Source organism: Janthinobacterium sp. LPB2021202312-11-4 (genome assembly GCF_037049705.1).
Taxonomy (GTDB): Bacteria; Pseudomonadota; Gammaproteobacteria; order Pseudomonadales; family Pseudomonadaceae; genus Aquipseudomonas.
Genome location: NZ_JBAGKV010000008.1, coordinates 112,742 through 169,961, shown reverse-complemented (window position 1 = coordinate 169,961; position 57,220 = coordinate 112,742). Strand labels below are relative to the sequence as shown.

Here is a 57,220-nt window from a genome sequence, read left to right as displayed (position 1 = left end):
CGCACCCGGCCCTCGATACCTCGGCGATTGCCGTGGTCGGCACCAGTTATGGCGGTTACCTGGCGTCGATTCTCACCTCGTTGCGCCCGGTACGCTGGCTGGCGCTGCGGGTGCCGGCGCTGTACCGCGACGATCACTGGCACATGCCCAAGCGCGACTTGGACAAGGCCGATTTGCGCGACTATCGCGCCACGCTGGTGCGCGCCGACAGCAACCGCGCGTTGCACGCCTGTTCGCAATTCACCGGCGACGTGTTGCTGGTGGAATCGGAAACCGATGCCTACGTGCCGCACGCGACGATCATGAGTTACCGCGCCGCGTGCCAGCAGACGCACTCCCTGACTCACCGCATTATCGATGGCGCCGATCACGCCTTGAGCGACCCGGTTTCGCAGCAGGCCTACACCTCGATCCTCGTGGACTGGATCACGGAAATGGTGGTGGGGGAGCGGTTGAGCATTATTCAGTCTTCTTAAAAGATCAAAAGATCGCAGCCTTCGGCAGCTCCTACATTGAAATGCGTTCACCTGTAGGAGCTGCCGAAGGCTGCGATCTTTTGATCTTGCCTTTAACCCCGGGGTCTCTTCTCAATCCGCAACGCCTTCGCCTTAGCCTCCACCACCAAATACATCACCAACGTAATCAACAACGGCAAGATGAAATAAATCGCCCGATACGCCAGCAACCCCGCCACCAGACTCCCCCGCGAAGCCTCATGTTGCAGCAACGCCACGAACACCGCCTCCAGCACCCCAAGCCCCGCCGGAATGTGCGTAATCACCCCGGCAATCGCGCTGATCAACAACACCCCCAGCACCAGCGGATAGTCGAGCTTGCCCGGCAGCAAGGTGAAAATCACCGCCGCCATCAGCGACCAGTTCAACGCCCCGAGCGCCAGTTGCAACACGGCCATGCGCAGCGACGGCAGGTTGATTTCCACCCCGCGAATCGCCCATTCCCGGCGCTTGGAAAACCGGCACGCCGCCAGATAACCCGCGCTCACCAGCAGCAACACAACGCCGACCCCTTGCAACGCATCGCTGCTCAGCTTCCAGCCCGGTGGCATGCGCACCAGACCGCTGCTGAACACCGCGCCGGCAATCACCATGTAGCCAAACCAGTTGGTGGCCAGGCTCAGCCCGAGGATTTTCGCGATATTGCCCTTGCTCACCCCCAGTCGCGAATACAACCGATAACGCATGGCGATGCCGCCGACCCAGGCACTCAGGTTGAGGTTGAAGGCGTAGCTGATGACCCCCACCGGCAGGATCTGTTTCCAGGTCAGGTCCTGGCGAATGTAGGTGCGACCGATCAGGTCGAAGCAGGCGTACACCAGAAAACTCAGCAGCGTCAGCCCCGAGGCGATGATCAACGTGCGCACCTTGAAATCGGCCAGGGTGTCGAACACTTCGTTCCATTCGATGCGCTGGGCCAGCAGCGTGAACAGCACAATCAACGCGAGGAAAAACAGGACCGTCAGCGGTTTTTTCCAGCGACTCCAACGGGTTTTGCTTGGAGTTTCAGCGTGGGTTACTGCTTCAGAGTGGCTCATGAGGGTCACTCCCGACCGGATGGATGAACGCTTTGAGGCGCGGCTTGTGCGCCGGCAACCACCCGGCCCAGGCCGGAAAGTGCCGCAGGAAGTGGAACACCAGAAAGCCGACCGTCATGTGCCAGACCCGCCCGCGCGGGGCCTTGTCCGGCGACATGGCTTTGCAATGGTTGTTGCTCAAATCTTCAAGGCGCTCAAACAGCTCACGGTTGAAGGTGCGGTCGCGGATCAACACATTGGCTTCCAGGTTCATCGACAGACTCAGCGGGTCGAGATTGCTTGAACCGACGGTGCACCAATCCTCATCCACCAATGCGACTTTGCCGTGCAGCGGCCGGTCGCAATATTCGTGAATTTTCACGCCGGACTTGAGCAGGTAGTCATAGGTCATGCGCGCCGCCAGTTTGGCCACCAGCATGTCCGGCTGACCTTGCAGAATCAGCCGCACATCGACGCCACGGCGCGCGGCATTGCGGATCTCGCGCAGCAGGCGAAAACCGGGAAAGAAGTAGGCGTTGGCGATCACCACCCGGCGCTGGGCGCTGCGCAACGCCAGCCGGTAAACCTCTTCGATGTCGGTGCGATGGTCGCCGTTGTCGCGAAAGACCAGTCGAACCTGACCGTCATGGTCGCTGAACGCCAGTTCCGAGCGACGCTGACGCCGGCGTTGCCACCAATACTTGGCCCGGGCCGGGCGACCGCTTTGCAGCAGGGCGAAGTGATGAATGTCCGCCACCGCCGGGCCCTGGATTTCGACGGAATAATCCTGCTTGGCCTCGGGGCCGAAGTCGGCCAAATGGTCGGCGGAAAAGTTGATCCCGCCAAGGAACGCAATCGTGCCGTCGACCACCACGATTTTGCGGTGCAAGCGCCGAAACCAGTTGGTGCGAATCCCCAGGCGCTTGGGCGCCGGGTCGAACATCTGGATGTGCACGCCGGCCTTGTTCAAGTCGGCGAGAAAACCGGTGCTTAGTTCGCCGCAGCCAAACCCGTCGAGGCTGATGGTGGTGCGCACGCCGCGCTCGGCGGCTTCGATCAGGATCTGTTGCAGTTCATGGCCGACTTTGTCTTCGAACAGGATGAACGTCTCCAACAGGATTTCCGTCTGGGCCTGGCGCAGCACCTCGAACACTCGGGGAAAGAACGCCTCGCCATTTTCCAGCAGCTCGACCCGGTTGTTGCCGTGCCAGCCGTACTCGACCTCCACCGCTGCGGGCTCGCCCATCGGCGGCGCGGCAATCGGTTCCATGCTGGTTTTTTCCATCGACGGCAGGCTCATAGTTCTATCTCCACCGACAACGGTGCGTGGTCAGAAAGGTGCGACCAGGGCCGCGCCGCCAATACTTGCGGACGGCTGGCCTTGAGGTTGCGCACGTAGATGCGGTCCAGGCGCAGCACCGGCCAACGTGCAGGAAAACTGCGGGCCGGTTTGCCGTGGTGTTCGGCGAAGACTTCGCGCAAACCACAGGGTTTGAGTACGGCGTCGGCGCGCTGGCGCCAGTCGTTGAAGTCACCGGCGACCACCACCGGGGCGTCGTCCGGCAACTCATCGATGCGCTGGGCCAGCAATGTCAGCTGTGCGGTGCGGTGCGCGTCGTGCAGCCCGAGGTGGACGCAAATCGCATGCACTTCCTGGCCGTCACCGGGCAGGCGCAGTACGCAATGCAGCAGGCCACGGTTTTCGTGGCCGCTGATGGACACGTCGAGGTTGTCGTGGCGGATGATCTGGAATTTCGACAGCAACGCATTGCCGTGATCCCCTGCCGGGTACACCGCGTTGCGGCCGTAGGCGAACTGCGGCCACAAGGTGTCGGCGAGGAATTCGTATTGCGGCATCGTCGGCCAGTTGCTGTAGCGCTGCGGGTGCTGCTCGTGGGCGCCGTGGACCTCCTGCAAAAACACCACGTCGGCGGACACACTGCGCACCGCTTCGCGCAGCTCCGGCAGGATGAAGCGCCGGTTCAGCGCGGTAAAACCCTTGTGGGTGTTGACCGTCAGCACGGTGAAACGGCGCACCGTGGTGATGATCGGTTGCTGCTCGTCGGTGCTGCCGACCGGCTCGGGAATGTTCATGACAACACGCCTTCGGCAACCGGTTCGCCGGGGCGGGTGGCCAGGTCTTTATCGAGGTGGAAACGTTCGAGCAAGCGGCGGGCGTCGAAGGGCGCGCGGACTTTGACGTCATTGTCGAAGTAGCAGAAGACTTCCCGGGATTTGCGCACTTTGGGTTTTTGTCGCGGCGCGATCAAATGCGCATCGCTCGGTTGCTGGCCGTGATACCACGCCTCGATCCGGTCGCCCCAACGCTTTAGCGCCTCGGGCGTGTAGCCGCTGGCGTAGAGTTCTTCGGCACCGTGCAGGCGCAGGTAGACGAAATCGCTGGTGAGGTCTTCGCGGTGCGGCCATTTACCGGCAGTGTCGGCGATCACCAGGGCGGCGTTATACCGACGCAGCAAACGGGTGAAGGCCGGATCAACGAAGCTCTCGTTGCGAATTTCCACGGCATGGCGCAACGGTTTTTTTCCGTAGGCCTTGAGGCTGGCGTGGCCGTGCAGGTGTGCGTCGTGCTGGTGGGCGAGGGCGGCGGCTTGTTGGGTGGTGCGGGGCAATTGTTCGAGAAAGTGCTCGAATAATTCGGCGTCGAATTTGAAACTGGGCGGGAATTGCCAAAGGATCGGGCCGAGTTTTTCCTTGAGTTCCAGCACCCCTGAGGCGAAGAAGTTCGCCAGGGGCGTGTGGATGTCGCGCAGGCGTCTGATGTGGGTGATGAAACGCGGGGCTTTGACGCTGAACACGAAGCCCGGTGGGGTCTCGGCGTACCACTGGGCGTAACGTTCGGGCCGTTGCAGGGCGTAGAACGATCCATTGATTTCGATGCTGTTGACCGCCCGCGAGGCGAATTGCAATTCGCGCTTTTGGGTCAGCCCCTTCGGGTAAAAGTCCCCGCGCCACGGTGCGTAGCGCCAGCCAGAAATACCGATATGAATCGCTGTCATGAGTGTTCCCCGTCAAATGCCCTCCGTCTGTGGATGACTGTCGGGCAAACGAGAAAGTTTCCATGGGGCTACGGACGGTCAACCCACAACGCGTTGCACTGTAGGAGCTGCCGCAGGCTGCGATCTTTTGACTTTGCCTTTCAAGATCAAAAGATCGCAGCCTGCGGCAGCTCCTACAAAAGCAATCAGTGACCGGCGACGACCCGGGTCGAGCTTTCGGCGTAGACCGGTCCGAGGCGATCAAGGCGACCGCTCCACATCGTCAACGCGAGGGCCACCAACACCACCAGCCCACCAATCCACGCGGTGTGAATCAGCCCCATGTTGGCGACGATCAACCCGCCGCCCCACGCGCCCCCGGCGATCCCGAGGTTGAACGCCGCGATGTTCAGGCCCGATGCCACGTCCACCGCATTCGGGGTGTGATGCTCGGCCTGACGCACTACATACACCTGCAAACCCGGCACGTTGCCGAACGCAACCGCACCCCAGACCAGCACGGTAGCCAACGCCAGCCATGGATTGCTGGCGGTGAAGGTCAGCACAAACAGCACCGCAGCGAGCAGGGCGAAGATGATTTTCAACGCGCTGATCGGCCCGCGTTTGTCCGCCAGTTTGCCACCCCAGATGTTACCGACCGCCACCGAGATGCCGTACACCAGCAACACCAGGCTGACGGTGCTGGCGCTGAAACCGGAGATGTCCTGAAGAATCGGCGCCAGAAAAGTGAAGGCAATGAACGAACCGCCGTAACCGACCGCCGTCATGGCGTACACCAGCAACAGTCGCGGTTGTTTCAGCACTTGCAACTGTTCCAGCAAGGAAGCGGGTTTGCTGTGGGTAATGTTTTTCGGCACGTAGATCAGGCTGCCGATAAACGCGATCACCCCCAGCGCCGACACGGCGAGGAAGGTTTCACGCCAGCCGAAATGCTGACCGATGAACGTCCCCAACGGCACGCCAGTGACCAGTGCCACGGTCAGGCCGGTGAACATGATCGCAATCGCGCTGGCGGCTTTTTCCTTCGGCACCAGGCTGGTGGCGATGGTCGAACCAATCGAGAAAAACACCCCGTGGGCCAGGCCGGTGACGATCCGCGCAATGATCAGCGATTCGTAGCTCGGGGCTTTCCAGGCCAGCAGGTTGCCGAGGGTGAACAGCACCATCAACGACAACAGCAGCAATTTGCGCGGGACTTTGCCGGTGAGGGCGGTCAACACCGGCGCGCCGATGGCCACGCCCAGGGCGTAGAGGCTGACCAACAGGCCGGCGGACGGCAGGCTGACCCCGAGGTCGGCGCCGATGGTGGGTAACAGGCCAACGATGACGAACTCGGTCGTCCCGATGGCGAAGGCGCTGAGGGTCAGCGCGAGCAAGGCAATGGGCATGACGGCAACTCCGGTGGGTTATTTGATGGAGCGCAGTGTCGGGGTTTGGACCGTGCGGAAAAATACAGGGATGGGCATTTGATATTTGCCCACAAGTCAAATATCGACAGCACACCACGGCCCCTGTGGGAGTGTGGTGTTGGTTATCTCGCGGGCAAAACCGAACTTGCCCGGCATTTGCCGATCAGTTCCTTACAGACCCTGCTGAAGGAGCTCCGCGTTTTGTTTAAGATCAAGACCGCGATACTGCTGGGGGCGTTGCTGATTCTGGGCAGCGGCGAACTCGAAGCCGCCGCGCTGCCGGGCCCTCCCGCTGCCACTGCCGAGGCGCCGGCCGAACCTGAACCGCTGGTCCAGGGTGGTCTGCTCGGGGCCATCAGTTCCAGCATCGACGACGTGCAGGACAAACTCGACCTCAACGAAAACCTGGTGGACGCCTGGCGCCTGCGGGCGGACCGGGCGGCGGACGAAGTCGACAAACTGGTCAACCAGCCCTCGGCTCGGTCCGGCTGGAGCGTGGCCGGGGATTTCCTGATGCTGTCCGGCATCTGGCTCGGCACCTTCGCCTTGCTCACGGTGCTCGGCGGTCTGGCGGCCAAGCGCCTGATCCTCGGCCGTTGGCTGCGAACCCGCCAACGCAGCCAGGACCTGCTCGGTTACTTGATGCCCTACACGCTGCCAGCCCTCGCCAGCCTGCCACTGACCCTTTACGCCAGCCATTTCATGCAAGCTTCGGTGGGTCGGGCGCTGGCGCTGTGTTTTGCCTATGCCACCAGCAGCGGCATTTTTTCCACCTCGATGTTGTTGTGCGTGATTGTCATGTTCAACACCGGCCACAAGCGCCCGGCGGTGCAGATCATTCGCGACTACTGCCCGAAATGGCTGTTCCTGATCGGCTTCCTCGCGGCCCTCAGCGATGCACTGACCAGCCCGCAGATCGCTCGGCAACTGGGCGGCAACATCACCAGCAGCGTCGCGGTGTTCACCGGGTTGTTCGCCTCGATCATCTTCGGATACCTGGTGATTCGTTTAAGGCGCCCGGTGGCGCATCTGATCCGTAATCGCCCCTTGGCCCAACGCCTCAAACAACCATCGCTGCAAGAATCCCTGCGGATTTTTTCCGGGCTCTGGTACTGGCCGATCCTGTTGATGGTGATGGTCTCGGCAATCAACCTGATCGGCGTCGGCGAAGACAATCAAAAAGCCCTGCGCTGCGCGTTGTTCACCACGGTATTGCTGATTGCCACGGTGTTCCTGAGCACGATCCTCCAGCACCTGTTCAAGTCTCGAAAAGCCGAGCGAATCCAGCGCAGCAGTGCTTACAAGGAACGCTTTCTGAGCCTGTTGCACGCGTTGCTGCGGATCGTCATGGCGGTGGCGTTCATCGAAATCCTCGGGCGGATCTGGGGCATTTCGCTGTTTGAATTCGCCGAGCAGAACTCCATTGGCCGAGCGATCAGCGATTCGCTCAGCAGTATTGGCTTGATCTTCCTGGTGACCTGGCTGCTCTGGGTGGTGATGGACACGGCGATCCAGGAAGCGCTGAAACCCCCGGTCAGCAAACGCTCGGCGCGGCAACCGAGCACCCGGGTCAAAACCATCCTGCCGCTGCTGCGCAACGCGATCAAAATCATCCTGGTGGTGATCTGCGCGATTACGACGATGGCGAATCTGGGGATCAACGTCGCGCCACTGTTGGCGGGTGCCGGGGTGGTCGGCCTAGCCATCGGTTTCGGTTCGCAGCAACTGGTGCAGGACGTGATCACCGGGCTGTTCATCATCATCGAAGACACGCTGTCGATTGGCGACTGGGTGGTGCTCGATTCCGGCCACGCCGGCACCGTCGAAGGCCTGACCATCCGCACCCTGCGCCTGCGCGACGGCAAGGGGTTTGTGCATTCGGTGCCGTTCGGCCAGATCAAGGCTGTGACCAACCAATCGCGGCAGTTTGCCTATGCGTTTTTCTCGGTGCAGTTCACCTATGACACTGATGTGGACAAGGCGATTGAGCTGATCCGCGAGGCCGGGGATTCGATCCGCGACGATGCGTTTCTCAAGTACAACCTGCAAGGGCCGCTCGATGTCTTTGGCGTCGACAAAATGGACCTTAACGGCGTGGTGCTGACGGCGCAGTTCCGCACGGTGTCGGGCGGGCAATACGCGGTGAGCCGGGCGTTTAACCAGCGTTTGAAAAAGCTTGTGGATAACAGCCCGTGGGTGCACTTCGCGCAGACTTATCCACAGCAGGTTTTGATGCCTCGGCAGCCGATGGCTCATCAAGAAGATGAGCCGGACAATTCACCGGTGTTGCTGCCGGATCAGCCGCGTACCCAATAAAAACACCACCCTCCGTAGGAGCGAGGCTTGCCCGCGAAGAGGCCGTTACAGGCAATAGAGATGTCGACTGACAGATCGCTTTCGCGGGCAAGCCTCGCTCCTACAATGGGTAGTGGCGAGTCAGCTTGGTGTGCAATTCGATGGATGCCGGCGGCTCCAGCTCCACCCAAAAAATCTGCTTGCCCGCAATCTCGGCAGCGGCCGGCAACCCATCCCGATACACCAGCCGATTACTCGCCAGCGCCGGCACCTTCACCCCCGGCAGTAACGTCCCGGCCAGGTTCAGCGGATCGACCCCGCACACCGCCACCAGACTCCCGTCATGGGGCCGGCGCCGTACTTCCCGCAGCAGGGGAATTGCTTCGGGCAGGGCAAATTGTTCCCCGGCCAAACCACTGACAAACCGCCCGCCGCGAATCTCCCCGCGAGCCTCCAGCCGATGAAACGTGCGCAGCAATTCACGCCAGCTCGGCAACCAATCCGCCTCCCGTTCCAGCAAACGCCAGAACACCACGCCGTAGCGGCGCAGCAAGGTCATGGCGATGTGTTCCAGGGTGTCGGCGGGCGTCGGTGCCGGGCGTTTGTCATCCACAACCGGTGCGGGCGGCCCGCGGCGCAGTAGGGCCCAGCGCCCGGCATCGTCCATGCCGCCGACAAACGCCCCACGCCCGCGACGACTGCTGCGTTGCTGGCGTTTGCTCGCTGGGGTGATCAATGCGCGCAGGCCGGCGAAGCTGTCGGCATTCACCAGCCCGGCGCCCACCAGTTCCTGCAAGGCGATTTCCAGTTCGGTGCGCAGCAGGTGCGCTTCATGAATCAGTTCATCGAAAAACAACGCGCCGTGCTGGCTCAGCGCCTCGAAGACTTTTTGCGTTTTGGGCGACAGTTCGCTGACCGGCGTCTGCTCGGTCAAGCCGCTCCACAACCCGACCTGACTGCGCGGCAGCAACAGAATCGGCGTACTGCGCAACGCCGTGCTGGTGCTTTTGTTGCGCGCGGTCAGGCGCGTCCACACCAGTTTGCCGCTGCGGCACAGGTCATCCAGCCAACTCGGCGAATAGTCCTTGAGCCGCGCCGGCAGAATGTCGCTGTCCCACGCCGAAGCGGCGGCGGGGTAGCCTTCGAACTGACTGACAATCGAAGGCAACACCGCGCTGCCCTGACCTTGGGTGGCGCTGGTCAAATGCTGCCAGTCGAACAGAAACCGCATGAAATCCTGCAACGCCACCGGCTCGATTTCCCGGCGCAGGCGCTTGACCGTGTAGCGATGAATCCGCGCCAGCAGGTGCCGTTCGCACCATTCTTCAACAGCGGCGGCGGGGCTGAATTGCCCGCGCAGCACATACCCTTCGCGCTCCAGATGCGCCAAGGCCTGAGTGACCTGATGCGTTGGTAAGCCCAGCGGCTCGGCAATCGCGCTGAGCGGCAACGGCCCAAACCCACTGAGCCGCGCGCGAATCACTTCCAGCACCGCGTCATCGGTGTCCCAGACTTCATCGAAACCGTGCAGCGCCTCCAGCGCAGGCAGCAAAATGGCCTGTGGATAAATCGCCCGCAGGCAGGTCAGCCGTTCCAGCGCCAGCCACAACGATTGTTCGGCGTTGATCTGCAAACGACTGGCGCGACCGCTGTCGGCCAGGGCATTCAACCAATCGAGCCAATACGGGTTCGCCCGTGCTTCGGCATCGCTGATGCACGCCAGGCTCATCAACGCCTCGTGCATTTCATCGACGCCGGTGGGCGCTGGCCAGGCTTCTTCGCGCACCGCTTGAATCGCCTCTGCGTCCAGCGCCCCTAGGTCATCGGTGGACTGCGGATCGCTCCAGCGCCGGTTGAGCACCGCTTGGGTGCGGCGTTCCTCCAGCGGTGCGTCGTCGAGAAAGGTGTAGGGCCGGGCGCTGAGAATTTCTGCGGCCAGCGGCGAAGGCGCGGGCAGGTCGCGGCTGATCAAGCGGACATCGCCACGTTCCATGCGTCGCAACAGCGCGAGCCAGCCTTCGGTGTCCATGGCTTCGTGCAGGCAATCGTCGAGGGTTTGTTCCACCAGCGGGTGCTCGGGCACTTCGCGTTCGCCGGCGAGGTTTTCCACGCAGGCAATTTGATCGGGGAACACGCTGGCGATCAGGTCTTCGCTTTTCATGCGCTGGATTTGCGGCGCGACTTTGCGCCCGCCGGTATAGCGCGGCAGCGCCAGGGCCACCCCGGCATTCCAGCGCCAGCGCACGCCGAACAGCGGCGCTTCGAGCACCGCTTGAATCAGCACGTGCTCGGCGCTGTTGCTGTGCAGGTAATGCCAGACATCATCGAGTTCAAAGCTGTGGCTGGTGGACAGCGACAGGACGATGGCGTCCTCGCTGGCGGCGGCCTGCAATTCGAAATTGAAGGTGCGGCAGAAGCGCTTGCGCAGGGCCAGGCCCCAGGCGCGGTTGATGCGGCTGCCGAACGGCGTATGGATGATCAGTTGGGTGCCGCCGGACTCATCGAAAAACCGCTCCATCAGCAATGTGTCCTGGGACGGCAGGGCGCCCAAGACCAGGCGCGCGCGGGCCAGGTATTCGACCAATTGCTCGGCGCTGGCGAGGTTCAGGCCCAGGGTCTCGGTCAGCCAGTCGATGGCCGGTTGCACGTTGCCGGGCGTGGCGCCGAGCCGTTCATCAAGCTGCGCTTGCAGGCGCGCCACGGCAAACGACAATTCTGCGCTGCGTCCCGGCGCTTCACCGAGCCAGAACGGAATGCTCGGCGGTTGGCCCTGGGCGTCTTCGACCCGAACCTTGCCGGTTTCAACGCGCAGGATTCGATAGGACGTGTTGCCGAGCTGGAAGACATCCCCGGCAATGCTTTCCACGGCGAAGTCTTCGTTGACGCTGCCGATGTTCAGCCCTTGGGGCTCCAGCACGACGCTGTAATCGGCGTTGTCCGGGATCGTCCCGCCGCTGGTGACGGCGGTCAGTTTGGCGCCGCGACGTCCGCGCAGGGTGCGGGTCACGGCGTCGCGGTGCAGGTAAGCGCTGCGCATGCCCTGGCGACCGTTGTAACCCTCGGCGAGCATGTGCAGCAGCGCCTGATAGTGTTTTTCGTCGAGGTCGGCGTAGGGCGAGGCCTGGCGAAACAGTGCCAGCAGCGCGTCTTCCTGCCATTCCTGGCAACTGACCTCGGCGATGATCTGTTGGGCCAGCACGTCCAGCGGCGCCACCGGGATCAACAAAGTGTCGAGTTCGCCCCGGCGCACGCAGTCGAGCAGCGCGGCGCATTCGATCAAATCGTCACGGGTGGTGGCGAACAACCGGCCCTTGGGCGTGCCGCCGACCTGGTGCCCGGACCGGCCGACCCGTTGCAGGAACCCGGCAATCGAGCGTGGCGAGGCGATCTGGCAAACCAGATCGACATCGCCGATATCAATCCCCAATTCCAGGGACGCCGTGGCGATCAGCACTTGCAGTTCGCCGCGCTTGAGCCGCTGTTCGGCGTCGAGGCGAAACTCTTTGGCCAGGCTGCCGTGATGCGCGGCGACGGCGTCTTTGCCCAGGCGTTCGCTCAAGTGCCGGCTCAGGCGTTCGGCCAGTCGTCGGGTGTTGACGAAAATCAGCGTGGTGCGGTGCTCGCGGGCGAGGGCGGCCAGGCGGTCGTAGACCAGTTCCCAGACGTCGTTGGCCATCACTGCCGAAAGTGGAACCGGCGGCACTTCGATGTCCAGATCCCGGGGGCGGGCGTGGCCGATGTCGATGATTTCGCAGGGCCGGTCGCGGCCGACGAGGAAGCGCGAGACCGCTTCGATGGGTTTTTGCGTGGCGGACAGGCCGATGCGCATCAGCGGTTCGGGACATAAGGCCTGCAAGCGCTCCAGGCTCAGGGCCAAGTGGCTGCCGCGTTTGCTGGCGGCGACGGCGTGGATTTCGTCGACGATCACCGTGCGCGTGGTGCCGAGCATTTTTCGCCCGGAGTCGGAACCGAGCAACACGTAAAGGGATTCCGGGGTGGTCACCAGAATGTGCGGCGCGGTCCTGCGCATGGCCGAGCGGTCTTTTTGCGGCGTGTCGCCGGTGCGCACGGCGGTGTTGATCTGCAATTCGGGCAGGCCCATGACGCGCAATTGCTCGGTGATCCCGGCCAACGGGTTTTGCAGGTTGATCTGGATGTCGTTGGACAGCGCTTTGAGCGGTGAAACGTAGACCACCAGGGTTTCGTCCGGCAGCACACCGTGATTGGCGAGGCCCTGGTGCACCAGGTCGTCGAGCACGGCGAGGAACGCGGTGAGGGTTTTGCCGGAACCGGTGGGTGCGGCGATCAAGGTCGAGCGGCGCTGGCGAATCAACGGCCACGCCCGGGCCTGGGCGGCGGTGACCGTCGGGAAGGTCTTGCTGAACCAGGCGCTGACGGCGGGGTGAAAGCCTGTCAGGGCGCTGTCGGCGGGGATGGGCAGGTTCATGAGCTAATTAATGCGGGCGGGCTGGGGAAGATGCAAGTACCGCTTGGAGTGTGTGGCGATCGGGCGACCGCCATCGCGGGCAAGCCTTGCTCCTACAGGGGTCGCGTGCCCTTGTAGGAGCGAGGCTTGCCCGCGATGAGGCCATCAGCCGCACTGCAAAATCCGGCGATCTACACTTTACGGATGACGGTTGCGCACTAAACCCGCAAAATGCAACGATTCCGGCAACTATCGACGACATCGCCTGCGGGCGCTGTCGATTAAGCCATCGTTCCAATCAGACTGGGCCTGCTGACTCTATGCGAATGCGCCTTATGTTACTGGGCGGCGGAAATGCCCTTGGGCAGGCGCTGATTCGCCTCGGTGCGGAGGAAGACATCGGTTTCCTCGCCCCCCGCCCACCACAAGACGGCTGGGATGCCGCGAGCCTGACGCAACTGCTCGACGACACCCGCCCGGACGCGTTGATCAACCTCGCCTACTACTTCGACTGGTTTCAGGCGGAGACGGTCAGCGAACAGCGTCTGGCTGGGCAGGAGCGTGCGGTCGAGCGCCTGGCCGAACTGTGCCAGCACCACAACATCGTTCTGCTGCAACCCTCAAGCTACCGGGTGTTCGACGGCTCCCGGGCCACGGCCTACAGCGAAAAAGACGAACCCGTGCCCTTGGGCCTGCGCGGTCAGGCCTTGTGGCGAATCGAGCAAAGCGTGCGCGCCACCTGCCCGCAACACGTGTTGTTGCGCTTCGGCTGGCTGCTCGACGACAGCCCCGACGGCACTCTCGGGCGTTTCCTCGCCCGGGCCGAAACCCCTGAAGAACTGCTGATGGCCGACGACCGGCGGGGCAACCCGACGCCGGTGGACGACGCGGCACGGGTGATCATTTCGGTGCTCAAGCAACTCGATTGCGCGGCGCCGCTGTGGGGCACCTACCATTACGCCGGACATGAGGCGACCACGCCGCTGGCATTAGGGCAGGCAATCATCACCGAAGCACGCAACCTGCATGAACTGGCCATCGAAGCGCCGACCGCCCAGGCCCACGCCGCCCGGCCCGACGCTGCCGAAGAACCGCAACACGCGGTGCTGGCCTGCAAGAAAATTCTGCACACCTTCGGGATCAAGCCCCGCGCCTGGCGCGCGGCGCTCCCGGGCTTACTGGATAGGTTTTATCGCCATGGCTGACGGCCCTGTTTTAATCACCGGCGGCGCCGGTTTCATTGGTTCGCACCTCACCGACGGCTTGCTCGCCCAAGGCCATTCGGTGCGGATTCTCGATGACCTGTCCACCGGCAAACGCAGCAACCTGCCGCTGGACAATCCCAAGGTCGAACTGATTGTGGGCGACGTTGCCGATGCGGCACTGGTCGCCCGCTCGATGCTCGGTTGCAGCGCGGTCGCGCACCTGGCGGCCGTGGCTTCGGTGCAGGCGTCGGTGGACGACCCGGTGAAGACGCACCAGAGCAATTTCATCGGCACCCTGAATGTCTGCGAGGCCATGCGCCAGGCTGGCGTCAAGCGGGTGCTGTTCGCCTCCAGCGCGGCGGTCTACGGCAACAACGGCGAAGGCGAGTCGATTGACGAAGAGACCGCCAAGGCCCCGCTGACGCCTTACGCCTCGGACAAACTGGCGGGTGAGTACTACCTCGACTTCTACCGCCGCCAGCATGGCTTGGAACCGGTGGTGTTCCGCTTCTTCAACATCTTCGGCCCGCGCCAGGACCCGTCCTCGCCGTATTCCGGGGTGATCAGCATTTTCAGCGAGCGCGCGCAGAAAGGTCTGCCGATCACCGTGTTTGGTGATGGCGAGCAGACCCGGGATTTTGTCTACGTCGAGGATCTGGTCGATCTGCTGGTGCAGGCGATCGAGAAACCCGAGGTGGAAGTCGGCGCGGTCAATGTGGGCTGGAATCAGGCCACTACGCTCAAGCAGATGCTTGAAGCGCTGGCCCAAGTGGTCGGCCAGTTACCGCCCATCACCTACGGCCCGGCGCGTTCCGGTGACATCCGCCACTCGCGGGCGAACAACCGGCGGTTGCTGGAGCGGTTTACTTACCCGCAGCAGACGCCGATGAGCATTGGTTTGGCGCGGTTGCTCGGCCGCTGAGTTTTTGCTGCCATGAAAAAGGCGCCTGTTCAGGCGCCTTTTTTTGTTCTGGATTTTTGTTGCCTGGGCTGACGTCTTCGCGAGCAAGCCCGCTCCCACAGGAGAATGCGATCAACTGTGGGAGCGGGCTTGCTCGCGAAGGGGCCTTAGAATTTGTAGCCAAGGCCGACCATGTAAACGAACGGGTCCACATCCACGTTGACCCGAGCCCGGGTGCCCGGCGCCACCGCGTCGTTTTCCACGGTCGCGCGGGTGTCGATGTCGATGTAGCGCATCTGGGCGTTGAGCATGATGTTGTCGGTGATCATGTAGTCAGCACCGACCTGGAATGCCATGCCCCAGGAGTTTTTCGCCTTGAAGTTGCTGAAGCCGTTGGCCTGGGCTTCGCTGCCGACGTGTTCGTCGTAGATCCAGGTGTAGTTGATACCGGCACCGACATACGGCTGGAAAGCGGACTTGGCGTCGAGCGGGTAGTACACAACGCTCAAGGTCGGTGGCAGGTGTTTCAGGGTACCGAGTTTGCCGTTGGCCGCGCCCAGGGCGGTGCCTTTGATTTTCACGTCATGCTCGAACGGCGAAGCCGCGAGCAGTTCGATGCCCCAGTTGTTGGTCAGCATGTAAGCGAAGTTCAAGCCCAACTGCGTGTCGCTGCTCATGGTGGCCTTGCCACCCAGATCGGCACCCGCCAACGGCCCTTGATCGACCTTGACGCTGGAGCTGTCGGCTTTCGGGTTGACGGTGATCGCACCGGCGCGAACGATGATATCGCCAGCCTCGTGGGCGTGGGCAATCGGGGCTGCGAGCGCGAGGGCAAACAGCGAAGCGCTGAGCAAGGACTTGTTCATGAGGGCTCCAAAGGACGTTAAAAATGTTCGATGTCCAATGGTAAAGAGCCATCTGATACGGTCTTTTGATTCAGCTCAATGAAACGGTGATGGGCCGGGTTTTTGTGGAACCTTTGCGGACCCCATCGCGGGCAAGCCTCGCTCCTACAAGGGAATGCGATAACCCTGTAGGAGCGAGGCTTGCCCGCGAAGGCGTCATTACAATCAACACAGAACCCCCGGATTCACTCCGGCAACTCATAAACGTAAATCTTGTCCGCCTCCATCTGATACCCGGCATCCGCCAACTCACTGGTCGACGCCTTAACCTGCAACGAACCCTCGATCCAGTAAGGCTGATACAACTCATCGAGCTTCACGCCGACTTCGCTTTTCACATGCACGATCTGGTTCGACGGCGGTGGCGGCACGTGGATGCAGGCGCCGAAATACGGCACCAGCAGAAACTCCGTGGTGCGACCTTCTTCACTGACTTCCAGCGGCACGATGTAGCCCGGCAGGCGAATGTTTTTGCCGTCGAGGCTTTTCACCACCGGCGCATTCGGCAAGTCCTGCTTGGCGGCCGGCGCCGACTCAAGTGCGCTGCTCATTTGCGACAAGTCATGCAGCGGCGTCATGTTCGGCACTTCCGCCGGGGCGTCCGGCGGGATCATTTCCTGCCAGGTCAAATCCTTCGGCTCGGCCGCCCACAGGGGCAGGGCGACCAGCATCAACAGCGCGAGCAGAGCGCGGGGCATCTTCAGCGTCCTCATAAACGGATCGACAGGCCATCGGCCAATGATTGGCGATACGCGCGCCAGGCCGGCACGCTGCCCATCAGCAGCGCGGCGATCAGGATGCCACCGAGCAGCGTCCATTCATATTCGCTCGGCCACGACAGCGGCAGGTACAAACCGTAATTGGCCTGCACATAACCCTGGGCGGCGGCGATGCACACGTACAGCAACGCCACGCCGGCAATCACCCCGGACAGCGCCAGGGCGAAGGCTTCCAGGATCAGCAAGGTCGCGATATGCCATGGCCGCGCACCCACCGAACGCAGGATCGCCATCTCCCGGCGCCGCTCGTTGAGGCTGGTGAGAATCGCCGTGAGCATGCCGATCAACCCGGTCAGCACCACAAACAGCGAGACCACGAACAAGGCTTTTTCGGCGGTGCTCATCAAACTCCACAACTCTTGCAACGCCACCCCCGGCAGGATCGCCAGCATCGGTTCGCCACGGAACTCGTTGATTTCACGCTGCACGGCGAAGGTCGAAATCTTGCTGTTGAGCCCGAGCATGAACGCGGTGATGGCTTGCGGCGTCAGGTCCATGTTGCGCGCCTGATCGGCGCTGATCCGGCCCTTACCCTGCGCCGGCACGCCGTTGTGCCAGTCGATGTGAATGGCTTCCATGCCGCCGAGGCTGATGTGCAACGTGCGGTCCACCGGGGTGCCGGTGCGTTTGAGAATACCGACCACGGTGAACGGTTTGTCGTCGTGCTTGACCAGGCTGATCACCGCCACGCCGTGTGCCAACACCAGTTTGTCGCCGAGTTTGTAGTGCAGCGCATCCGCCACTTCGGCGCCGAGCACCACTTCGAACGGGTCGGTGGCGAAGGCGCGGCCGTCGGCGATTTCCAGGTGTTGTTGATGACCGTACTGGTAATGCTCGAAGTACGCCTCGGTGGTGCCCATCACCCGATAACCACGATGGGAATCACCGAGGGACATCGGGATCGCCCACTTCACTTTCGGGTCGCTGGCGAAGTGCTCGAAGCTGTCCCAGCGAATGTTGTTGGTGGCGTTGCCGATGCGGAATACCGAATACAGCAACAGGTTCACCGAGCCGGAGCGGGCGCCGACGATCAGGTCAGTGCCGCTGATGGTGCTGGCGAAACTGGCCTTGGCTTCGGTGCGCACCCGCTCCACGGCCAACAGCAGGCACACCGACAGGGCAATGGCGAACGCGGTGAGGATCGCGGTGAAGCGGCGGTTAGCCAGGCTGGCCAGGGCTAGACGAAACAAATACATCTCAGACCTCGAACGGGGTGGCGGCGCGATTGAGCTCGGCCAGCGACAGGTTGCGGTCAAACAGCGGCGCGAGGCTCTGGTCATGGCTGACAAACAGCAAACTGGACCCGGCTTCGCGGCATTCGGCGAACAGCAGGCGAATGAAGTTCTCGCGAGCGTCGTAGTCCAGGGCCGAGGTCGGTTCGTCGGCGATCACCAGTTCCGGCTGACCGATCAATGCGCGGGCAGCGGCGACCCGTTGTTGCTGGCCGATGGACAGCGAATCGGCGCGGCGGCTGAGGATGCTTTCATCCTTCAGGCCCAAGTGCGCGAGCAACGTGGCAGCCGCTTGATCAACGCTGCCGTGGCGCTGTTTCGCCCGTTCGGCGCGCAGTTTGGAAAAGTGGCAGGGCAACTCGACGTTTTCGCGTACCGAGAGAAACGGCAGCAAGTTGAACTGCTGAAAGATGTAGCCGGTGTGATCGACGCGAAAACGGTCGCGGGCGCCGGCGCCGAGTTCGGTGAGTTCCTGGCCGAGCAAACGGATACTGCCGCGATCGGGCTTCTGCACACCGCCGAGCAGGCCGAGCAGGGTGGTCTTGCCACTGCCGCTGGGGCCCTTGAGGAACAGGGTTTCACCGGGTTCCAGGCGAAACGCCGGGATATCCAGCAACGGCGGGTGACCGGGCCAACTGAAGCCCAGGTCGGACAGTTCGATGAGTGCTTGGGTCATGGCGCCGATTTCATGTGTATTGATGACCTGTGTAGGAGCTGTCGAGTGCAACGAGGCTGCGATCTTTTGATCTTGATCTTTAAGGTCAAAAGATCGCAGCCTCGTTGCACTCGACAGCTCCTACAGGGATCTTCGGTGAATTTAGAATTTCAGGGCCGCAGCCTTGGCCGTCACTTCAACGCCTTGCTGGCCGCTTGGGCTGATCAGTTGTACCTGAATTTTCTGGGTCGCCGGGAACGTGTTGAAGATGGTCGATAAGTCCAGGTTTTTCAGCGCGCCGGGTGCCGAGCAACTGAATTGGTAGTGGGCGTGGATTTCGCTGTGGTCGTGATGATGCTCGTGACCGTCCTTGTCTGCTTCGGCGTGGTCATCGTCGTCATGATCGTCGGCGTCCGGTTTGTCACCGAACAGCGGGCTTTCCAGTTCCTGGGTGGCGACTTTGCAACCAGCGGCCTTCGGCAGGTTGAACAGCGCCAGCGGGTTTTCCAGTTTCGTCTTGGCGGCGGCGACTTTGGCTTTGTCGGCGTCGGTGGTGGCGAGGTGTTCGAAACCCACCAGGTTCATCGCCGGGCTTTCCAGCTCCAGCTCCAGGGTCTGGCCGTCGAGCGCGGCGTTCAGGCGACCGACGCCATGTTCGTGGGCGCCGAGGCTGCCGTGTTCATGTTCATCGGCCGCATGAGCGACGGCCAGCGGCAACAGGGCAAACGGCAGAGCGAGAAGCAGACGACGCATGGCGGGTCTCCGGAAAGTAAAGTGAAGAGTTTGTTATGTAATCTTATAACGAAAGTGCGGAGAGTTTGACCGCCCGCTTGGCGTTGCACAAGACCCATGGGAGCATGCAGGTCAGAAATGTGCAGGAGCGGACTTATGTTGCGAATACGCGGAAGCATCGGCGACTGGCCGGTGGATTTGACCCTGGAGATGGACGATAGCGATTGGGCGCGGCTCGGCGCGCAGTTGCAGGTCAGCAAAACCGAAGAGGTCAGCGCCCCGGCAGCGAAACCGGTGAACCAGGATGACGCGTTGTGGCAGATCGCCAAGGACCTGTTGCGCAAGGCCGGGCAGTTGAGCGGGCCGGATTTGCTGGAGCAGTTGGAAGGGCTGACCGGTAGCGCCGCGTCGGGCAAGCGTTTACTGGTGCGTTTGCGCCATTGCCCGGACGTGAAAGTGGTGAGCGGCGGGGATACGCCGCTCTACAGCTGGCACGAGCCAGCGTAGGAGCTGCCGAAGGCTGCGATCTTTTGATCTCCGGTGTTCAGTACCGCAAAAACAAGATCAAAAGATCGCAGCGTGCCGCAGCTCCTACAGAGAACTCATCCCCCCCGTAGGAGCTGCCGAAGGCTGCGATCTTTTGATCTTCTGGTGTTCAGTACCGCAAAAACAGAATCAAAAGATCGCAGCGTGCCGCAGCTCCTACAGAGAACTCATCGCCCGTAGGAGCTGCCGAAGGCTGCGATCTTTTGATCTTCAATACAGCGCAGCAAACAACTTGCGGCGGTACGTGGTCACCAGTGGGTGATCGTTGCCCAGCAGTTCGAACACCTGCAGCAAGGTCTTGTGCGGCAAACCTTCGCTGTAGCTGCGGTTGCGGATGAACAGCTTGAGCAGCGAATCCAGCGCCGGTTCGTATTGCTGACGGGCCAGTTGCTGGATCGCCAGTTGATACACCGCTTCATCGTCCTGCGGATTTTTTGCCAGGCGTGCTTTCAAGTCGGCGGCATCCGGCAGATCCTTGGCCTGGCCGAGGAACTGGATCTGCGCCTTGGCCCCGGCCAGCGCAGCCTTGTGCTCATCGGTTTTGACTGCATCCAGCACGGTTTGTGCTTCGCCCAACTCACCGCGCTCGGTGAGGCAGCGGGCATACAGGATCAGCGCTTTGGCGTTGGTGTTGTCTTCGCCCAGCAGCACTTTGAGGATGGCCTCGGCGTCGGCGAAACGGCCTTCATCAAACAACGCCTGGGCCTGTTCGAACGGATCAGCGGCAGCGGGCGGCGGCATTTGCACATGGGGTTCGAGCATCGCGCGCACGGCAGATTCCGGTTGTGCACCGGCAAAACCGTCCACCGGCTGACCGTCCTTGAACAGCACCACGGTCGGCAGGCTGCGAATGCCGAAGCGCGAAACGATGTCCGGCTCGACGTCGCAATTGACCTTGGCCAGCAGCAACTCGCCCTGATAGCTCTCGGCGATGGTTTGCAGCATCGGCATCAGCGCCTTGCACGGTGCACACCATTCGGCCCAGAAATCCACCAGCACCGGTTTGTGAAATGAGTTCTCGATCACCGACTGGTCGAAATCGGCAGTCGTGGCGTCGAAGATGTACGGCGTTTCCTGACTCATGGGGGATCTCTTGGAAGCGTGAATAGGCTCACTATAAGGGCTGGCGCAAAAGATCGCAGCCTTCGGCAGCTCCTACATTGACCGCGTGCGAACCCGATCCCGTAGGAGCTGCCGAAGGCTGCGATCTTTTAACGACGTCAATCACGCCGCGCATGGTAAAGGCTCACATACCGAAACTCTTCCGGCTCAGCCAGATCCGGCAAGGTCATCGCCTCAAGTATCTCGATACGCCGGTAAAGCGGATGACGAAAATCCCGAACCCGCGAATCCGCCACCAACGCCTCCCGGCCACGACTCAAAAACTCATCGAGCAACGGCAGGTTCGCCCGGTCGTACAACACATCCGCCACCAGAATCAGATCAAAGCGATCCGCTTCGACAAAGAAGTCCGTCGAATAATTAAGTTCTACGTTATTGAGTTGAGCATTCGCCCGACACGCAGCAATCGCCAGCGGGTCGAGGTCACAGGCCACCACTTCCAGCGCCCCGGCTTTCACGGCGGCAATCCCCGCCACCCCGGAGCCGGCACCAAAATCCAGCACCCGTTTGCCTTTGACCCACTCGGGAAACTCGGCGAGATAGCGCGCCACCGCGAGGCCACTGGCCCAGCAGAAACTCCAGTACGGCGGCTCATGCAGGATGCGCCGGGTTTCTTCCGGGCTGAAGGCGCGGTCCATGTTGTCGCCGTCGATCAGCCAGAGTTTCAGCTCGGTGCCCGGCAGCTCACAGGCGACCAGTTGTGCGTCGCCGAGCAATTCACCCAATGCCCGTTGCAGGTCGAGCGGTGCAATCATGGTGCTTTGACGAATTGCAGCTGGCCCAAGGCCTGGGTGGTCGGTTGGGTAATGCTTTGCGACGGCAGGTGCAATATCAGTTGTCCGGACTGGGTGGCGCGGCCGCGCAGTTCAACACGAGCGCCGACCGGGAACGATTCCGGGTTGAAACGCAGGCGGAACGGCAGCGCCTGGTTGGTGCCGATCAGGCTGGAACTGGCCAGCAATTGTTGCGGACGGGATTTTTCGTCGATCACCAGCAGCGCCAGTTCCACTTCGGCGCCGGCCGGCACGCCTTGCAGGGTGCCGCTCAGTTCGCGCTGATAGGCCGGCAGCGGGCCGAGGTCGGCGGATTCCTTGGCTTTCTTCTGCGCCGCTTGGGGCGCGGGGCCTGGCGTCGGTGGCTGAGGCTTGGGCGCGTCGCTGCCGCAGGCCACCAGCAGGCTTAAAACACTGAGCAGGACGAGCGGTCGTAGCGACATGTGTGGCTCCAGCAAGGTGAAATCCATGAATCAAACATAGAGCTCGTCTGTATACCGCAAAGCCTATGGCTTGTCTTGCCACCGGGATGCGCTACCATGGCCCTCCCTTTTTTTGTTGCCTGCCACCATGCACTGTCCCTTCTGCGGTGCCAACGACACCAAGGTCATCGACTCGCGTCTGGTCGCCGAGGGCGAACAGGTGCGCCGCCGGCGTGAATGCCTGGCCTGCGGCGAGCGTTTCACGACGTTCGAGACCGCCGAACTGGTGTTGCCGCGCCTGATCAAAACCGACGGCAGCCGTCAGCCGTTCGACGAAGAAAAACTCCGCGCCGGCATGCAGCGGGCGCTGGAGAAGCGCCCGGTGAGTGTCGAGCGCCTCGAATCGTCGCTGGTGCACATCAAACACAAGCTGCGCGCCACCGGCGAACGAGAGGTCAAATCCCTCGTGGTCGGTGAACTGGTGATGGCCGAGTTGCAAAAGCTCGACGAAGTCGCCTACATCCGTTTCGCCTCCGTGTATCGACGCTTCCAGGACTTGAACGAGTTCCGCGAAGAGATCGATCGCCTGGCCCGTGAGCCGGTGAAAGAATGAGCACATCCGCCGAACAATCCATCCTCGACGCCCATTACATGGCCCGCGCCCTGGAACTGGCGCGCAAAGGTCACTACACGACCCACCCCAACCCGCGTGTTGGTTGCGTGATCGTGAAGGACGGGCAGATTGTCGGCGAAGGCTGGCACGTGCGCACCGGCGAACCCCACGCCGAAGTCCACGCCCTGCGCGCCGCTGGCGATAAGGCCCGGGGCGCCACGGCTTACGTGACCCTGGAACCGTGCAGCCATCACGGCCACACGCCGCCCTGCGCTGATGCCCTGGTGAATGCCGGCCTGGCCCGTGTGGTCGCGGCGATGCAGGACCCGAACCCGTCGGTGGCCGGTCGTGGCATGGCACGTCTGGCCCAGGCCGGCATCGCCATCGACAGCGGGGTGCTGGAAGGCGAGGCGCGCAAGCTCAATGAAGGTTTCTTGAAGCGCATGGAACACGGTTTGCCGTTCGTGCGGGTCAAGTTGGCCATGAGCCTGGACGGTCGCACGGCGATGGAAAACGGCGAAAGCCAATGGATCACCGGCCCGGCCGCCCGTTCGGCGGTACAACGCCTGCGGGCCCAGGCCAGTGTGGTGCTGACCGGCGCCGATACGGTGCTGGCGGACAATGCGCGTCTGACCGTGCGCGCCGCTGAACTGGGCCTCGACCCTGAGCAAACCGCCCTGGCCATGAGCCGTCCGCCGTTGCGGGTGCTGATCGACGGCCGCTTGCGAGTGCCGCTGGATGCGCCGTTCTTCAAGGCTGGCCCGGCATTGGTCGCCACGTGCATGGCCATCGAAGAGCAATACGCCAACGGCCCGGAATGCCTGATCGTGGCCGGCGATGATGGCTTGGTCGACCTGCGCAAACTGCTGGTCGAACTGGCCCATCGCGGGGTCAACGAGGTCTTGGTCGAAGCCGGTCCGCGCCTGGCGGGAGCGTTTGCCCAGCAAGGCCTGGTGGATGAGTTTCAGATCTTCATCGCCGGCAAGTTTCTGGGCTCGTCCGCGCGCCCGTTGCTGGACTGGCCGCTGGCGCAGATGAAAGACGCGCCCGAGCTCAAAATCACCGAAATTCGTGCGGTTGGCGATGACTGGCGAGTCATCGCCATCCCTGTGCCAGCCGCGAGCGTATAATTCCCGGCTTGCGCCAAGCGACAGCCTTGTTCTCGAGGAGGACTCCATGTTTACCGGCATCATCGAATCCATCGGCAGTATTCGTGCATTGACCCCAAAAGGCGGAGATGTGCGGGTCTACGTAGAAACCGGCAAGCTCGACCTGAGCGACGTCAAACTGGGCGACAGCATCGCGGTCAACGGCGTGTGCCTGACCGCGGTTGAACTGCCAGGCAACGGTTTTGCGGCGGACGTCAGTCGCGAAACCCTCGACTGCACCGCCATGAACGATCTGAAAAGCGGCAGCCCGGTCAACCTGGAAAAAGCCCTGACCCCGACCACGCGTCTGGGCGGGCATCTGGTCAGCGGTCACGTCGATGGCGTGGGCGAAGTGGTTGCCCGTACCGAAAATGCTCGCGCGGTGGAATTCCGTATCCGCGCACCGAAAGACCTCGCCAAGTACATCGCCCATAAAGGCTCGATCACCGTCGATGGCACCAGCCTGACCGTGAACGCTGTCGATGGCGCCGAGTTCTTGCTGACGATCATTCCCCACACCCTGAGCGAAACCATCATGGCGTCTTACCAGCCAGGTCGCCGGGTGAATCTGGAAGTGGACTTGCTGGCACGTTATCTGGAGCGCCTGTTGTTGGGCGACAAGGCCGCAGAGCCAAGCTCCAGTAGCATCACTGAAAGTTTTCTGGCCGCCAACGGCTACCTCAAATCCTGACTCAAGGGGGTGCCTTGTGGCGCTCAATAGCATCGAAGAACTGGTTGAAGACATCCGCCAAGGCAAGATGGTCATCCTTATGGATGACGAAGACCGCGAGAACGAAGGCGATCTGATCATGGCCGCCGAGTGCTGCCAGCCTGAACACATCAACTTCATGGCCAAGCACGCCCGTGGCCTGATTTGCATGCCGATGAGCCGCGAGCGCTGCGAACTGCTGAAGCTGCCCTTGATGGCGCCGCGCAACGGTTCCGGTTTCGGCACCAAGTTCACCGTGTCGATCGAAGCCACCACCGGCGTGACCACCGGCATCTCCGCCGCCGACCGCGCCCGCACTGTGCAGGCTGCTGCCGCCAAGGATGCCAAGGCTGAAGACATCGTCAGCCCGGGCCACATCTTCCCGCTGATGGCCCAACCGGGTGGCACCCTGGCTCGCGCCGGCCACACCGAAGCCGCCTGCGACCTGGCGCGCATGGCCGGTTTCGAGCCGAGCGGCGTGATTTGCGAAGTGATGAACGACGACGGCACCATGTCCCGTCGCGCCGAACTGGAAACCTTCGCCGCCGAACACAACATCAAGATCGGCACCATTGCCGACCTGATTCACTACCGGATGATCCACGAACGTACCGTTCAGCGGATTGCCGAGCAGCCACTGGACAGCGAACTGGGCCAATTCAACCTGGTGACCTATCGTGATTCCGTGGAAGGCGACGTGCACATGGCCCTGACCCTGGGCACCGTGTGCGCTGAAGAGCCGACCCTGGTCCGCGTGCACAACATGGACCCGCTGCGCGACTTGCTGATGGTCAAGCAACCGGGCCGCTGGAGCCTGCGCGCCGCCATGGCCGCGGTTGCCGAAGCCGGCAGCGGCGTGGTGCTGTTGCTCGGTCACCCACTCGATGGCGACGTGTTGCTGGCGCACATTCGCGAAACTGCGGAGCAGATCCCGGCGAAAAAACCGACCACCTACAGCATCGTCGGTGCCGGTTCGCAGATCCTCCGGGACCTGGGCGTACGCAAAATGCGCCTGATGAGCGCGCCAATGAAATTTAATGCGATATCCGGTTTCGATCTGGAAGTTGTAGAATACGTGCCCTCCGAATAATGACTGGGTGTTTCCAGTCCTTGATTCGCGGTTAACACATCACTGAGGGACGCGTAGAAAACGCGTCCCGGCTCTTTAAGAGATCTAACGAATGACCCTGAAGACCATCGAAGGTACCTTCATCGCCCCTAAAGGCCGCTACGCTTTGGTAGTCGGCCGTTTCAACAGCTTCGTCGTTGAAAGCCTGGTTAGCGGTGCAGTTGATGCCCTGGTTCGCCATGGCGTGAGCGAAAGCGACATCACCATCATCCGTGCGCCTGGCGCCTTCGAAATCCCGCTGGTTGCGCAGAAAGTCGCTCAGAAGGGCGAGTACGCGGCAATCATCGCCCTGGGCGCGGTCATTCGTGGCGGTACTCCGCACTTCGAATACGTGGCTGGCGAATGCACCAAGGGCCTGGCCCAGGTGTCCATGGAGTTCGGCGTACCGGTCGCTTTCGCCGTGCTGACCGTTGACTCCATCGAACAAGCCATCGAACGTTCCGGCACCAAGGCCGGCAACAAAGGTGCTGAAGCTGCCCTGTCCGCCCTGGAAATGGTCAGCCTGCTGGCGCAGTTGGAGGCCAAGTGATTAGCGACGAAAGTGATCGTTTCAACCCGCGCGATCCAAAGCCTGCGGATGCCGGCAAGCCATCGAAAAGCGTCAAGCGTCGCGAAGCCCGTCAGCTCGCGACTCAAGCGCTGTACCAATGGCACATGGCCAAGCAATCGCTGAACGAGATCGAAGCGCAGTTCCGGGTCGATAACGATTTCAGCGATGTCGATGCCGCCTACTTCCACGACATCCTGCACGGCGTTCCGGCCCACAAGACCGAGATCGACGCTGTACTGACGCCGTGCCTGGACATTACGATCGAAGAGCTGGACCCGGTTGAACTGGCCGTGCTGCGCCTGTCCACCTGGGAGCTGATCAAGCGTGTCGACGTGCCGTACCGCGTTGTGATCAACGAGGGTATCGAGCTGGCGAAAGTCTTCGGTTCCACCGACGGCCACAAGTTCGTCAACGGCGTACTCGACAAGCTGGCCCCGCGTCTGCGTGAAGCTGAAGTGAAGGCGTTCAAGCGCTGATAAGCGCTTAGCTGCCATGGGCGAGTTTGAGCTGATCCGCAATTTCTTCGCCGCCGCGCCTTGTGCGCAGGGCGGCGAGGGCGTTGCCCTTGGGATCGGTGACGACTGCGCCTTGCTGGCTGTTCCCCCAGGGGAACAGTTGGCAATTTCCACCGACACCCTCGTAGCCGGTGTGCATTTCGCAGATCCTTGCGACCCGTTTTTGCTCGGTCAGCGTTCGCTGGCTGTAGCGGTCAGTGACCTGGCCGCCATGGGCGCCACCCCCGTTGCCTTTACCCTTGCCCTGACCTTGCCGACGGTGACCGCCGATTGGCTGGACGCCTACGCCCGTGGTTTGAACGTGATGGCTCAACGCTGTGGCGTGGCGCTGGTGGGCGGTGACACCACCCGTGGGCCGCTGAGCCTGACGCTGACCGTGTTTGGTCGAGTGCCGGCCGGCAAGGCCTTGACCCGCAGTGGCGCGCAGCCGGGCGACTTGCTCTGTGTGGGCGGCGAATTGGGCAATGCCGCCGGGGCCTTGCCGCTGGTGCTCGACCAGCGCACCGCAGAAGCGGCCATCGCCGATCCGCTGCTGGCCCATTACTGGTCGCCGCAGCCGCAATTGGCGCTCGGTCAGGCGTTGCGCGGCAAAGCCACCTCGGCGCTGGACATCTCCGACGGCCTGCTCGCCGACTGCGGGCACATTGCGCTCGCATCGAAGGTCGGCATTCAGGTTGAGCGGAGTAAGCTGCCTGTATCGACAGCGTTGGTGGCCTTCCTCGGTCAGACGGGCGCTGAAGACGCGGCCTTGAGCGGTGGTGACGACTACGTGCTGGCGTTTACCTTGCCGCCCGTCGAGTTGCCGGCGTTGCTGGCCGATGGTTGGCCGATTCATGTCGTCGGCCAGGTCGTGACCGGGCAGGGTGTTGTACTGCTGGACGCCGATGGACAGGACATCACCCCGCAAACCCGGGGCTATCAACATTTTCGGGAGACACCGTGACAGATCATCCCAAGCAGACCCCGGCGGAATTCGTGCCGCCCTCAGTCTGGCGTAATCCGTGGCATTTCCTGGCGTTCGGCTTCGGTTCGGGCACCTTGCCAAAAGCCCCGGGCACCTGGGGGTCGTTAGTTGCGCTACCCTTTATCCCGTTGTGGCAGATGCTGCCCGACTGGGGTTACTGGCTGATGCTCGGCATCACCATGCTGTTCGGTTTCTGGCTGTGCGGCAAAGTGGCCGACGATTTGCGGGTGCACGATCACGAAGGCATCGTCTGGGACGAGATGGTCGGGATGTGGATTACCCTGTGGCTGGTGCCGCAAGGCTGGTACTGGTTGCTGGCGGGGTTCCTGATGTTCCGCTTCTTCGACATCCTCAAGCCGTGGCCGATCCGCTGGATCGACCGGCATGTGCACGGCGGCGTCGGGATCATGCTCGACGACGTGTTGGCCGGGGTCTTCGCGTGGCTGGGGATGCAGGGGCTGGTGCGGTTGTTCGCTTGAGCGACAAAGCAGGAGACTAAGGATGGCTCGATGCTGGTTGATGGTGGTATTCGCGATGTTCTGCTCGCTGGCTCAAGCGGGTGATGCGGCGATGCCGCCTTCGGTGATTCATCTGGCCAGCGAAGACTGGGACGACTACACCGCCGCTGATGGCCATGGCTTGGGCTGGGACGTGTTGCGAGCGGTGTTCGAGCCGGCCGGGGTCAAACTGGACATCCGCACCGAGCCGTATACGCGTTCCGTCGGGTTGGCCCAGCGCGGTGAGGTGGACGCCTGTGTCGGCTCCTATCGGGATGAGGTCAGCGATCTGCTCTATCCGCACTGGAATTTCGACACCGATCACATCTACGCCCTGGGCCTGGCAAGCAATCCGCCGCCGACCCTGGCAACCCTGGGCAGCTATCGACTGGCCTGGGTGCGCGGCTACAAATATCAGGATTACTTGCCCAACGTGCATCGGTTCAACGAAGTGATCCGGCGTACCGGGATTTTGTCGATGCTGACCCGCAACCGCGCCGACTATTACATCGACGCCCTGACCGAAGTCGATTACGTACTCAGTCGGGCCAAGGATACGGCGCAGTTTCGCCGAACCCACATCGCCGAATTGCCGCTGTTCCTGTGTTTTGCCGACAACCCCAAGGCCCGCACGCTGATGGCGTTGTTCGATCAGCGCATGGCGTTGCTGGTGAAAAGCGGCGAGCTGAAACCGATCTTTGCGAAGTGGAAACAGCCGTATCCATTTGACGCGAACTGAGCACCGATCTATTGGCAGATGATCCCCCCTGTGGGAGCGGGCTTGCTCGCGAAAGCGGCGGCCCAGTCAACATTGAGGCTGGCTGATCCACCGCTTTCGCGAGCAAGCCCGCTCCCACAGGGGCCGCGACTTGGCCGCTTGATCAAACTTTTTGATCGTTATGCCCCATAATTCAGCCTAAGCGCCTGTAGGAACCTGCTGTTACAATGCCGCCTCTGCGAATCTCCAGTACTTATTGATCAGGAGCACACCGGTGCCTGTCGTTTTTGTCGCCGCTTCGAAGCTGCCAACGCCTTTTGCGCAATTCACCATGCACGGCTTTCTCGATGAAGAGAATGGTCGCGAGCACGTGGTGCTCAGCCTGGGTGATTTCGCCGACGGTGCCCCGGTACTCGGCCGGTTGCACTCTGAATGCCTGACGGGCGATGCCTTGTTCAGCCAGCGTTGCGACTGCGGCTCGCAACTTGAGGCCGCGTTGCAGGCCATCGCCCGTGAAGGTCGTGGCGTGTTGCTGTACTTGCGTCAGGAAGGTCGAGGCATTGGTCTGCTGAACAAGATCCGCGCCTACGAATTGCAGGACGGCGGCGCCGACACCGTTGAAGCCAACGAGCGTCTGGGCTTTGCCGCCGACCAGCGTGACTACGCCATGTGCCTGCCGATGCTGCAGCACCTGGGCGTGAAATCCCTGCGGCTGATGACCAACAACCCACGCAAGGTCAAAGCCTTGACCGACATGGGCATCGTGGTCGCCGAGCGCGTGCCGCTGCACACCGGGCACAACCCGCACAACAAACTGTACCTGGCCACCAAGGCCAGCAAGCTCGACCACATGATGGGCAACGAGCATCAGGGCGAGGCAGACCGGGCGTGACTCGCGGTCAGGTGCGGCGGCGACTGTCCGTCAACTGGTGGCAATACCTGGCGCTGGCCTTGTTGCCGCTGTTCGTGATCAACGGCGTGTTCGGCCAGGGCGAGGCGATCCTGCCGGTGCTGGCGATGCCGCTGTTTATTGCCGGTGTGGCCTCGATGTTTGTCAGCCTGAAGTTCTTCGGCGGCTACAAACATGCGCTGATCGCCACGCAGAAAGCCCTCGATACCCCTGAAGAGCCGGCGGCCTGGATTGCCCTGGCGGCCAAGCGGCGCACCGCGTTCCTGGCGGCCGGCCTGCCAGCCTGGATCGGCGCGCTGGCGGTGTTCGTCGGCCTCGAAGCGGTGCCCTTGGTATTGCTGGCGCTGTCGACCACGGTGCTGTTCTACCTCTACCGTATCCCGCGTCAACTCGGCTGATGCTTCGTCACGGGCTGGCGGTTTTGCTGCTGGCCGTCAGCGGCGCGGCGATGGCGGTCGAGCGGGTGGTCAGCCTCGCGCCGTCTCTTTCTGAAATTGTCGTTGAACTGGATTCGGCGGACCTGCTGGTCGGTGTGCTGGATGCCGGTGAACGTCCTGCCGAACTCAAAGAGCTTCCTTCCGTTGGCCGCTACGGCCAGTTGGACATGGAGCGGCTGCTCAGCCTCAAACCTGATTTGTTATTGCTCTGGCCCGGCAGCGTCGGCCCGGCCCAGCGCGAACAGCTCAAACGCCTGAACATTGCGACCTACGTGGCCGAACCCCACAACCTCGCACAACTCACTCAGCAGATCGAAGCCATCGCCACGCAACTCGGCCGACCGGAGCGGGGCGTACGCCTGGCGGCAGATCTGCGCCAGAAACTGGAAAATCTGCGCCAGCGTTATCACCGGGATAAGCCGTTGCAGGTGTTCTACCAAGTCTGGGATCGGCCGTTGTACACCGTGGGCGGCGGGCAAATTATCAGCGATGCACTTGATGTGTGCGGGGCGCGCAACGTGTTCGCGGACCTGACATTGCCGGCGCCGCAGGTCAGTGTGGAAGCCGTATTGCAGCGCAATCCCGAGGTGATTCTGGCCAGTGCTCAGGCGCAGCTCGATGCCTGGAAAGCCTGGCCACAGGTGAGGGCGGTGGCTGGCGGGCAATTGTTGTTGGTGACGGACAAAGGCCTGGAGCGACCGAGCGGGCAGATGATTGAGGCGACGGCCGAGCTTTGCAGGGTGATTGCGCCCGACCGTTGAGGGCGAGGTGTATTCATCGCGGGCAAGCCTTGCTCCTACGGGTTTCGCGTGAACGCTGAAATCGGCGTACGACACAAACTCTGTAGGAGCAAGGCTTGCCCGCGATGGCGTCAGACCAGGCAACGCCTCTCGATATTAGAGCTCCGGCGTCCAGGTCACCCCAAACATCCACGCCCGACCTTCCTCGCGATACCCATACTGCCCGCCGTCATAGCTGTACAGCGCGCGGCTGTAGCCCTTGTCGAGCAGGTTATCGACCTTCAGCTCCAGCTTCACTTGCCGATTCAGCGCCCAGTTGCTGCGCAATCCGAGCAAGGCATAGCCGCCCAGCGGCTGCTGATTATTTTCATCGTCGTAGCTGCCGCTGACCGCTTGCCAACTGGCGCCGAGGCCCAGGCGATCAAACTGCCGATCCAGATCCAGGCTCAACGTCCGCCGCGCACGACGGGCCAAGGTATGGCCACTGTCGCGATCTCGCGGATCAATGATTGCGACGCCAAGATTGCTCTGCCAGCCGAACAATTCCTGTTTCAGTGCCGCTTCGAAACCATTGATGCGGGCTGAAGCGACGTTCTGCGGGCGATTGTTGCTGCCGAAAATAATCGCGTCTTCCAGGTCCGTGCGGTACAGCGATGCTTCGAGGCGGCTGCTCTCGGTCAACTGACTGCGCCATTGCAGCTCATAGCTTTTCGAGGTTTCTGGCTTGAGGTCCGGGTTGCTGAAATCCGGGTAATACAGGTCGTTGAAGGTCGGCGCGCGGAAGCCTTCGCTGTAGGTCAGCAGCACGTCGTTGTCCGGGTTCAGCGGCAAAGTGAAGGTGCCGCTCCAACTGTTCTGGCCGCCGAACTGTTGATTCTGGTCCCGGCGCAGGCCCAGTTCCGTGGAGAAACTGTCGGCCTGATAGTGATGCTGGATAAATGCCGCACGGTTCCAGCGACTGTTCTCGTCGAACGGCGTGCTGCTGTTGACCCGGTCTTCGTACCAGTCGCCGCCGAGGATCAGGCTGTTGCGCTCGTTGAGCGTCAGGTCGTTCTGCCAGTTCACCGAGTCGCGGTAGGTGTTGAACACCGTGCGCTCGTCGCTGAGCTTGTCGAGGGTCTTTTCGCGGTTTTCGCTGTGGCCGAATTCGACGCGGGTTTTCCACGCGTCATTGACGCGCGCATCGATGTAACTGCTGAGGCTGCTGACATCGAAATCGCTGTAGGGCTGCTGCTGCACGGATTCGAATGTGTTCATGTCGAAGCGACCGAACGGGTTGTCGAACGCGCTTTTGCCGGTGTTATCCAGCACGTTGGCGCCAATCTCGATGTCATCGCTCAGCGCATGGCTCAGGCTCAAACTCAGCGATTTATTGCGGTACTCATCGTGATCGCCGTCGCTGGGATACGACTCGTGGGTGCGGTTGATCCCGGCGGTTTCATCGAGGCTGGCGCCGAGATTGAAACGGGTTTTCTCATCACCACCGGACAGCCCGAGGCTGCGTTCCCATGTCTGGTTACTGCCAAAGCCCATATGCAGTCGCGGTTGCAAGCCTTGCTCGCCGCCGCGTCGGGTGAAGATCTGGATCACCCCGCCAATCGCATCGCTGCCATAAATCACCGAACGGGAGCCGCGCAGCACTTCCACGCGCTCGACCTGTTCGATGTTGATGTGTTGCAGGTTGCTGTCGCCGGACGTGGTGCTGCCGATGCGTTGGCCGTCCACCAGCACCAGGCTCTGGGCCGACTTGGTGCCGCGAAGGTAAATCCCCGGCAGGCTGCCGCGCCCGCCGGTTTGCCCGACCTGCACGCCGGGTACACGACGCAACAGGTCGGTGACGCTGCTCGGTTGCAAGCGCTCGATGTCGTCGCGGGTGAACACGGTGTTGGCGGCGCTGCTGTCATTGCGCGCTTCGACCTGGCGGTTGGCGCTGATCAGCACGTCGGGGAGTTTCAGGGCCTGGTCGCGTTCGAAGGTGTCGGCCAGAAGTTGGCCTGCCGGCAAAAGAGTCAGCGTTAAAGCGAGGCGGGAGAGTTTCATGGGCAGTCCATGCGTATGCAAAACCGCGTAGGAGCTGCCGAAGGCTGCGATCTTTTGATTTTGCTTTTTGAAGGATTTGGAGCCGCCGAAGATCAAGATCAAAAGATTGCAGCCTTCGGCAGCTCCTACAGGGGATCGGGTTTACCGGGTGAGCAGTTGCAGGCGCTCACGCACCGACGCTTCGATCCCGGCTTCATCCAGCCCACATTCGGCCAGCATTTGCGCAGGCTTGGCGTGTTCGACATAGCTGTCCGGCAAGCCCAGGTGCAGCATCGACTTGAGGATGTTCTCGCGAGCCAGGAACTCGCTGACCGCGCCACCGGCGCCGCCCATGATCGCGTTCTCTTCGATGGTCACCAGCAACTCATGGCTGCCGGCGATTTCGCGGACCAGTACTTCATCCAGCGGTTTGACGAAACGCATGTCGACCACGGTCGCATCCAGGGTCTCGGCGACTTTCAGCGCCTCGGCCAGTTGCACGCCGAACACCAGCAGGGCGACTTTGTTGCCCTGGCGGCGAACCACACCCTTGCCGATCTCGATCGGTTCCAGGTCATTCTCGATGGTTGCGTTCGGGCCGTTGCCGCGCGGGTAACGCACCGCCGCCGGGCCGTTGTACAGGTGCCCGGTGGTGAGCATTTTGCGCAATTCGTTTTCGTCGCTCGGGGTCATCACCAGCATGCCGGGGATGCAGCGCAGGAACGACAGGTCGAAGCTGCCCGCGTGGGTCGGGCCGTCTTCGCCCACCAGACCGGCGCGGTCGATGGCGAACAGCACGTCGAGGTTTTGCACCGCGACGTCATGCACCAATTGGTCGTAGCCCCGTTGCAGGAAGGTCGAATAGATCGCCACTACCGGTTTCGCGCCTTCGCAAGCCATGCCGGCGGCGAAGGTCACGGCGTGTTGCTCGGCAATCGCCACGTCGAAATAGCGCAGCGGAAAACGCTCGCTGAACGCCACCAGATCCGAGCCTTCCTTCATCGCCGGGGTAATCCCGACCAGGCGCGGGTCAGCGGCGGCCATGTCGCACAGCCATTCACCGAACACACCGGAATACTTCGGCCCGCTGGCCTTCTTCGGCGCGGCGGCCGGGGCGTTCAGCGGTTCGAGTTTGGTGATGGCGTGGTAACCGATCGGGTCGACTTCCGCCGGGGCGAAGCCTTTGCCTTTTTTGGTGACGATGTGCAGGAACTGCGGGCCTTTCAGATCGCGCATGTTGCGCAGGGTGGCGATCAGGGTTGGCAGGTCGTGGCCATCGATCGGGCCGATGTAGTTCCAGCCCAATTCTTCAAACAGGGTGCCGGGAACCAGCATGCCCTTGGCGTATTCTTCGGTACGCCGGGCGATTTCCCAGGCGCCGGGCAGGCGCGACAGGACCTTTTTACTGCCTTCACGCATGCTGGCATACGTGCGGCTGGAAAGAATCTTGGCCAGGTAATTCGACAGCCCGCCGACGTTGCGCGAGATCGACATATCGTTGTCGTTGAGGATCACCAGCATGTTGGCGTTGACTTCCGGCGCGTGGTTCAACGCCTCGAAGGCCATGCCGGCGGTCAGTGCGCCGTCGCCGATCACCGCAATCGCCTTGCGATCACTGTTTTGCAGGCGGGCGGCAATGGCCATCCCCAGCGCTGCGCTGATCGAGGTGCTGGAGTGGCCGACGCCAAAGGTGTCGTACTCGCTCTCGGAACGACGCGGGAAGGCTGCGACGCCGTCCTTCTGGCGCAGGGTGCCCATGCGCTCGCGACGGCCGGTGAGGATTTTGTGCGGATAGGCCTGATGACCCACGTCCCACACCAGCCGGTCGTCCGGGGTGTCGAAGACGTAATGCAACGCGATGGTCAGCTCGATGACGCCCAGGCCGGCACCGAAATGCCCGCCGGTCTGACCGACCGTGTAGAGCAATTCCAGGCGCAATTCATCGGCCAGGGTTTCCAGCTCGGCTTCGCCTAACCGGCGCAGGCCGTCCGGCGTGTTAGCGCGGTCGAGCAGGGGCGTGGTCGGGCGCTTGCGGGGAATCTCATGAAACGTCGTGGGCATCAGGCGAATCGTTATAGGTATAGAAGAGGCGGCAGTTTACCTGATGCATCGGCCCCTGCCCACGCGTTGCTCTTTTTTGACGAATACGCTGTCAGCTACGCCGTTCGACGATATAGCGGGCCAGGTCGCGCAAAGGCTCGGCGGCCGCGTCAAACGGTCGCAGCGCATGCAGGGCCTGATCGCGCAGTTCCAGGGCGTAGGTCTTGGCGGCGTCGAGGCCGAGCAGGGCCGGGTAAGTCGGCTTGTCCCGGGCAATATCGGCGCCCTGGCGTTTACCGAGGGTTTCGGTATCGCTTTCGACGTCGAGAATGTCGTCCTGGACCTGGAACGCCAAGCCGATGGCCTGTGCATAAGTCTGCAAGGACTTGAGTTCGTCTTTCTCGGCACGGCCACTGGCCAGGGCGCCGAGTTTGACGCTGACCTCGATCAACGCGCCGGTCTTGTGCCGATGCATGTATTCGAGGGCTTTTTGATCCAGCTTCAAACCGACCGAACCAAGGTCGATGGCTTGACCGCCGACCATACCGGCCGGGCCTGCCGCCAATGCCAGGGCGCTGACCATCTGCAAGCTGATTTGCGCATCCAGGGTGCTCAGGCGCGGGTCGAGCAGGGCACTGAAGGCCAGGCTCTGCAAGCCGTCACCGGCGAGGATCGCGCAGGCCTCATCGAATTTTTTGTGCGTGGTTGGCTGGCCGCGACGCAGATCGTCGTCGTCCATGGCCGGCAAATCGTCGTGCACCAGCGAATAGGCGTGGATCAACTCCACCGCACACGCCGCGCCGTTGGCTTGCTCAGCCTTGCCGCCCAGTGCTTCGCACGCGGCGTAAGCCAACAGCGGTCGCACGCGCTTGCCGCCATTCATCACGCTGTAGCGCATGGCTTCATAAAGACGGGCGAGTTCCGGGCCGGGCGCGGTGAACAGGGTGTCCAGTGCCGCGTTAACGCGGGCCTGGCTGGTCGCCGAATACGCTGCAATCATTCTGGCTGATCCGCGTCGAAGGGTTCCTCGGCCAACTCGCCATCACGCTCGAGCAGCACCTGAACCTTTTGCTCAGCCTGCGCCAGCGCTGCCTGGCAATCGCGGGTCAGACCGATGCCTTGCTCGAAAGCCGTCAGCGAGTCTTCCAGCGACAACTCGCCGTTCTCCAGTCGCTCGACCAGCGTTTGCAGGTCAGCGAGGGATTGTTCGAAATCCAGTGCAGCTTTTTTGCGGGCCATGGCGGCTAATTCCGGTTGACGTTAAACCGGCGCGACACTAGCAGACATGGGGGTTATGGGCAAATGAGCGGGGGTGATCCTTGTGGGAGCGAGCTTGCTCGCGATGGCGGTATTCCAGTCAAAACTTCTATACCTGAACGTCCGCTATCGCGAGCAAGCTCGCTTCCACAGGGGCGTGTTGCAGGCAGGTTATTGTGTTGATGGATCTGGGTCGCTGATTTTATATCGAGTGCTGCGGCCGCCGCCGGGGAGGCGTTCAAGGCAGCCTTTTTCCAGTAATTCAGCCAAATGACGAGTGGCAGTCGCCTTGGACACCTTCGCCACAGCCTGATATTGCGCCGCACTGATCCCTTGCTCGAAGCCACGCTCCCCGCCATCAAGTAAGCGGTTCAGGACTTTGATCTGCTCTGCGGTCAGTCCGGACTCCCGGTGTGCCTGCCAGAAACGCGCCTTGCCCAGTACCGATTCGATCCGCGCCATGGCCTGTTGCAAGCTGCGCAGCAGGGTTTTCAGGAACCACTCCAGCCACTCGGTGATATCTGCCGTGGCCTTCTGACTGGTTTCCAACACGCGGTAATAACCGGCGCGGTCCTCCAGAATGCTCGCGGACATGGCATAGAAACGAATGGCCTGAGCCTCGCCCTGAGCCAACGCCAGATCGGTAATAGTGCGCGTCAGACGCCCATTACCGTCATCGAAAGGGTGCAAGGTCACGAACCAGAAGTGCGCAATGCCAGCCCGCAGCAATGGATCGAGCCCTTCCTGGCTTTGACTGGCGACAAACCAGGTTAGAAACGTGTCGAGTTGGTGTTCAAGGCCAAGGCGTGGCGGTGCTTCGAAGTGAACGGTTGGCCTGTCGAGGCGCCCTGAAACCACCTGCATCGGCTCATCGCCGCGCAATTCGCCGACATGCATTGGCCGGGCGGCGAAGTCGGCGTCCTGATCCGGAAACAACCATTTATGCCATTCCAGCAATCGCGCCAGCGTCAGCGGCTGCGCAAAGTGCTGGGTGGCGTCGAGCATCAACTGCGCCAGCCCTTCGCTGCGTTGGCTGACGTGATCGCCGTCCATCTGTTCCAGACCCAGGCGCCGGGCCAGTGATGAGCGAACCGAGCCGACATTCAGCGTTTCGCCCTCGATAGCCGAAGACGTCACGATGTTCTGCAACAACGCATCCAGTTCGTTCCGCGCGCTCTGGGAGCTGCTCACGGAACTGGCCATGCCCATCAACTGACCTTGTGCCTGCACGCACTCGCGCAACAGCGGTGTCAGTCGTTCTGCTTGCCAAGTGAAGTTCGGCCAGTCGGGCTGCTGCCAGATCCAGTGAGGTGTCATGAATGCGGGTGCTCCAAGGTCAATGAGCCGAATAATAATCCTATTCGGCTCATTTTGTGAGCCGAATAACCGCGCTATTCGGCTCACGCCCAACAATCACCGTGATTTCCACCACAAATAAAGATGTATCCGATTGTTAAAAAACTGCCAAATCGCTAACCTTCGCGCCTTCTACGACCCGATAGTCACGGGTCTTTCTGACGAAACGCAGTTTTTGGATCTGTAACGCACCGAGGATCGGGTGCAAGGTTTCGTTATGCATGGCAGGAGGCGTCACATGCGTTGTTTTCTTTCACTGCTGATCACGCTGGTCTGGGCCACCGCTGCCTGGGCCGCGCCGACGGCTGAGCTGTCGGAGCCGGTGGGCGGCTGGCGCTACAACGGTTTGCTCGATCGCAGTGAAAACCCGCAAGTTGCCTATCCCACGCCGCCCATCGATCGCGGCGTACAGCGCAATCGCACGATGATCGAAGGCCAGCTCAAGGCCATCGGCACCCAGCGCGGGCCGCACACCCTGGCGGTCAACGGCAATCCGCTGAATCTGTACACCGACGACGAAGGGCGTTTCGCCCGGCCGTATGCGTTTGGCGCCGGTTCCAACAGCGTTGAAGTGCGCAGCGCCGAGGGCAAATCCCTCAAGCGCGTTCAATTCTATGAAGCCAACAACCTGCGGACCCCGGCGCGGATTCGCGTGGTGCTGGGCTGGGATGACCCTAAAGCCGAGCTCGACCTGCACATCATCACCCCCGACGGCCAGCATGCGTTCTTCGCCCATACGGCGTTGACCAATGGCGGCGGCCTCGACCCCGACGGCGTCGATGGCCCCGGCCCGGAAATGTTCACCATGACCGCGCCGCTGCATGGCACCTATCTGGTTTACGTGAACTATTGGGGCAACTTCGGCAGCGAAGGCTATAACTTCGATGAGGCCAGCAACCAGAACGAGGTCATCACCTCGCAAATCAACCTGGTGCTCAACGAAAACACCGTCGACGAAAAACGCGAGACTTTCATCGTGCCCCTGCGGGCCATCGGTGACCTGTTGCTGGTCAAGACTTTCAACTATTAAGCATCCCGCTCCACGGATGAATTGCTGAGCTTTGGGAACATGAGCGTGAACATGAGCGATAACACTGCTTCTCCGGCCGCCGAAACGCCTGCCGCTAAAAATCCACGTCGCTGGCCAGCCGTATTGATCGGTCTGTGCCTGGTGGCCGGCGTGGCGGGCGGGTTGGGCTGGTTCATGCACAAACCCAAAGTGCCGCTGGCGGCGCTGGCCAGCGACAAACTGGGCATGAGCCGTCCGGACGGTCTGCTGGAAACCAACTCCTTGAGCCAATTGCCCAAGGACTTGCTGGCGGTGCCGTTCCTCAAGGAAACCCTGACCGAAGATTTCGTCTTCTATTACGAGGCGCACGCCGATCGTCTCGGTTTGATCGGCAGCTTGCGGCGGATCATTTACGAACATGACCTGAAATTGCAGGACAGCCTGATCGAGCAACTCTTCGATCAACCGGCGGACGTGGCGCTGTGGCGTGGGGCGGATGGTCGCCTCAAAGACTTCCTGTTGGTGATGGATCGCGGTGGTCTGGCCAAACTGCTGGAGCCGCTGGCGAAAGTGGCGCTGGATGACACGCAACTGACCCAGGTCGGCACGGTGAAAGTCGGCGCTGATGATGTGGCGCTGTATCAACTGACCTACAACGCCACCAAAGCACTGCTGTTTGCCTCCCATGGCGACAAACTGGTGGTGCTGTCGAATCCGACCAAGCTCTACGATGCGGAAAGTGGTGCCTCTGAAGAGTCGGGCGCCGTTTCGACCAAGTCCATCGCCGCACTGCTCAACGGCGACAAACTGTTCCCCGAAGCCTTTGGCCTGCAACCCCGCTTGCCGGAAGTGAAGCAACGCCTGTCGGTCAACGCCAGTGTGTTGGCCATGGGTTACCAGCGTTTCATCCCGAACTTCGCTGGCCTGCGTTTCGACATGGACGACAAGGGCTGGCACAGCTTCCTCGCCATGGACGAACTCGATAACCAACCGGACTTCGATTTCAAACCGATCTGGCAAGCCATGCCGATGGGCGCCAGCGCCTGCGTAGCGTTACCGCTTGCCGCCGAGCAACAGAAACCGCTGCTGGTAAAACTCGGTGCAGAAGAAAAAGTCGCCGAGGCCCTGACCGAGCACATGGCCGGCGCGGCGGGGCTTTGCTGGTACGCCGATTCGCGGCTGTACACGCCGCTGCTGGTGGCCAGCCTGAACGATAAGGACAGCGCCAAACTCGACGGCGACCTGGGCAACCTGTTCGGCTCGATGGTCGGTGCGTTTGAGGCCAACGTCGATGAGCACGCGTTCCCGGTGGTCGAGAAGCAGGAAGGTGACAGCCACCAATGGCAGCGTCAGGTCAGCTCCAACTTCGGTCCGTACGCAGCCAAGGATGCCGAGAACCCGGACGCGATCAGCGGCAAGGCCTTTATGAAAGTCAGCCTGGCCCGTCACGGTTCGACGCTGCTGTTTTCCCTCGACGACAAACTGGTGGATAAAGCCCTCGGCACCCTCGACAAACGCTTCCCGCCGATGGCAGACGTGGTGCCGAAAGACCTGCTGATGCCGGTCTACTTCGGCCCGGATTCCATGGCGCAACTGATGCAACAGGAAACCCTCGACAGCCTGCCCCAGGACATGGAACCGGTGTTCTACAACGCTGCGCAAACCTACCTGATCCCGAAACTGCGCAAGCTCGGCGGCTACGGCAAATACGCGTTGACCTTGCCCAAGGGCAGCGAGCCGGACGGTCACTGGCAGTGGCTGCCGCTGGAGTGGAAAGCCCTGTGACAGCCCTTATCCGAGGCCTCGGCCTGCTGGCGATGTTGCTGGGCAGTCGGGCGTTCGCCACTGAGGCGCCGCCGCTGGATGTGCAGCAATCCCAGGTGTTTCGCGCCTGGTTCGTGCGCATCGCCCAGGAACAACTGACCCAAGGCCCGAGCCCGCGCTGGTATCAGCAGGACTGCGCGGGCCTGGTGCGTTTCGCCGCCAACGAAGCGCTGAAAGTCCATGACGAAAAATGGCTGCGCAGCAATGGCCTGTCCAACCGCTACCTGCCGCCGGAACTGCAACTGAGCGAGGCCCAGCGCGGCCTCGCCCAGCAATGGCAGCAGGGCGGCGGCAAGGTCGGGCCGTACGTCAACGCGATCAAACTGATTCAGTTCAACAGTCATCTGGTGGGCCGCGATGTGTCGCAGGCCCGGCCCGGCGACTTGATGTTTTTCGATCAGGGCGACGACCAGCACCTGATGATCTGGATGGGCCGCTACATCGCCTATCACACTGGCACCACCACCCCCACTGACAACGGCATGCGATCCGCGAGCCTGCAGCAACTCATGACATGGAAGGACACCCGATGGATACCCGACGCAGCCAACCCCAACTTCATCGGCGTCTATCGACTGAACTTTCTCTCCCAATGATCGGTGCCCGCATGCTGCGTTTACTGCCTCTGCTATTGCTATTGGTGCTGCCGTTTTCGACGGTCAACGCCGAAGACACCGTCGAGCCGAGCGGCTACACGCCGGTGGCCGGTGAAAGTTTCTTCCTGTTGGCGGACAGCAGTTTCGCCAGCGACGAACAGGCGATGGTCCGTCTCGAAGCGCCGGGCCGCGACTATCGCCGCTTCCGCATGGAGCCTTATGGCGGCGCGGATATTCGCGTGTACCGCATCGACAAGCCGCTGGATTTCCTCAAGCGTCAGAAGAACCTGCACCGCGTGGTCAGCGACGGCCAGTTCAAGGGCGAAGGCCTGTCGAACACCCTCGCGTACCTGTGGGACAACTGGTATCGCAAATCCCGTCGCGTGATGCAGCGGGCGTTTTCCTACGAGTCGCGCAAACAAGTCACCGAGGAAGTACCTGAACTGAAGATGGGCACCGCGATCGCCGCGCCAACGCCCTACGACGCTCAGCCGCAATTCGCATTGATTCCGGGCCTGCCCGTTGTCAGCCAATTCCGCTATCCGCTGTGGGAAGCCAAACCGATCCAGCCACCTGCGGGCGTGAACCTGGCGGGTTCCTCCAGTGAATTCGTCAGCGTCGCGCCGGGCAACGTGTACATCCCGTTGGGTCACCTGAAACCGGGCCTGTACCTGGTGGAAGCGCTGATCGGCAAGTACCGCGCGACCACCATGGTGTTCGTGTCCAACACCGTGGCCGTGAGCAAGATTGCCGGTGATGAATTGCTGGTGTGGGCCGCACGCAAACACGAAGGCAGTTCGGTGCCGAAGGTTAATGTGCTGTGGACCGATGGCCTCGGCGTGATGAGCAGCGGCGCGACTGATACCGATGGTTTGCTGCGCTTGAAACACGTCAGCCCCGAGCGTTCGTTCGTGATCGGCGAAGACGAAGAGGGCGGAGTGTTTGTCTCCGAGAACTTCTATTACGACAGCGAAATCTACGACACCAAACTCTATGCCTTCACCGACCGGCCGCTGTATCGGCCGGGGGATTGGGTGTCGCTGAAAATAGTTGGTCGCGAGTTCAAGAACGCCCGGGATTCCGTGGCGCCGACTGCGGCCGACGTCAACGTGACCGTGCTCGATGCCACCGGCACCGCGCTGCAATCCCTGGCGCTGAAACTCGACTCCAAGTCCGGCACCCAGGGCCGTTTCCAGTTGCCGGACAACGCGGTGGCGGGCGGTTATGAATTGCGTTTCAGCTACAAGGATCAGGCCTACAGCAGCGCCTTCCGGGTTGCTGAATACATCAAGCCGCACTTTGAAATCTCGCTCAATTTGGCCAAACAGGATTACCGCACGGGCGAACCGGTGAAGGGCAGCCTGGTGCTGCTGTACCCGGACGGCAAACCGGTGGCCGACGCCAAGTTGACCCTGAGCCTGCGCGCCCAGCAACTGTCGATGGTCGATAACGAACTGCAATACCTCGGGCAATTCCCGGTGGAGTTGACCAGTACCGAACTGACCACCGACGCCAAGGGCAACGCGACCCTCGACCTGCCCGCCGCCGACAAACCGAGCCGCTACATGCTCACCGTGTTTGCCAGCGATGGCGCGGCGTATCGGGTCAAGACCACCAAGGAAATCCTGATTGACCGGGGTGCCGCGAGCTTCCGCTTGAGCGCACCGCAGCGCTTCAGCGCGGTGGGCGACAAGGTTGCGTTCAGCTACTTGAATGAAGGCGGTAGCGAGCAAAGCAAAGCCGTCACCCCGAGCAGCTACAGCTGGGTGCGCCTGGAAGACCAGACCACCGGCGACGGCAAACTCACCGCCAAAGACAAAGGCTTCAGCCTGGCTTTCGAGCGTCCGGGCACTTACAACCTGGCGTTGAAGGATGACCATGGCCGCGTGGTTGGCGCCACCGGGCATTCTGTCACCGGCGAGGGCGTCAAAGCCGTGCCGGGCACCGTGGAAATCGTCCTCGATAAACCCGAGTACAAGGCTGGCGACGAAGCCCTGGCGTTGATCACGTTCCCGGAACCGGTCAGCGACGCGCTGCTGTCCCTGGAGCGCGATAAAGTCGAGTCCACCGCGCTGCTGTCCAAGGGCGGCGACTGGCTGAAAATGGAAAAACTCAGCGAAACCCAATACCGCGCACGCATTGCGGTGAAGGATACGTTTGCGCCGAACCTGACCTTCTCCGTGCTCTACACCAAGGGCGGTCAGTACAGCTTCCAGAACGCCGGCATCAAAGTGATCACGCCGCAGATCGACGTGGCGATTGCTACGGACAAAGCGTCGTATCAGCCGGGAGACACCGTGTCGGTGGACCTGACCACTCAATTCGCCGGCAAGCCAATCCCGGCGCACCTGACGGTCAGCGTCGTCGACGAAATGATCTACGCGCTGCAACCGGAAGTTGCGCCGACCATCGACCAATTCTTCTACCACCCGCGCCGCAACAACGTGCGCACCAGCGCCAGCCTGTCGTTCATCAGCTACGACGTGGCATTGCCGGGCAGCCCCGGCGCGCCGGGCAAAGCCAACCGTAGCGAGCGCGGGGTGAAAGTGCTGGAACGGCCCCGTCGTGAAGACGTCGACACCGCCGCGTGGCAGCCGGAATTGATCACCGACGCCAACGGCAAAACCCGTTTCACCTTCAAGATGCCGGACTCGCTGACCCGCTGGCGCATCACTGCGCGAGCCATCGCCGATGACGGTCAGGTCGGGCAGAAGAAGCAGTTCGTGCGTTCGGAAAAACCGCTGTACCTGAAGTGGAGCGGTCCGACCAAATTCCGCAATGGCGACAAACCGGATCTCGGCGTATTCGCGTTCAGCCAGGCTGAGAAACCGGTCAAGGCTGAGCTGGTGATCCATTACGGCGGTGCCGATCAGCGCATGCCGGTGACCCTGAACAACGGCATCAACTACATCCCGCTGCCGGCGTTTGCATTGGCCAGTGGCGACTGGACGGCGGAACTGGTGCAGGACGGCAAAACGGCTGATGCATTGGCCGTGCGCCTGACCGCGACCGGTGAAGGTTGGCAGGTCACCCAGAGCCAAGTCGTGGACGCGCTCAGTGGCGATACCGCGCTGACCTTGCCGGTCGACGCGACAGATATTCGTCTGCGTCTGGATGACAGTGCACAAGCGCTGTTCCGTTCGGCCCTCGACGATTTGTTGAGCTATCCGTACGGCGGCGTCGAGCAAACCGCCAGCCAGTTATTGCCGCTGAGCATTGCGTATCCATCGCTGTCGTCGAACCCGCAGGTCCGTGATCGCTTGCGCCTGATCATGCAAAACAGCCGTCTGCGCCTGGTGCAAATGGCCGGTCCGTCGGCGAGTTTCACCTGGTGGGGCATGGACGGCGAGCCGGATGCGTTCCTCACCGCTTACGCCTATTACGCCGACTGGTACGCCAGCAAAGCGCTGGAACTGAGCTTGCCGCCGGAGCATTGGCAGCGGGTGCTGGAGGTGTATTCCAAGCAAGCGAAAAACACGCCGCTGTTGCAACGGGCGCTGATCCTGTCGTTCGCCAAGCAAATGCAATTGCCGGTGAACACCTTGCTCAGCGGTTTGATGGATGACCTGGCGAAGGCCGGTGACGGCAACGCAGCGAACCTGATGGAGGATGGCGAAGACAGCATTGTCATGAGCGATCCGGATTCGGCCCTGGGCCTGGCGGCGGCGCGTGCGCTGACGGCCTCGCTTGCGCGTCAGTCCAAGGTCACGCTGCCTGATGCATTCAGTCGTCAATTGCCGGATGCGCAACAACGTCTGGCCGTGAGTTCGCAGCCGTTTGCCGAGGCGCTGAACCTCTCGCTGCAAGCCTTCGATCAGGCTCACGCCCAAGCGCTGTTGCAACGTCTGTTGCCGCAACAATCGACCCTGGAGCGCGCCTTGGCCCTGAGCTGGTTGCAACGCAGCATTGAGCAGGCTTCGCCGACCATCGCCCTGGCACCGGGCGAGGGCTGGAAGAAACGCTACGGTGACACCGGCGAGATGTACTGGACGTGGCAGGGCGCGACGCCTGTACCGGCGGCGTTGTCGCTGACCGGGACACAAGAGCGTCCACTGCGCGCCGCGCTGAGCTACCAGACCAAACAACCGGCGATCGACCCGATGGCTGTGACCATCACCCGTCGCCTGTCGCGTCTGGTGCCGGGTGACGAAGCGTTCGAGTTCAAACTCGAAGCTGTCGGCAGCAAGCCGTTGTCCAGCGATAGCCTGTATCTCGATGAAGTGATCATCACCAGCAAAGCGGCGAAACCGCTGCGCTACGGCATGATCGAAGTGCCACTGCCACCGGGTGCCGATGTCGAGCGCACCACGTGGGGCATCAAGTTGATGGGCAAGGCCGGCACTGAGCCGACGGCGCTGGAGAAGGCGCGTTTCGAGCCGGGGCAAATGGCTTACGCGATTCCGGTGGATGCCTTGAGCGGCGAATTGCGCGTGCGGCACTTGGTGCGCTTCTCGCAAAAAGGCCAGTTCAACCTGCCGCCGGTGCGGTTCACTCAGGTCTATGCGCCGCAGCATCAGGCCCAGGAACAGAAACCGGCGCTCGGCCAGGTCACGGTCAACTGACATGACCCGGCCTCTGGTCTTGTGGCTGCTGTGTTTGCTCCCTGCGCTGGCGACCGCGCAGGACGAACCGCTGCGGCTGGGCTTCAAGGGTGAGTTGCTGTCGTTGAGCCGCACGCAATTGATCTCCCGCGAGCCGTTGCCTGCAGATCTGCAGACGCCGTTAGGCAGTTTGTGGAAGTTGTTTGTCTATGGCTGGTTGGTGGATACCGGCGCGCGGGAACCCGCGTATGAATGTCGCGGGCAGTCGAAGGAAGAGGTTTATTGCTGCTCGGCTGGCGGCAAGATTGGTCGCGATCAGGCGTTGGTGAAGTCGTGTGGCTTGTACTTTGAGCCTGGGCGGTTGGGCATTCATGGCGCTGACTGGCGGACGTATTGGCAGGCTCGGCAAGCGCCGGAATGGTTGCTGGATTTGCCGTCGTTGCAGCCCTCCACCCGCGTTTCAGTCGCTGAGTTGTTGAAGGTGTTAGCGGTGATGCCCGCGCAGGATCAGGCGCGGCGGGTGTTGCTGGACGTGGTGTTGAATGCCGCTGATGGCAATGTCGTGGGTGAACTTGGCGGCCGCTTGCGGGTGAAAACCTGGAGCTGGCTGGGGGATCAGGACCCAACGTCGCGTCAGGGCGGGTTCGCCGGTTGGGCGGTGGATGGCACACCGATCTGGGCCGGTGGGCGTGGGACCAGTCAGATGGTGTTGCGCAATTACGGTGGCGCGTTGGCCTCGGTATTGCCGGTTGATTGGCCTGCGGATGCCGGGCGTTGTGTTGAGGTCGGACTGTTTTCACGTTATCCGATTAGCCGCGTTTTGGCGGGAGATCGGGTTGTTTCCGATGGGCCTATTCAGGGCGACTATCGCGTCGAGTTCGCCAACGGCAATCAGCTGGATATCCACAGCGACGGTGAACTGTTTTTGGTGGGTGAAAAACTGATCGCACGTCTCGACCGTGAAGAATACGTCGCCCGCGTCCTGCAGCGCGAAGCCAAACCCGAACCCGCTGAAGCCGCCAAAGCACTGGCCGTGGCGATCCGCACCTACCTGCTGCAAAACGCCACCCGCCACGGCGACTGCCTGAGCATCGACGACAGCAGTAGCCGTCAGCGCGTCGCCCCACGCCCGGCCACCGCCGAATCCCGCAACATCGCTGCGTGGACCACCGATCTCGTCCTGGCCGGCAGCACCGTCACCTATCACTCCGACCAGCCCGGCCCGGACAAACTGTCCTGGCAGCAAGCCGTCGAACAAGCTAACGCCGGCCAACGCTACGACGCCATCCTGCTGCACGCCTACCCGCGCGCGAGCCTCAGCCGCTGGGACAATCCCGTGGCCTCCTGCGAAGCACTGCCCGCCGCCCAAGACTGGCTGCAAACCCAGCGTCGCGGCTGGCGTGCGCGGTTGGAAAGCGAGGTCGGTTACAACGAAGTCAACACCTTTGCCGTCTGCCGCCTGGCCTTCGGCCGTCCGTTTGTCGACCGCGAACGCCAGCGCATCTACGTGCGCGGCGTGCTGACGTTGCAAGACCGCCTCGACCTGACCCACGAATACCTGCACCTGGCCTTCGAAGCACACCCCAACGGCCAGGATGAAACCTACATCGAAGGGCTCGCCCGCCACCTCTTGCTGGAATAGGCCATGAAACTCCGTTATCCACAGGTCTTCCTGTTCCTCTGCTCCTTCTGCGTACTGCCGACGACGTTTGCCGGCGCCGTCACCATTGACACTCCGGTGGGCGGCTGGCGCACCGGTGCCGTTGAAGGCGAAGGCGAAAACTACCGCCAGACCGTCAACTACCCGGCCTCCTCGGTCAACACCCCGGCCGGCCAGGCCAACACCGCGCGTATCAGCGGCCAGATCAAAGCCACGCCCAAATCGAATGAGCCTGGCCGGTTGATCGTTAACGGCATCAGCATGCCGCTGAAAATCGATGATGCCGGACGCTTTGATCGCCCGTACTCGTTTCCCAATGGCAGCAACAGCGTTGAAGTCCGTAGCCCCGATGGACAACAGCGGCATCGCACGCAGTTCCTCCACACCAGCGGCGGGGCGACCCCGGCCAAGTTGCGGGTGTTGTTGTCATGGGACAGCGACAACACGGATCTGGATTTGCACCTGATCACACCTGACGGCGCGCATATCTGGTACGGCAACCGTGTCGCAGCGAACGGCGCGGCGCTGGATGTCGACGTGACCACGGGGTATGGCCCGGAAATCTTCTCCATGCCGGCGCCGATCAAGGGGCAGTATCTGGTTTATGTGAATTACTTCGGGGGCGGGTATCGCAGTGATGAGGATGGGCAGGCGGATGCGGTTCAGGCGCTGACGACGGCGCAGGTGACGGTGATTACGGAGGAAGGGACGCCTAACGAGAAGATGGAGACTTTTCTGGTGCCGATGCGGGCGGTGGGGGAGTTGACGTTGGTTAAGGGGTTTAGTTATCCGTGATACGGGGGCCGAGTCCGTGAATTGGGCAGCACGTTGCTGCCCAAATTTGAGCGGTGAACACATCATTATCAAACATGAAAATTGATGCTCACGGGCTACAGATTTAGTGGGATAACTCGGTTTGTGGCTCGAAAGCCACAAATTTGGGTGTTTGCTAAAACGGATATCAACTTGCGGAATCTGTGTCTCCAGGGCTACATTAATCGCCTATATAACGATTATTGATGCTCGAGGGCTACAAATGACTACCCTGTTTGATGTGGCTGACATGTTGAAGGAAGCCCGGCATAACGCTCGTTTGAGTCAGGATGCCTTGGCCGCCCGCGCCGGTGTCTCACGGTCGACAGTGGCGCGCATGGAAACCATGGCGAAAGGCGATATGAGCGTATCGGCTTTGGTGCGCCTGTTGGACGCTGCCGGATATGACTTGAAACTGGTGAAGGCTGGTCACGCGCGCACGGTTGAGGACATCCTCGCAGAACAGCGTTCCGGAGTTTCAGACTCATGATTTTAGATGTCCACGTCAGCGGGAAAATGGTCGCCAAGCTCTACCGAGAGCGCGATGAGTATGTTTTGAAATATCTCCCCGGCACGGCGGTAACGGACTTCGTCAGCTTGGCGTTGCCTGTCCGTGAAGAGCCGTGGCGCTGGCCCCGAGATCTTTTCCCGTTTTTTCGTCAGAACCTGCCGGAAGGATACTTGCTTGGGGTCATTCGTGAAGAGTTTGGTGCATTGCTGGACGGCACCGACTTATCTCTACTTGCTGTGATCGGTGGCGCGGGGATTGGTCGGGTAGCGGTGACACCTGAAGGCGTTCAACCCGGGGCCGAACTGGAGCCTTTGGAAATAGGCCAACTGCTGAAGGCTGAAAGTACCAGCGAACATTTTGCGACGCTGGTGCGTCGTTATGCACGTGCCGCTGTCTCCGGTGTTGTTCCAAAGTTCATTGCAAACGATGTTGAACATGACGCTATACCTCTGGGGAAACCCACGCTGCGTACGGGTTTTCACATCATCAAAGGTTCGGACGATTCGACACCCTACTTGGGCTTCAATGAGTTTTACACCATGCGGGTGCTGGAGCGGCTACAGGTCGTACCGGTAGCCACCTGCCGGATGTCTGAGGATGGTCGCGTCTTGGTCGTAGATCGTTTTGACGTGGATGAAAACGGCCAGCCGCGCTGTGGCCTGGAAGATGCCTGCGGGTTGTTGGGTCTACCTCCCCACGAGAAATATGCAACCACCACTGAACGCGTGTGGAATGCCACGCGCCCTTACATACCCGGTGACCTGCTGCGTGCGCAGCGTGAGCATTTCGGTTGGCACCTACTGGCGAACTACGTGGTGCGTAACGCCGATTGTCACGCCAAAAACATTGCGCTCTATTACACCTCGCGGACAGACGTCGCGTTTACGCCGATCTATGACCTGGTTACCACTCAGGCTTATCCCCGTTTTGCCTCGAGCCCGCCCGGCTTATCCGTCGGTGGTCGGCAGACCTGGGCGCCGGGGCGCACTCTGGAACTCTTCTTTAACGGAGTTTTGGGTATTCCCCCTAGGCAGTACGCCTCTATGGTCGAGCAACTGTGCGAATCGGCTGTTGCGGTGGGAAAGGAAGTGATAGAAGCAGCGAAGAACGAGCCTGCCTGGCGTGATATCGCCAAACACATGGTGCATGCCTGGAATCAAGGTATGGAAACATTACGTAGCCCACGATCGGCCCCGTATTTTCGAGGATTGCATAGCGCCATCACAGAAGCGGGTTTCTCAGGGCCGCGAGCAGCAGAAAGTAGCCGGGTGCAGATTGGCCGCTCTGAGTTGTTGGCGCCGAAAAAACGCAAGTAACCGGGGATCGGCCCAGTTCATTCGTGCAAGCAGGTTGGACTTTCTAAGAACTTTCCTTCAAAAGACAGCGAAGATGCTTACTTTTAGGCCGTTATTGCTCAATGAAAGAAAAGTATCAGTACTGTTGAAACTAGGCAGGGTAGTTTTAGACAGGCATTAAAAAGCCGGCTTGTGGCCGGCTTCTCGGGGACTGGCTTGGTTCATTTTTGGTAAACCGCGCCAGCCTTCAAAACGTACACCCGGATCTTGCGTCCGGCTGTGGGACTTGGCGAGAAAATCATCTGCCTTGTCGGTGCGATCAGCGCCGCGGGGCGGGGTGATGCGCAAATGTGGGGCGCAGCATACTGATTTTCTTCTTCAATTCCCAGTGGGAAGTGCTGGGTAGAGCGATCTGGGCTGTGTTTTGGCTGTAATGATTCGTTGTTTTGGGATCGGCGGCGGCTGGTAAATGGCCAAGATCGCAGCCTTCGGCAGCTCCTACACGGGGCCTGTATTTCCCTGTTCCATCGTTGGTGCTGCCGAAGGCGCTTATAAAAACGGCACCGGCGGCCGTCGTTTGTTGAGCGTCGAGCACCAGAACACCCATCCCAACACCCGAATGTTCTGCTCTTCAATCTGCGCGGCCCTGAATACCTCATCCGGGTACTGCGCGCTGTTGTGGCTGCGCAATCGCAGTCCATTGCCGGGCATCCGGTGCAGGTATTTGATTCGCAGCATGCCGTCGTGCTCTATCGCGTAGATTTCCCCATCGACAATCTGGGTCAGGCCGCGGTCGATGGCGATGGTTGAGCCGTCTTCGATCTTCTCGGCCATGCTGTTGCCGACCATGTAGGCGCAGATAGCATCCCGATGGTTGATTTCCAGGGAATCGAGATGGCTGCGGGGCAGGCGGATGGGTTGGCTGGCGTCTTCGATGACGTGGGTTTTAGTCGAGCCTGGACTGACAGGTGTTTCCTTGTAAAAAGGCAGTTCGACATCGGTGGGTTCGATGACGGTGTAAACGCCGCGAATGGCTTGTGTATCAAAGGTAGTACCGCTCTCGTCGAACAGACACAGGTCTTTTGGGCCTTCGGAGGTTTTCAGCCACTCGCTGTTGACGGACAGCTTCCGGGCGACGGCTTCCATGCAGTGGGCGGGTACGCCGCGGGTGTACCAGTTGTGGACGTTTTGCGGCGCGGTGTCCAGGAATTCGGCGAATCCTGTCGTCGTGATGTTCGCTGCTTTGAGCAGCGCTTTAAACCGTGGACCACTAGTGTTCTTTTTCATGAGCGCGAGTTTACGGGCGCCAGTTAGGGGTTTGAATAAACGAACTGTTCAAATTGCGAGGGAAATTTAAGACGGGATGTAAGACGTATTCGGGGAAAATTAAACAATAAAAAACCAAACTCGAGGATTGTTAAACAAGCTGTTTAAAGGTGTTTTTCAGCGCCCACAAAAAACCCCGGATCAACCGGGGTTTTCTTGAGGCGTGAAGCTTGCAGCTAAACGCCGGCTTTAGCCTTTGTAAGCAGCAACCGACTTCATGATCTCGGTGCGAGCGGCTTCTGAGTCACCCCAACCTTCGATCTTCACCCATTTGCCTTTTTCGAGGTCTTTGTAGTTCGCGAAGAAGTGCTCGATCTGCTGGATCAGCAATGGAGGCAGGTCGCTGCACTCTTTCACGTCGACGTACAGCTGGGACAGCTTGTCGTGTGGCACTGCGATGACTTTGGCATCGCCGCCGCCGTCGTCGGTCATGTGCAGGATGCCGATCGGACGGGCGCGGATCACCGAGCCTGGCGCAACCGGGTAAGGGGTCACGACCAGCACGTCGAGGGGATCACCGTCGTCAGCCAGGGTGTTAGGGATGAAACCGTAGTTGGCCGGGTAGAACATCGGGGTGGCCATGAAACGGTCAACGAACAGGCAATCGCTGTCTTTGTCGATTTCGTATTTGATCGGCGCGTGGTTGGCCGGAATCTCGATCGCGACGTAGATGTCGTTCGGCAGGTCTTTGCCAGCCGGAATCTTGCTGTAGCTCATTGGGCGGTGCCCCCGTTAGTTGACCAAAAACACTTGGCCGGATTGACCAAAAAGTGGCGGCGATTATAGGCATATTCCGCCACCGTTGCTATGTGCCAGAGGTCGTGTAGACCTTAGTCGTGTGCCTGATAGACCGGGTTCTGCGCCAGAAGTTGCCGCAGCCGGGCCAGCGGGTCTTGCCGGTAAAACAGCTTCAACTGCTCATAGACCTGTGGATAAGCCTTGTGCAGCAAATCCGGGGCGCTGAAGAAGTATTCGCTGGTGACGGCGAAGAACTCCCCCGGGTTCTCGGCGGCGTAGGGGTCGATGGCGGTTTCGGCGTCCGGATGGCGGTCCAGTTGCTTGTTGATGTCGTCGTAGGCCTGTTGCATGACCTTGGCCCAGTCACTGACGCGCATGTCCGGATGCAGCGGCGGCAGGCCGTTGGCGTCGCCGTTGAGCATGTCGAGTTTGTGCGCCAGTTCGTGGATCACCAGGTTGTAGCCTTCCCAGCCGCCGCTGGCCATCACGCCAGGCCAGGCGAGGATGATCGGGCCTTGCTGCCAGGCTTCGCCGCTGTGTTCGCCGTCCCATTCGTGTTCGACGCCGCTGGCATCGCGATGGCGCTGGGGGCTGAGGAAGTCGTCGGGGTAGAGGACGATTTCGTGGAAGCCCTGATACCAGTTCAAATCGCCGAGGTTCAGCAGTGGCAATTGGGCTTGTGCGGCGAGCAGCAGGCGTTGTTCCTGATGGAGTTCGACACCGGGGAGGGTGGTCAGGTGTTTGTCGTTGAGAAACAGCACGCTGGCTTCACGCAGCCACTGGTCCTCGGCGGCGCTGATGCCGTCAAGGAAGGTCAGGTGATGGCGCACCCGTTGCCACATATCGTCGGCAATCGGGTGCTTGGCCAGAAGGCGCCGGCGACGCCAGGCGCTCAGGGACCACATGCGCAGTCAGCGGGTTTCGGCTTTGGAGTTCGAACCGCCGAAGCGGCTGCGTACGACGCCGATGATCATTGGCACCAGCGACAGCAGGATGATGCCCACCACCAGCAGCGACAGGTTTTTCTTGATGAACGGTACGTTGCCGAAGAAGTAACCGAGGGTCACCAGGCCGCCGACCCACAGGATCGTGCCGAGCACACTAAAGAAGAAAAAGCGCGGGTAAGGCATTCTGGCGATGCCGGCGACGAACGGCGCAAAGGTGCGAATGATCGGCAGGAATCGCGCCATGGTCACGGTTTTACCGCCGTGCTTGTCGTAGAAGTCGTGGGTTTGTTGCAGGTAATCGCGGCGGAAGATTTTCGAGTTCGGGTTGCTGAACAGCCGCTCGCCCGCCGTTCGTCCGATCACATAGTTGGTGCTGTCGCCGAGGATCGCCGCGAGCATCAGCAGGCCGCCCAGCAGCACCGGGTCCATGCCGCCGCCAGCCGCCACGGCGCCCGCAATAAAGAGCAGGGAGTCGCCCGGCAGGAACGGCATGACCACCAGGCCGGTTTCGCAGAAGATCACCAGAAACAGAATGGCGTAGATCCATGGACCGTAATTGGTTACCAGCATGTCGAGGTAAACATCGAGATGCAGGATTAGGTCGATCGGGTTGAAATCCATGGGGGGCACCTGTGGTGACGGTCCGACTCAGCAGACCCGTGCGGATGACTTCATGTAAGGCTACAAGGGGGTGTAGTTTTTCTTACAAGCGCGGAAGCTCGGGATTATACGGTGGCAAAAGTGAAAAGCGCGTCGAGATTGTAGCGGGGGATGTCGCCGGCGATCAGAACCCGATGGGCTGCACATAAGCCTTTGTGGCGATTGAGTTTGCTGTGGCGACAGGTTTCTGTGGCGAGGGGGCTTGCCCCCGTTCGGCTGCGAAGCCGTCGTAATCCAGACGTTACGGTGCTTTCAGGACTTCAGGGGGCCGCTTCGCGACCCAGCGGGGGCAAGCCCCCTCGCCACCAAAGTCCATCGCCACAAGAGCCTGTCTCGCCGTGACGTTGTTATAACTCGTCGCTAATCGGCAATACGTAGTTCTTGAATTCGGTGTCTTCCTTGAACCCGATCGACTCGTAAGTCTTCTGCGCCACTTCGTTGTTGCTGCTGGTGGAAACGCGCATCCGCACGGCGTTGGTTTCCTTGGCCATTTTCTTCGCGGTGCGGATCAGGTTGTCGGCGACCAGTTGGCGGCGGGCGTCTTCGGCGACGTAGATGTCGTTGAGAATCCACACGCGCTTGAGCGAGAGCGATGAAAAGCTTGGGTACAGCTGACAGAAACCCATCAGTTTGGGGGTGTCGTCATCGGACAAGGCCAGGTAGATCACCGATTCCTTGCGGCGCAGGCGTTTTTCGAGAAACGCCCGGGACGAATCCGGATACGGCAGAGAGCCATAAAACTCGCGATATTTGACGAATAACGGGGTCAGCAGGTCCAGGTGTTCGAGGGTCGCTTGAATAATCCGCATGGTAGGTCTCGCTTCAAGTGGCTGTCATACGTGCGTGACGGCGATGGGAAACCCCTGGCGGCCGTGCATCGATCCTGCCTGAAACCGAATCAGAAACGCAATGCGGAAACGGTTCAGGCATCCGGCGGACTCAGTAGGAAATTACCTTTCATGTCCGCTCCAGTTTCCGACTCCAATGTCTGAACCTGGGCTTCGTCCTTCAAATTGACCCCTGACAGCTGTCGCCGGCAGGCCTCGCGCATCAAATACAGCAAGCGGTGGGCCGCCATGCCGTAACTGAGGCCTTCGAGCCGGACGTTGGAGATGCAATTGCGGTAGGCGTCCGTAAGGCCAATCTTTGGATTGTAGGTGAAATATAAACCCAGGCTATCAGGAGAACTGAGTCCCGGGCGTTCGCCTATCAAGATCACCACCATTTTTGCGCCCAGCAACTCGCCGATCTCGTCGGCCACGGCCACTCGGCCCTGTTCCACCAGAATCACCGGCGACATCGACCAGCCATCTGCCGAGGCCTGTTCTTCCATCCGCGTCAGGAACGGCACGGTGTGGCGATGAACAGCCAATGCCGACAAGCCGTCGGCCACCACAATCACCAAATCCACCCCGCCAGGATGGGCTGAGGCGTAGTCGCGAAGAATCTGTGCCGAGTCATCGCTCAACTTGCGCCCCAGGTCCGGGCGCTGCAAATAGCTGTTGCGGTCCGTGGCCGCGCTGTGCAGCAACAAACTTTCGCGGCCGCGCTCGGCCAGCTGCGTGCCGAGCCCGGCGTGGTCGAACGGCAAATGCACCGCATCCCGCGCCTGGGCGTGGGCGTATTGGAAATCCAGTTGTGCTTTGGTCGGCATGCTGGTGCCGGTGCGGCCCAGGGCAATACGCGCTGGAGTCAGGCGGCGCAGTTCCAGCCACGGGTTCTGCGGATCAACGGGTGGTTTATCCATATCAACACTCATCCCAATTGCGCCAGGGCCTGGCGGAAGGCCGGCGGCAGGTTGTTGCCGAACCGCACCTTGCCGTCCGCCTGGGTGAAGATGCCCATCTTCGCCAGCCACTGTTCAAACTCCGGCGCCGGTTTTAAACCCAATGTTTGCCGGGCGTACAGGGCGTCGTGGAACGAGGTGGTCTGGTAGTTGAGCATGATGTCGTCGGAGCCGGGGATGCCCATGATGAAGTTGATCCCGGCCACGCCCAGCAGGGTCAGCAGGGTGTCCATGTCGTCCTGGTCGGCTTCGGCGTGGTTGGTGTAGCAGATGTCGCAACCCATCGGCACGCCCAGCAACTTGCCGCAGAAGTGGTCTTCGAGGCCGGCGCGGATGATCTGTTTGCCGTTATAGAGGTATTCCGGGCCGATAAATCCTACGACGGTGTTCACCAAAAACGGTTTGAAATGTCGCGCCACGGCGTAGGCCCGAGTCTCGCAAGTCTGTTGATCGATGCCGTGGTGGGCGTTGGCCGACAGCGCGCTGCCCTGGCCGGTTTCGAAATACATCAGGTTCTGCCCGAGGGTGCCGCGATTCAGGCTCAAACCGGCGTCATAGCCTTCCTGCAACACGTTCAGGTTGATGCCGAAACTGGCGTTGGCCGCTTCGGTGCCGGCGATCGACTGGAACACCAGGTCCAGCGGAACCCCGCGATTGACCGCTTCGATAGACGTTGTGACGTGGGTTAAAACGCAAGCTTGTGTAGGAATCTCATAGCGCTGGATGATCGCGTCGAGCATTTCCAGCATGGCGCAGATTGAGGCAATGCTGTCGGTGGCCGGGTTGATGCCGATCATCGCGTCACCGTTGCCGTACAGCAGGCCGTCGAGAATGCTCGCGGCGATACCGGCCGGCTCGTCGGTGGGGTGATTGGGTTGCAGGCGTGTGGATAACCGGCCGCGCAGGCCCATCGTGCCGCGAAACTGTGTGACCACGCGGATTTTTTGCGCCACCAGTACCAGGTCCTGTACGCGCATGATCTTCGACACGGCGGCGGCCATTTCCGGGGTCAGGCCGGGGGCGAGGGCGCGCAGGCTCTGTTCGTCGGCGGCGTCGCTGAGCAGCCAGTCGCGAAAGCCGCCGACGGTGAGATGGCTGACCACGGCGAAGGCTTGTTTGTCGTGAGTGTCGATGATCAGTCGGGTGACTTCATCGGCCTCGTAGGGAATCAGGACTTCCTGTAGGAAATGGGTCAGCGGGATGTCGGCCAACGCCATTTGCGCGGCCACACGCTCGCCATCGTTGAGGGCGGCGACACCGGCCAGAAAGTCACCGGAACGTGCCGGGCTGGCCTTGGCCATGACGTCCTTAAGGCTGTCGAAGCGATAAGTCTGGGCGCCGACGGAATGGGCAAATGCGGCCATGGGACGGTGTCCTCCTGAATCTGTAAATAACTCAAATACATCGCTATCCCCGCGTAGGAGCTGCCGAAGGCTGCGATCTTTTGATCTTGTTCTTTAGAAGCAAAGTCAAAAGATCGCAGCCTTCGGCAGCTCCTACGGGGGCGGCTGTGTGCACTTCGATGTGGCAGGCGCCGGGCATTCAGCCCGGCACCGGTGCAACTCAGATACCTGTGAGCATAGCGTCCGCCGGTGCGGCGAGGCGTTGCTTGGCGGTCAGTTGGAAATACAGGTAACCGGCGGCCATGAAACCGAGGAACACCAAGCCAATCACTGTGTTGAACCACGCCATCGCCACCAGGCACACCACCGCCAGAAACAGCGCAATCCCCGGCACAATCGGATAGCCCGGCGCGCGGAAGGTGCGTTCCAGGTTCGGCTCGGTTTTCCGCAGTTTGAACAGGCTCAGCATACTGATGATGTACATCACGATGGCGCCGAACACCGACATGGTGATCATCGCCGCCGTCAGGGTCATGCCTTGCAGGTTAACCAGGCCATCGCTGTAGATCGCCGCGATGCCGATCACGCCGCCGGCCAGGATCGCCCGGTGCGGGGTCTG

Annotated in this window: 52 protein-coding genes (2 of these 52 cut by a window edge); 25 read left to right on the top strand and 27 right to left on the bottom strand. The window is 61.3% G+C overall.

Annotation, left to right across the window (positions count from 1 at the left end):
- Positions 1-476, top strand: partial view of an alpha/beta hydrolase family protein gene (locus V5E99_RS11455; RefSeq protein ID WP_499802561.1) — the 3' portion only. Its footprint begins 283 nt before the window's first position; 476 of the gene's 759 nt are visible here — the last part of the coding sequence; its start codon lies off the left edge, out of view; its stop codon occupies positions 474-476.
- Between the two features lie 92 nt (positions 477-568).
- Here V5E99_RS11455 and V5E99_RS11450 read toward each other — a convergent pair whose 3' ends face one another.
- The 5 genes from V5E99_RS11450 to V5E99_RS11430 all read right to left on the bottom strand — a co-directional run bounded on the left by V5E99_RS11450 (position 569) and on the right by V5E99_RS11430 (position 5,936).
- Positions 569-1,552 (bottom strand): lysylphosphatidylglycerol synthase domain-containing protein, encoded by a 984-nt coding sequence (locus V5E99_RS11450; RefSeq protein WP_499802560.1) that lies wholly within the window; start codon positions 1,550-1,552, stop codon positions 569-571.
- Entirely contained in the window at positions 1,539-2,831 is a 1,293-nt protein-coding gene (gene clsB / locus V5E99_RS11445; RefSeq protein WP_499802559.1) for a cardiolipin synthase ClsB, read from the bottom strand. The genes V5E99_RS11450 and clsB overlap by 14 nt, the downstream gene beginning before the upstream one ends.
- On the bottom strand, positions 2,828-3,625 hold the full coding sequence (locus tag V5E99_RS11440; RefSeq protein WP_499802558.1) for an endonuclease/exonuclease/phosphatase family protein: 798 nt from the start codon (positions 3,623-3,625) through the stop codon (positions 2,828-2,830). Before V5E99_RS11440 ends, clsB begins: the two co-directional genes overlap by 4 nt.
- Positions 3,622-4,548, bottom strand: coding sequence for a DUF72 domain-containing protein (locus V5E99_RS11435; protein WP_499802557.1), 927 nt, complete (start codon positions 4,546-4,548; stop codon positions 3,622-3,624). The genes V5E99_RS11440 and V5E99_RS11435 overlap by 4 nt, the downstream gene beginning before the upstream one ends.
- Positions 4,549-4,733: 185 nt before the next feature.
- A complete protein-coding gene (locus V5E99_RS11430; RefSeq protein ID WP_499802556.1) occupies positions 4,734-5,936 on the bottom strand; it encodes an MFS transporter in 1,203 nt (400 codons plus the stop codon).
- Positions 5,937-6,158: 222 nt separating this feature from the next.
- Between V5E99_RS11430 and V5E99_RS11425 the strand changes: the two genes are divergently transcribed.
- A complete protein-coding gene (locus V5E99_RS11425; RefSeq protein ID WP_499802555.1) occupies positions 6,159-8,273 on the top strand; it encodes a mechanosensitive ion channel family protein in 2,115 nt (704 codons plus the stop codon).
- A gap of 100 nt (positions 8,274-8,373) precedes the next feature.
- Here the strand turns inward: V5E99_RS11425 and V5E99_RS11420 are convergent, their stop codons facing one another.
- Positions 8,374-12,699, bottom strand: coding sequence for a DEAD/DEAH box helicase (locus tag V5E99_RS11420; protein WP_499802554.1), 4,326 nt, complete (start codon positions 12,697-12,699; stop codon positions 8,374-8,376).
- A 305-nt stretch (positions 12,700-13,004) separates the two neighbouring features.
- Here V5E99_RS11420 and V5E99_RS11415 point away from each other — a divergent pair, with 305 nt between their 5' ends.
- A complete protein-coding gene (locus V5E99_RS11415; RefSeq protein WP_499802553.1) occupies positions 13,005-13,883 on the top strand; it encodes a sugar nucleotide-binding protein in 879 nt (292 codons plus the stop codon).
- Positions 13,876-14,805 (top strand): UDP-N-acetylglucosamine epimerase PgnE, encoded by a 930-nt coding sequence (gene pgnE, locus V5E99_RS11410; protein ID WP_499802552.1) that lies wholly within the window; start codon positions 13,876-13,878, stop codon positions 14,803-14,805. The genes V5E99_RS11415 and pgnE overlap by 8 nt, the downstream gene beginning before the upstream one ends.
- Before the next feature lie 146 nt (positions 14,806-14,951).
- Here the strand turns inward: pgnE and V5E99_RS11405 are convergent, their stop codons facing one another.
- The 5 genes from V5E99_RS11405 to V5E99_RS11385 form a co-directional block, all read right to left on the bottom strand.
- Positions 14,952-15,650: an OmpW/AlkL family protein gene (locus V5E99_RS11405; protein WP_499802551.1), complete on the bottom strand. Its 699-nt coding sequence runs from the start codon at positions 15,648-15,650 to the stop codon at positions 14,952-14,954.
- A 224-nt stretch (positions 15,651-15,874) separates the two neighbouring features.
- Positions 15,875-16,387, bottom strand: coding sequence for a DUF3299 domain-containing protein (locus V5E99_RS11400; RefSeq protein WP_499802550.1), 513 nt, complete (start codon positions 16,385-16,387; stop codon positions 15,875-15,877).
- Positions 16,388-16,398: 11 nt separating this feature from the next.
- Complete coding sequence (locus V5E99_RS11395) at positions 16,399-17,664, bottom strand: ABC transporter permease (protein WP_499802549.1); 1,266 nt, start codon at positions 17,662-17,664, stop codon at positions 16,399-16,401.
- Between the two features lies 1 nt (position 17,665).
- Positions 17,666-18,376 (bottom strand): ABC transporter ATP-binding protein, encoded by a 711-nt coding sequence (locus V5E99_RS11390; protein WP_123404426.1) that lies wholly within the window; start codon positions 18,374-18,376, stop codon positions 17,666-17,668.
- Positions 18,377-18,517: 141 nt separating this feature from the next.
- Positions 18,518-19,108: a DUF2796 domain-containing protein gene (locus tag V5E99_RS11385; protein WP_499802548.1), complete on the bottom strand. Its 591-nt coding sequence runs from the start codon at positions 19,106-19,108 to the stop codon at positions 18,518-18,520.
- A gap of 135 nt (positions 19,109-19,243) precedes the next feature.
- Between V5E99_RS11385 and V5E99_RS11380 the strand changes: the two genes are divergently transcribed.
- Complete coding sequence (locus V5E99_RS11380) at positions 19,244-19,594, top strand: hypothetical protein (protein WP_499802547.1); 351 nt, start codon at positions 19,244-19,246, stop codon at positions 19,592-19,594.
- A 249-nt stretch (positions 19,595-19,843) separates the two neighbouring features.
- Here the strand turns inward: V5E99_RS11380 and trxA are convergent, their stop codons facing one another.
- The 3 genes from trxA to V5E99_RS11365 all read right to left on the bottom strand — a co-directional run bounded on the left by trxA (position 19,844) and on the right by V5E99_RS11365 (position 21,971).
- Positions 19,844-20,716 carry a thioredoxin gene (gene trxA, locus V5E99_RS11375; protein WP_149660947.1) on the bottom strand — a complete coding sequence of 291 codons (873 nt, stop codon included), beginning with the start codon at positions 20,714-20,716 and terminating at the stop codon, positions 19,844-19,846.
- A gap of 137 nt (positions 20,717-20,853) precedes the next feature.
- The gene (locus V5E99_RS11370; RefSeq protein ID WP_499802546.1) at positions 20,854-21,510 is read right to left on the bottom strand and encodes a class I SAM-dependent methyltransferase; all 657 of its coding nucleotides are present in this window, start codon (positions 21,508-21,510) and stop codon (positions 20,854-20,856) included.
- On the bottom strand, positions 21,507-21,971 hold the full coding sequence (locus V5E99_RS11365; protein ID WP_499802545.1) for a hypothetical protein: 465 nt from the start codon (positions 21,969-21,971) through the stop codon (positions 21,507-21,509). The genes V5E99_RS11370 and V5E99_RS11365 overlap by 4 nt, the downstream gene beginning before the upstream one ends.
- A 127-nt stretch (positions 21,972-22,098) precedes the next feature.
- Between V5E99_RS11365 and nrdR the strand changes: the two genes are divergently transcribed.
- From nrdR to V5E99_RS11305, 12 genes are all read left to right on the top strand, one after another.
- Entirely contained in the window at positions 22,099-22,563 is a 465-nt protein-coding gene (gene nrdR / locus V5E99_RS11360; RefSeq protein ID WP_003228656.1) for a transcriptional regulator NrdR, read from the top strand.
- On the top strand, positions 22,560-23,693 hold the full coding sequence (gene ribD, locus V5E99_RS11355) for a bifunctional diaminohydroxyphosphoribosylaminopyrimidine deaminase/5-amino-6-(5-phosphoribosylamino)uracil reductase RibD (RefSeq protein WP_499802544.1): 1,134 nt from the start codon (positions 22,560-22,562) through the stop codon (positions 23,691-23,693). Before nrdR ends, ribD begins: the two co-directional genes overlap by 4 nt.
- A 46-nt stretch (positions 23,694-23,739) precedes the next feature.
- Positions 23,740-24,402: a riboflavin synthase gene (locus V5E99_RS11350; RefSeq protein WP_499802543.1), complete on the top strand. Its 663-nt coding sequence runs from the start codon at positions 23,740-23,742 to the stop codon at positions 24,400-24,402.
- A gap of 16 nt (positions 24,403-24,418) precedes the next feature.
- The gene (gene ribBA, locus V5E99_RS11345) at positions 24,419-25,510 is read left to right on the top strand and encodes a bifunctional 3,4-dihydroxy-2-butanone-4-phosphate synthase/GTP cyclohydrolase II (protein WP_499802542.1); all 1,092 of its coding nucleotides are present in this window, start codon (positions 24,419-24,421) and stop codon (positions 25,508-25,510) included.
- Between the two features lie 91 nt (positions 25,511-25,601).
- Positions 25,602-26,078: a 6,7-dimethyl-8-ribityllumazine synthase gene (ribH, locus tag V5E99_RS11340; protein WP_499802541.1), complete on the top strand. Its 477-nt coding sequence runs from the start codon at positions 25,602-25,604 to the stop codon at positions 26,076-26,078.
- Positions 26,075-26,575 (top strand): transcription antitermination factor NusB, encoded by a 501-nt coding sequence (gene nusB, locus V5E99_RS11335; protein WP_499802540.1) that lies wholly within the window; start codon positions 26,075-26,077, stop codon positions 26,573-26,575. Before ribH ends, nusB begins: the two co-directional genes overlap by 4 nt.
- 16 nt (positions 26,576-26,591) lie before the next feature.
- On the top strand, positions 26,592-27,557 hold the full coding sequence (gene thiL, locus V5E99_RS11330) for a thiamine-phosphate kinase (RefSeq protein WP_499802539.1): 966 nt from the start codon (positions 26,592-26,594) through the stop codon (positions 27,555-27,557).
- Positions 27,554-28,057: a phosphatidylglycerophosphatase A family protein gene (locus V5E99_RS11325; RefSeq protein WP_499802538.1), complete on the top strand. Its 504-nt coding sequence runs from the start codon at positions 27,554-27,556 to the stop codon at positions 28,055-28,057. The genes thiL and V5E99_RS11325 overlap by 4 nt, the downstream gene beginning before the upstream one ends.
- 22 nt (positions 28,058-28,079) lie before the next feature.
- Positions 28,080-28,814 (top strand): substrate-binding periplasmic protein, encoded by a 735-nt coding sequence (locus V5E99_RS11320; protein WP_499802537.1) that lies wholly within the window; start codon positions 28,080-28,082, stop codon positions 28,812-28,814.
- Positions 28,815-29,067: 253 nt separating this feature from the next.
- Positions 29,068-29,685 carry a GTP cyclohydrolase II gene (gene ribA, locus V5E99_RS11315; protein WP_054052350.1) on the top strand — a complete coding sequence of 206 codons (618 nt, stop codon included), beginning with the start codon at positions 29,068-29,070 and terminating at the stop codon, positions 29,683-29,685.
- On the top strand, positions 29,682-30,101 hold the full coding sequence (locus V5E99_RS11310) for a hypothetical protein (RefSeq protein ID WP_499802536.1): 420 nt from the start codon (positions 29,682-29,684) through the stop codon (positions 30,099-30,101). The genes ribA and V5E99_RS11310 overlap by 4 nt, the downstream gene beginning before the upstream one ends.
- Positions 30,101-30,901, top strand: coding sequence for a cobalamin-binding protein (locus tag V5E99_RS11305; protein WP_499802535.1), 801 nt, complete (start codon positions 30,101-30,103; stop codon positions 30,899-30,901). Before V5E99_RS11310 ends, V5E99_RS11305 begins: the two co-directional genes overlap by 1 nt.
- A 135-nt stretch (positions 30,902-31,036) precedes the next feature.
- On the opposite strand, the gene V5E99_RS11300 is transcribed toward V5E99_RS11305, so the two are convergent.
- From V5E99_RS11300 to V5E99_RS11280, 5 genes are all read right to left on the bottom strand, one after another.
- Positions 31,037-32,920 carry a TonB-dependent receptor domain-containing protein gene (locus V5E99_RS11300; RefSeq protein ID WP_499802534.1) on the bottom strand — a complete coding sequence of 628 codons (1,884 nt, stop codon included), beginning with the start codon at positions 32,918-32,920 and terminating at the stop codon, positions 31,037-31,039.
- 141 nt (positions 32,921-33,061) lie between these two features.
- Positions 33,062-34,960 (bottom strand): 1-deoxy-D-xylulose-5-phosphate synthase, encoded by a 1,899-nt coding sequence (gene dxs / locus V5E99_RS11295; RefSeq protein WP_499802533.1) that lies wholly within the window; start codon positions 34,958-34,960, stop codon positions 33,062-33,064.
- A gap of 91 nt (positions 34,961-35,051) precedes the next feature.
- Entirely contained in the window at positions 35,052-35,939 is an 888-nt protein-coding gene (locus V5E99_RS11290) for a polyprenyl synthetase family protein (protein ID WP_499802532.1), read from the bottom strand.
- Positions 35,936-36,178, bottom strand: a complete 243-nt coding sequence (locus tag V5E99_RS11285) for an exodeoxyribonuclease VII small subunit (RefSeq protein WP_007894317.1) — start codon at positions 36,176-36,178, stop codon at positions 35,936-35,938. Before V5E99_RS11285 ends, V5E99_RS11290 begins: the two co-directional genes overlap by 4 nt.
- A gap of 189 nt (positions 36,179-36,367) precedes the next feature.
- Entirely contained in the window at positions 36,368-37,513 is a 1,146-nt protein-coding gene (locus tag V5E99_RS11280) for a Fic family protein (protein WP_499802531.1), read from the bottom strand.
- Between the two features lie 277 nt (positions 37,514-37,790).
- Between V5E99_RS11280 and V5E99_RS11275 the strand changes: the two genes are divergently transcribed.
- The 8 genes from V5E99_RS11275 to V5E99_RS11240 all read left to right on the top strand — a co-directional run bounded on the left by V5E99_RS11275 (position 37,791) and on the right by V5E99_RS11240 (position 49,822).
- The gene (locus V5E99_RS11275; protein ID WP_499802530.1) at positions 37,791-38,582 is read left to right on the top strand and encodes a YfaP family protein; all 792 of its coding nucleotides are present in this window, start codon (positions 37,791-37,793) and stop codon (positions 38,580-38,582) included.
- A 51-nt stretch (positions 38,583-38,633) separates the two neighbouring features.
- Positions 38,634-40,346 carry a DUF2138 domain-containing protein gene (locus V5E99_RS11270; RefSeq protein WP_499802529.1) on the top strand — a complete coding sequence of 571 codons (1,713 nt, stop codon included), beginning with the start codon at positions 38,634-38,636 and terminating at the stop codon, positions 40,344-40,346.
- Positions 40,347-40,378: 32 nt separating this feature from the next.
- Positions 40,379-40,981 (top strand): DUF1175 domain-containing protein, encoded by a 603-nt coding sequence (locus V5E99_RS11265; RefSeq protein WP_499802585.1) that lies wholly within the window; start codon positions 40,379-40,381, stop codon positions 40,979-40,981.
- An 11-nt stretch (positions 40,982-40,992) separates the two neighbouring features.
- A complete protein-coding gene (locus V5E99_RS11260; RefSeq protein ID WP_499802528.1) occupies positions 40,993-45,543 on the top strand; it encodes an alpha-2-macroglobulin family protein in 4,551 nt (1,516 codons plus the stop codon).
- A 1-nt stretch (position 45,544) separates the two neighbouring features.
- A complete protein-coding gene (locus V5E99_RS11255) occupies positions 45,545-47,164 on the top strand; it encodes a DUF2300 domain-containing protein (protein WP_499802527.1) in 1,620 nt (539 codons plus the stop codon).
- Positions 47,165-47,167: 3 nt separating this feature from the next.
- Complete coding sequence (locus V5E99_RS11250; RefSeq protein WP_499802526.1) at positions 47,168-47,977, top strand: YfaP family protein; 810 nt, start codon at positions 47,168-47,170, stop codon at positions 47,975-47,977.
- 241 nt (positions 47,978-48,218) lie between these two features.
- Positions 48,219-48,485: a helix-turn-helix domain-containing protein gene (locus V5E99_RS11245; protein WP_499802525.1), complete on the top strand. Its 267-nt coding sequence runs from the start codon at positions 48,219-48,221 to the stop codon at positions 48,483-48,485.
- Positions 48,482-49,822, top strand: coding sequence for a type II toxin-antitoxin system HipA family toxin (locus V5E99_RS11240; RefSeq protein WP_499802524.1), 1,341 nt, complete (start codon positions 48,482-48,484; stop codon positions 49,820-49,822). The genes V5E99_RS11245 and V5E99_RS11240 overlap by 4 nt, the downstream gene beginning before the upstream one ends.
- A gap of 528 nt (positions 49,823-50,350) precedes the next feature.
- On the opposite strand, the gene V5E99_RS11235 is transcribed toward V5E99_RS11240, so the two are convergent.
- The 8 genes from V5E99_RS11235 to eat all read right to left on the bottom strand — a co-directional run.
- Complete coding sequence (locus tag V5E99_RS11235; protein ID WP_499802523.1) at positions 50,351-51,088, bottom strand: S24 family peptidase; 738 nt, start codon at positions 51,086-51,088, stop codon at positions 50,351-50,353.
- A 228-nt stretch (positions 51,089-51,316) separates the two neighbouring features.
- Positions 51,317-51,844, bottom strand: coding sequence for an inorganic diphosphatase (gene ppa, locus V5E99_RS11230; protein ID WP_008153565.1), 528 nt, complete (start codon positions 51,842-51,844; stop codon positions 51,317-51,319).
- A gap of 113 nt (positions 51,845-51,957) precedes the next feature.
- A complete protein-coding gene (locus tag V5E99_RS11225) occupies positions 51,958-52,770 on the bottom strand; it encodes a M90 family metallopeptidase (RefSeq protein WP_499802522.1) in 813 nt (270 codons plus the stop codon).
- A gap of 6 nt (positions 52,771-52,776) precedes the next feature.
- Entirely contained in the window at positions 52,777-53,433 is a 657-nt protein-coding gene (locus V5E99_RS11220) for a DedA family protein (protein WP_499802521.1), read from the bottom strand.
- A 386-nt stretch (positions 53,434-53,819) separates the two neighbouring features.
- On the bottom strand, positions 53,820-54,281 hold the full coding sequence (locus V5E99_RS11215) for a GNAT family N-acetyltransferase (protein WP_499802520.1): 462 nt from the start codon (positions 54,279-54,281) through the stop codon (positions 53,820-53,822).
- A gap of 113 nt (positions 54,282-54,394) precedes the next feature.
- Positions 54,395-55,219, bottom strand: coding sequence for an ethanolamine ammonia-lyase subunit EutC (gene eutC, locus V5E99_RS11210; protein WP_499802519.1), 825 nt, complete (start codon positions 55,217-55,219; stop codon positions 54,395-54,397).
- A gap of 8 nt (positions 55,220-55,227) precedes the next feature.
- The gene (locus V5E99_RS11205; protein ID WP_499802518.1) at positions 55,228-56,622 is read right to left on the bottom strand and encodes an ethanolamine ammonia-lyase subunit EutB; all 1,395 of its coding nucleotides are present in this window, start codon (positions 56,620-56,622) and stop codon (positions 55,228-55,230) included.
- A 199-nt stretch (positions 56,623-56,821) separates the two neighbouring features.
- Positions 56,822-57,220 carry the final stretch of an ethanolamine permease gene (gene eat, locus V5E99_RS11200; protein ID WP_499802517.1) on the bottom strand. Its footprint extends 972 nt past the window's final position, so only the last 399 of its 1,371 coding nucleotides appear in the window; its start codon lies off the right edge, out of view; it ends in the stop codon at positions 56,822-56,824.

Excerpts from the sequence above, each read along its gene's own strand:
- V5E99_RS11420 (WP_499802554.1), bottom strand. The coding sequence starts at position 12,699 with ATGAACCTGCCCATCCCCGCCGACAGCGCCCTGACAGGCTTTCACCCC.
- V5E99_RS11400 (WP_499802550.1), bottom strand. The coding sequence starts at position 16,387 with ATGCCCCGCGCTCTGCTCGCGCTGTTGATGCTGGTCGCCCTGCCCCTG.
- V5E99_RS11245 (WP_499802525.1), top strand. The coding sequence starts at position 48,219 with ATGACTACCCTGTTTGATGTGGCTGACATGTTGAAGGAAGCCCGGCAT.
- V5E99_RS11235 (WP_499802523.1), bottom strand. The coding sequence starts at position 51,088 with ATGAAAAAGAACACTAGTGGTCCACGGTTTAAAGCGCTGCTCAAAGCA.
- V5E99_RS11415 (WP_499802553.1), top strand. The coding sequence starts at position 13,005 with ATGCGCCTTATGTTACTGGGCGGCGGAAATGCCCTTGGGCAGGCGCTG.
- V5E99_RS11265 (WP_499802585.1), top strand. The coding sequence starts at position 40,379 with ATGTTGCTGGGCAGTCGGGCGTTCGCCACTGAGGCGCCGCCGCTGGAT.
- V5E99_RS11370 (WP_499802546.1), bottom strand. The coding sequence starts at position 21,510 with ATGATTGCACCGCTCGACCTGCAACGGGCATTGGGTGAATTGCTCGGC.
- V5E99_RS11405 (WP_499802551.1), bottom strand. The coding sequence starts at position 15,650 with ATGAACAAGTCCTTGCTCAGCGCTTCGCTGTTTGCCCTCGCGCTCGCA.
- V5E99_RS11275 (WP_499802530.1), top strand. The coding sequence starts at position 37,791 with ATGCGTTGTTTTCTTTCACTGCTGATCACGCTGGTCTGGGCCACCGCT.
- V5E99_RS11280 (WP_499802531.1), bottom strand. The coding sequence starts at position 37,513 with ATGACACCTCACTGGATCTGGCAGCAGCCCGACTGGCCGAACTTCACT.
- V5E99_RS11380 (WP_499802547.1), top strand. The coding sequence starts at position 19,244 with ATGTTGCGAATACGCGGAAGCATCGGCGACTGGCCGGTGGATTTGACC.
- trxA (WP_149660947.1), bottom strand. The coding sequence starts at position 20,716 with ATGAGTCAGGAAACGCCGTACATCTTCGACGCCACGACTGCCGATTTC.
- V5E99_RS11300 (WP_499802534.1), bottom strand. The coding sequence starts at position 32,920 with ATGAAACTCTCCCGCCTCGCTTTAACGCTGACTCTTTTGCCGGCAGGC.
- ppa (WP_008153565.1), bottom strand. The coding sequence starts at position 51,844 with ATGAGCTACAGCAAGATTCCGGCTGGCAAAGACCTGCCGAACGACATC.
- V5E99_RS11435 (WP_499802557.1), bottom strand. The coding sequence starts at position 4,548 with ATGACAGCGATTCATATCGGTATTTCTGGCTGGCGCTACGCACCGTGG.
- V5E99_RS11395 (WP_499802549.1), bottom strand. The coding sequence starts at position 17,664 with ATGTATTTGTTTCGTCTAGCCCTGGCCAGCCTGGCTAACCGCCGCTTC.
- V5E99_RS11365 (WP_499802545.1), bottom strand. The coding sequence starts at position 21,971 with ATGTCGCTACGACCGCTCGTCCTGCTCAGTGTTTTAAGCCTGCTGGTG.
- dxs (WP_499802533.1), bottom strand. The coding sequence starts at position 34,960 with ATGCCCACGACGTTTCATGAGATTCCCCGCAAGCGCCCGACCACGCCC.
- ribH (WP_499802541.1), top strand. The coding sequence starts at position 25,602 with ATGACCCTGAAGACCATCGAAGGTACCTTCATCGCCCCTAAAGGCCGC.
- V5E99_RS11240 (WP_499802524.1), top strand. The coding sequence starts at position 48,482 with ATGATTTTAGATGTCCACGTCAGCGGGAAAATGGTCGCCAAGCTCTAC.
- V5E99_RS11450 (WP_499802560.1), bottom strand. The coding sequence starts at position 1,552 with ATGAGCCACTCTGAAGCAGTAACCCACGCTGAAACTCCAAGCAAAACC.
- V5E99_RS11250 (WP_499802526.1), top strand. The coding sequence starts at position 47,168 with ATGAAACTCCGTTATCCACAGGTCTTCCTGTTCCTCTGCTCCTTCTGC.
- V5E99_RS11260 (WP_499802528.1), top strand. The coding sequence starts at position 40,993 with ATGCTGCGTTTACTGCCTCTGCTATTGCTATTGGTGCTGCCGTTTTCG.
- pgnE (WP_499802552.1), top strand. The coding sequence starts at position 13,876 with ATGGCTGACGGCCCTGTTTTAATCACCGGCGGCGCCGGTTTCATTGGT.
- nrdR (WP_003228656.1), top strand. The coding sequence starts at position 22,099 with ATGCACTGTCCCTTCTGCGGTGCCAACGACACCAAGGTCATCGACTCG.
- V5E99_RS11290 (WP_499802532.1), bottom strand. The coding sequence starts at position 35,939 with ATGATTGCAGCGTATTCGGCGACCAGCCAGGCCCGCGTTAACGCGGCA.
- V5E99_RS11225 (WP_499802522.1), bottom strand. The coding sequence starts at position 52,770 with ATGTGGTCCCTGAGCGCCTGGCGTCGCCGGCGCCTTCTGGCCAAGCAC.
- eutC (WP_499802519.1), bottom strand. The coding sequence starts at position 55,219 with ATGGATAAACCACCCGTTGATCCGCAGAACCCGTGGCTGGAACTGCGC.
- V5E99_RS11220 (WP_499802521.1), bottom strand. The coding sequence starts at position 53,433 with ATGGATTTCAACCCGATCGACCTAATCCTGCATCTCGATGTTTACCTC.
- ribD (WP_499802544.1), top strand. The coding sequence starts at position 22,560 with ATGAGCACATCCGCCGAACAATCCATCCTCGACGCCCATTACATGGCC.
- V5E99_RS11270 (WP_499802529.1), top strand. The coding sequence starts at position 38,634 with ATGAGCGATAACACTGCTTCTCCGGCCGCCGAAACGCCTGCCGCTAAA.
- V5E99_RS11350 (WP_499802543.1), top strand. The coding sequence starts at position 23,740 with ATGTTTACCGGCATCATCGAATCCATCGGCAGTATTCGTGCATTGACC.
- V5E99_RS11385 (WP_499802548.1), bottom strand. The coding sequence starts at position 19,108 with ATGCGTCGTCTGCTTCTCGCTCTGCCGTTTGCCCTGTTGCCGCTGGCC.
- V5E99_RS11430 (WP_499802556.1), bottom strand. The coding sequence starts at position 5,936 with ATGCCCATTGCCTTGCTCGCGCTGACCCTCAGCGCCTTCGCCATCGGG.
- V5E99_RS11285 (WP_007894317.1), bottom strand. The coding sequence starts at position 36,178 with ATGGCCCGCAAAAAAGCTGCACTGGATTTCGAACAATCCCTCGCTGAC.
- V5E99_RS11255 (WP_499802527.1), top strand. The coding sequence starts at position 45,545 with ATGACCCGGCCTCTGGTCTTGTGGCTGCTGTGTTTGCTCCCTGCGCTG.
- V5E99_RS11305 (WP_499802535.1), top strand. The coding sequence starts at position 30,101 with ATGCTTCGTCACGGGCTGGCGGTTTTGCTGCTGGCCGTCAGCGGCGCG.
- V5E99_RS11205 (WP_499802518.1), bottom strand. The coding sequence starts at position 56,622 with ATGGCCGCATTTGCCCATTCCGTCGGCGCCCAGACTTATCGCTTCGAC.
- thiL (WP_499802539.1), top strand. The coding sequence starts at position 26,592 with ATGGGCGAGTTTGAGCTGATCCGCAATTTCTTCGCCGCCGCGCCTTGT.
- V5E99_RS11390 (WP_123404426.1), bottom strand. The coding sequence starts at position 18,376 with ATGACCCAAGCACTCATCGAACTGTCCGACCTGGGCTTCAGTTGGCCC.
- clsB (WP_499802559.1), bottom strand. The coding sequence starts at position 2,831 with ATGAGCCTGCCGTCGATGGAAAAAACCAGCATGGAACCGATTGCCGCG.
- V5E99_RS11320 (WP_499802537.1), top strand. The coding sequence starts at position 28,080 with ATGGCTCGATGCTGGTTGATGGTGGTATTCGCGATGTTCTGCTCGCTG.
- V5E99_RS11215 (WP_499802520.1), bottom strand. The coding sequence starts at position 54,281 with ATGCGGATTATTCAAGCGACCCTCGAACACCTGGACCTGCTGACCCCG.
- V5E99_RS11440 (WP_499802558.1), bottom strand. The coding sequence starts at position 3,625 with ATGAACATTCCCGAGCCGGTCGGCAGCACCGACGAGCAGCAACCGATC.